Genomic DNA, 56017 nt, shown 5'->3' with positions numbered 1-56017 from the left:
ATATTTTCTTATGAAATGGTGTTGACTCTTTCTCCAAGCTCTGGAATCCATAAGAACATAACAGGAACATTATCGATCTGGAGTGAACGTCATGGCCGAGGCTGCCGTGGCGCGGGAAACGCTTTTTGCCCTGCGTGAAACCATTGCCCGACTGGAAGGCAGGCCGATCCCGGCACTGGCAGCCTCGGCGCATGAGGCTTTGGCAGACAAGCCGGTGAGGGAGGCGATGGGTATTGCGAAATCCCTGCCTACTGAGCCTACGCTTGAACAGTCGCTCCTTCAGATCGGCGTCGATGAGCTCGATGCGGCGCTGCAAGGCGGTTTGCCGCTCGATGCGCTGACGGAAATCCGCTCGCTCGGCCTGCGCGATGCCGGGGCGGCGAGCGGCTTTGCCCTTGCGCTTGCGGCGAGACTGTATACGCGAGCATCGGATAAGACCGTGGCCAAGTCTCCGGTCCTATGGATCGGCGATACGGTGGCAACGATGGAGGCAGGCCTGCCCTATGCCATCGGCATCGGCGATTTCGGGCTGGAGCCTCAGGCTCTCCTGCAGGCGTCGCCGCGCAAGCTCGACGATGCGCTCTGGGTGGCGGAAGCAGCCCTTGGCAGTGCTGCCTTTGCCGTCGTCATTCTGGAAGTGCGCGGCAATCCCGCCCGTTTCGGTCTGACCGAAAGCCGGCGGCTGGCGCTGAGGGCCAAGGCGGCGGGACGGCCCTTGTTTCTGTTGCGACAGGGAGGCGAGGAGGAAGCAAGCAGCGCCCTCTTCCGCTTTTCCGTCGAACCCGCGCCGGCACAGGCGCGGCCCCTGCCGGACGGATCGGTGCTTGGCGGCAGCATCGGTCACCCGGCTTTTCGTCTGACCTTGGAAAAGAGCCGCAACCCGGCGCCTCTTTCCATAACCCTGGAGTGGAATGCCCATGACCGCCGCTTTGCCCCTGTCTCCGATGTTCAGTACCCCGCCTTTCCCGGCGAACACGCAGCGCATTCTGGCGCTGACCTTCCCGCATCTGCCGACCGATCGGATCGCGCGCAAGCGCTGGGGTCTGTCCTGGCGTTCGACAGGCAGGCTTGAAGCGCCGCCGCTTGCCTGTGCCGGCAAGCTCAACAATGCCATGCGGCTGACTGCGCTCAATGAACGGGCTGAAATGATCGGCCTGAAGCAGGGTCAGGGCGTGGCCGAGGCAAAGGCGATCTGTCCTGATCTCGATGTCGTCGAGGAGGATCCGGTCGCGGATCGCAAGCTTCTGGAAGCGATCGCCGACTGGTGCGACCGCTATACGCCGCTGGTGGCGATCGACGGCAAGGACGGCCTTTTTCTCGATATTACCGGCTGCGCCCATCTTTTCGGCGGCGAAGAGGCGCTGCTCGAGGATATCTTGATCCGGATTTCCCGACTGGGCTTCGATGTGCGCGGCGCCATTTCCTCTGCGCCCGGCCTCTCCTGGGCCGTCGCCCGCTTTGACGAGAGCCGCATCGTTCCGCCTGAAGCCATGGAAGAGGCACTGGCACCGCTGCCGGTTGCATGTCTTCGGCTTGGCGAGGAGATTGTCGCCGCTTTGCAGAAGATGGGCCTGAAGCAGGTCGGCGACCTTCTGGCAGCACCGCGTGCGCCGCTTGCCCGCCGTTTCGGTGCGCAGCTAATGTTGCGGCTCGATCAGGCTGTCGGCCTCGTCGAGGAACCGATTTCGCCGCGTCGCCCGGTCGCGCAATTGTCAGCCGAGCGCCGGCTTGCCGAGCCGGTGCAGGCGGAAGAGGATATTCTTCAGCTTGCCCGCCAGCTTGCCGAAACCCTGAAGCCGAGGCTGGAGGCGCGCGGCGTCGGCGGCCGTTCCTTCGAGCTTCTGCTTTTCCGGGTGGATGGGGCGGTTTTCCGTATCGCGGCCGGCGCATCGCAACCACTGCGGGAGCCGAACCGGATCGCCAGCCTGTTCACGGAGCGCTTCGGCGCCATTCATGACGATCTCGATGTCGGTTACGGTTTCGAAATCATCCGCCTCAATGTGCTTCAGCATGCGCCCTTCGATGCCATGCAAGGCGATTTTGTCGGAGAAGACCGCCAGGAAGGATCTCTTGCCGCCTTCGTGGATCGTGTGGCCGCCCGGCTGGGGCCGGACTGTCTGCAAGGGTTCGAGCTGCGGCAGAGCCATATCCCTGAGCGGGCCGTGCGGCCGCTGCCGGCCATGGCTATCCTCGCCTCGAAGCGGCGCACAGGTAAGGAGGATGCCGGCCATCATGGTTTCTTCCGCGGCGAACGGCCGCTCCGGCTGTTTCGTATGCCGGAGCTGGTCGAAACCATTGCTGCCGAAGTGCCCGACGGCCCTCCCCGGCAGTTCCGCTGGCGGCGGGTGATGCATCGGGTCAGCCGGGCCGAAGGGCCGGAGCGGCTTTCGGCGGAATGGTGGGTCGAGGAAAAGGAAGAGCCTGCCCGCGATTATTTCCAGGTCGAGGATGAGGAGGGCCATCGTTTCTGGCTGTTCCGCAAGGGGCTCTATGGCCGAGGCGGCACAACGCCGGATTGGTACATGCACGGGGTCTTCGCATGAACGCGCGCCCGAGCTTTCACGAACCCGTACCCTTCTTTGAGATCGGCGTGAGAACGAATTTCTCCTTTCTTGAAGGTGCCTCACATCCGGAGGAAATCGTGGCGCAGGCCGCCATCCTGAAACTTTCCGGATTTGGGATCGCCGACCGCAATTCGGTTGCCGGCGTGGTCAAGGCGCATGCGCATACCAAGCTTCTCCGGGAGAAGTACAAGGAGGGCATTGAGAAGAACCTGGAGCTTCAGGCGAAGGGCAAGCCAGAAAAGCCGCTTCTGAAGCCGGTTCCTTTCCAGCCTGGCGCGCGCCTTGTGTTTTCGGACGGTACACCTGACATTCTTGCCTATCCGGAAAACCGAAAGGGCTGGGCGCATCTCTGCCGGCTGCTGAGCGCCGGTAATCTGCGCGGCGAAAAAGGCACCTGCATCCTCAATGAAAGCGACCTCGTGGAATGGGGTGACGAGATGATGCTGGCGCTTATTCCCGATGCGACAAGTGTCGAGACGCAAGAAGGGCAGGAAAAGCTGGAGCAATGCCTGAAGCGGTTATGGATGCGCTTCGGCAGGAAATTCCACATGGTCCTGTCGCCGGCCTATGACGGGCGGGACCGGATGGTCTTCGCCACGCTTTCCATCCTGGCGCAGCGCAATGGCGTGCGGCTGATCGCCAGCAATCAGCCGCTCTATCATGCGACCGAGCGCAAGCCGCTTGCCGATATCGTCGTTTCGATCCGCGAACATGTATCGATCGCCGAGGCTGGTTTCAAACTGGCAGCGAACGCCGAGCGCTACATGAAGGACGCTGCCGAGATGGCACGTCTGTTCCGGGATTATCCGAAGGCTATAGCCAATACGCAGAAGTTTTTTAGCCGGCTCTCTTTTTCACTGGACGAGCTAAAACACAATTATCCCGACGAAAGCGTTCCTGGAGAGACCGTTGCGGAGACGCTGAAGCGGCTGACATGGGAGGGCGCCGAGTGGCGCTTTCCCGGAGGGATCCCGCCAAAGGTTTCGGCGCAGATCGAGCATGAGCTCAAGCTCATTCGGGAACGGCAATATGAGCCTTATTTCCTGACGGTGCACCGCATCATGGAGTTTGCCCGCAGTGCGAATATCCTGTGTCAGGGGCGCGGATCGGCCGCCAATTCGACGGTCTGTTATTGCCTTCGGATTACCGAGGTCAATCCCGAATTAACAAGCCTGCTTTTCGAGCGCTTCATCTCGACGGAGCGCGAGGAGCCGCCTGATATCGACGTTGATTTCGAGCATGAGAAACGCGAAGAAGTCATTCAGTTCATCTACAGGCATTACAAAAAGGAGCATGCCGGGCTGACCGCGGCGGTCACCAGCTATCGGGCGCGCTCGGCCGGCCGCGAAGTGGCGAAAGCCTTCGGTTTGTCGGAGGATGTGCAGTCGGCCCTTGCAAGCGGTGTCTGGGGCTGGTCGACGGAGGAGCTGTCCGAGCGTGAGGCGAAGATTGCCGGCCTCGATCTCACGAACAAGACGACACGCAACGTCCTTTCCTATGCCTCGACGCTGATGGGGTTTCCGCGGCACCTGACCCAGCATGTCGGCGGCTTCGTCATCACCCGGGATCGGCTGGATGAGGTCGTGCCGATCATGCATACGGCGATGGACGATCGCTACATGATCGAGTGGAACAAGGACGATCTCGACAATCTCAACATATTGAAGATCGACGTGCTTGCGCTCGGCATGTTGACCTGTCTCGCCAAGGCTTTCGACCTCCTGCTGTTGCATTACGATGTGAAGAAGGCGCTCGCCGATCTTGGGAGCAAGGAATATCCGGATGGCAAGCCGGTTTATGACATGATCTGCCGTGCCGATACGATCGGCGTCTTTCAGATCGAAAGCCGGGCGCAGATGAGCATGCTGCCGCGTCTGCGGCCCCGCAGATTCTATGATCTGGTCATTGAGGTGGCGATCGTTCGCCCCGGCCCCATTCAAGGAGACATGGTTCACCCTTACCTTAAGCGGCGGGATGACGATCTTCACAAGCGGCCGATCGAATATCATCGTCCGGAGTTGAAGGCTGTTTTGGAGCGAACTTTGGGGGTTCCGCTGTTTCAGGAACAGGCGATGCAGATCGCCATTACCGCGGCCGGATTTTCGCCCGCCAAGGCCGATCGGCTGCGCCGATCCATGGCGACGTTCAAGCGAACGGGGAGGGTCGATGAATTCAAAAAGGATCTGGTTTCGGGCATGGTCGCGAATGGCTATCCTCAGGACTTTGCCGAACGCTGTTTCAGCCAGATTGAGGGCTTCGGCGAATATGGTTTCCCTGAAAGCCATGCGGCGTCCTTCGCTCTGCTCGTCTATGCCTCGTCCTGGTTCAAGACCTACTATCCGGATGTCTTCTGTGCGGCGATCCTCAATGCCCAGCCGATGGGCTTCTATGCGCCGGCGCAGCTTGTGCGCGATGCGCGCGAGCATGGCGTCGAGGTGCGGCCGGTAGATATCAATCGTTCCAGCTGGGATTGCCTGCTGGAGAAGGCGCGTTTCGATCCGGGCGCGATCGAGCCGCGTCATGCGTCGATGCGCGATGATATCAAGACGCAATGTGCCGTCCGCCTCGGCTTCCGGCAGGTCAAGGGTCTGTCCGAGGAGGAGATGAACCAGCTCGTCGAGCGCCGGGGCGATGGCTATCGGTCCGTGCGCGATCTTTGGCTGCGCTCCGGGCTTGCCAAGGCGCAGATCGAGCGCCTGGCGGATGCGGATGCGTTCGGTTCCATCGGCCTCAGCCGTCGTGAGGCGCTTTGGGCTGTGCGGGCGCTCGATGCCGGCAGTGCCGCCGAAACGCTTCCCCTCTTCGATCTCGGCGACCATGCGGAGCTGCAGGTCGAGCCGGCGGTTACGCTGCCGGAAATGCTGCCTGGCGAGCAGGTCATCGAGGATTATCGCTATCTGTCGCTATCCCTGAAGGCGCATCCGGTTTCCTTCCTACGTACCGATTTCGCCCGGCAGGGGATCGTGCAAAGCCGGGATTTGCCCGGTATCGCCAGCGGCCGCATGGTGACGATCGCCGGGCTGGTGCTGGTGCGCCAGCGGCCGGGTTCGGCCAAGGGGGTGATCTTCATGACGCTGGAGGACGAAACCGGTGTCGCCAATGCGATCGTCTGGCGGAAAAAATTCGAGAAGTACCGCGCCATCGTGATGGGCGCGCGGCTGGTCAAGATCCGTGGCCGGCTGCAGAGCGAAAGCGGCGTCATCCATGTGGTGGTCGATCATATCGAGGATATGACGCCGGCACTTGGTATTCTGCAGCGCGAGGCGCGACGGTTTGGTGTCAGCGACCGGGCGGATGAGGCCCTGCGGCCGACCATGGATCACAGGCAGAAGCGGAAGTCCGTCTTTCTGGCGCCTTCTTCTGGTGTGGGGGCAGCGACGGAAGGCCGCAGCCATGGTGCCGAAACGGCGAAAGTTATGCCGCGAGGCCGCAATTTCCATTGAGATTGCGAGCTTCGTATCGGGCAAAAGCTTCGGAACTCGGCCCACGGACGAGATCCGAATCGTTTCTTTCTTGACAAAGAGCGTCTTCTTTAGCAGATAACAAGACAGCAAATGTCATGTTTGACGGGCTGAGCGAAGAATGCTGGTTTGCAGTTGTAATTACATCACCGACAAAGAAATCCGGGACGTCATCAACGAGTTCCTTGATCAGGACTGTTGGCAGCTCATCGTTCCCGCCAAGGTTTATCACGCGATGGAAAAGCGCGGCCGTTGCTGCGGCTGCTTCCCGAATGTCGTTGATATCATTATACAGACAACCCAGGATTATCATGCCCGCCGCCACTCGACGGAAGCGGAGATATTTGATTTCATGTCCCGCCTGAAAAAATTCCATGAAGACAACAGGAGAGCGGACATTGAAAGGCGACAAAAAGGTCATCGAGCGGCTTAACGAGGCACTCTTCCTCGAGCTCGGCGCAGTCAACCAATATTGGGTTCATTACAGACTCCTCGAAGACTGGGGCTACACCAAGCTTGCCAAGAAAGAGCGCGCAGAATCCATCGAGGAGATGCAGCACGCCGACCGCCTCGTTGCCCGTATCATCTTCCTCGAAGGTCATCCGAACCTGCAGACGCTCGCGCCGCTGCGCATCGGTCAGAACGTCAAGGAAGTGCTGGAAGCCGATCTCGCCGGCGAATACGACGCACGCACGGCCTACAAGAAATCCCGCGACATCTGTCACGATGCCGGCGACTATGTGTCCATGAAGCTGTTCGAAGAGCTTCTGGCGGATGAGGAAGGCCATATCGACTTCCTCGAAACCCAGCTCGAACTGCTCGACAAGATCGGCGAAGCCAAATACGGCCAGCTTAATGCCGACTCCGCCGATTCCGCGGAATAAGCGACATACTGGAGCGGCTCAGTTTTTAAATCTCTGAACCGCTCCATTTCTTTGTTTTCACCCATTCCAGGAAGAGCGCGCAAACTTTTCCTGGAATTGCTTTATGAATCGGCCCTTCCGCGGCTGGCCTTCTTTTTCAGTCTTCGGCTTTCAGATTGGCCAGGTGGCTGAATTCCGAAACCACCTGCTCGTAGACCGAGCGTTTGAAGGGAACGATCAGGTCGGGAAGCACCGCCATGGGCTTCCATTCCCATGCATCGAATTCCGGTTCATGGCCGCCCGGCGGCGGATTGATGGCGATCTCACCTTCGTCGCCGCCGAAGCGGAAGGCAAACCAGCGCTGCGTCTGGCCGCGATATTTCCCCTTGAGGCCGATGCCGATCAGCTGCGGCGGAAGATCGTAATTGATCCAGTCCATGGCTTCCGCGAGCAAGGTCACGGTTTTCATGCCCGTTTCTTCGTATAATTCGCGATAGGCCGCTTTCAGCGGGTCTTCGCCCAGGTCTATGCCGCCCTGCGGCATCTGCCAGAGCTGGGGCGAGCCGTCATATTCAGAATTGCCGACCGGAATGCGACGACCAGCCCAGACCAGGCCTTCCCGGTTCAGGATCATGATGCCGACACAGGGACGGTAAGGCAGGTCTCCGGCTTTCACGGTCGCATGGGGCGTGTTCATCTTTTTCTCCAGGTCAGGGGTGTTTGGGATCCTCGGCAAGCGCCGAGACCGCGACGACTTCGATACCGCGCATGGCGGCCTCCTCGCTCCATTTGCTGATGGCGTCGACACTTTCATCGAAGGCGGAAGCGACGCCGATCGCAGAGTCGTTGCGGCGGGCGATGCGCTCGAGCTCGTCGAGTTTCCTGAGGATAGCGTCCTGCTGCAGCTCTCCGTCAAGCTGGATATCGGCAAAAGCGTGCGGCACTTCCAGTGTTTTCGAAAGCATTCCGGACTTCGATTGGGCGGATGAGCCGTCGTCCAGGAATAGCAGGCCGCGCTTGCCGATGTCGCGCAGCACGGGTTCCATAGCGCCGGGATTGGCAAGGAAGCGGCCGCCGAGATAGTTCATGACGCCGGTATAATTGGTGATCTTGCCCATCGCCTTATGCAGGTTTTCGATGTTCTTGGCTGATGGCAGCGAAGTCAGCAGCGTATCCGGTCCGGGATTGTTACCGGGATAGTCAAACGGCTCGAACGGCACCTGGATGAGGATCTCGTGGCCGCCACGCCTTGCTTCCTGCATCCAGCGCTGCAGGCTATTGCCGCTGGCGGCAAAGGCAAGGGTGATTTCCTCCGGCAGCTTCTCGATGGCGCGTTGCGTGCCGGTCTGGCTCAGCCCAAGGCCGCTGACGACGATAGCGATACGGGTGCCCCGCGCGCCGGACCAGGGCCGCGCATATTGATCCATCGGCCGCAGACCGCTTGGCGAGGTGATCGGCAGCCTGCCGAAGGGCGAATCTTCCAGCAGGCTGTCATTCGGCGTTGCAGCCATGCGCGGATCCTGCCCCACCTGATTGGCGTTGATCAAGACCGGGCCGCTGCCATCGCGATTGCTGGGGCTGAACATGGTGACGACCGAACCGTCGCCGGTCACCACGCGCGTGGTATTGGCGCCGGATTGCGGGTCGACTTGGGTCAATCCAGCTTGACCGGTTTGTTCGGTGCTCCCCGGCTTGGTTTCGGCTGCAGGTGCCGGATTTTCCTTCTTTGCCGTTTCGACAGGCTGAGTCTTTTGCAGGGGATCGCGCATCAGCGCCGAATAGAGCGAAAAGCCGGCGATCGCGATCAGACAGAAGCCGCCGAGAATGCGTCCAAAGGGGATGGAGCGCCGCTGGCGGCCGGGGCCGCGATTTTGTCCCAACGGTGCATGCAAATCCGTTCCCAAGCTTCAATCCACCCCAAGCGGAAAACCTATTGGCCTCGAGCATATCGCTCACGGCGAAGCGGAAAAATGCCCGCGGCACTCAAAGTGCTAAAACATGAACAAGCCTGTTCCGAGCGACGTCGGATTCAGAGACCGACCGACAAGAGCGGGACAATATGCGCGCCCCGCTCCCTCATCATGAAAGCGCCGGGTCTGCTTCCAGCCCGGCGCCAATCCTTACTTGGAGGAAACCGCCTTTTCGGGGTTCGGCGGGAAGGCTGGGTCCGTCTTCGCGCCACGCAGCAGGTCGAGCGCGTAGTTGAGCTGGATATCGTCCTTCGGATCCGGTGGCACGTAGGCTGAAGAGCCGGAGCCCTTGTCGGTCTCGCTCTGGCCCTTGATGTGGCCCGGCAGGCTGGATTCGCCTTCCGTCGTCAGCTTGCCCTTCAGATCGTCGGGAAGCGGCTGGTCGACCTTGATGTCAGGCGTGATGCCGGTGCCCTGGATCGAGCGGCCCGACGGCGTGTAGTAGAGGGCCGTCGTCAGGCGCAGCGCGCCGTTGCCGTCGCCGAGCGGGATGATCGTCTGGACAGAGCCCTTGCCGAACGACTGTGTGCCGAGCACGGTGGCGCGCCGCAGATCCTGCAAGGCGCCTGCGACGATTTCCGAAGCCGAGGCCGAGCCGCCGTTGGTGAGCACGATGATCGGCTTGCCGTCGGTCAGGTCGCCTGGGGTGGCGTTGAAGCGCCGGGTTTCGTCCGGGTTGCGGCCGCGTGTTGAAACGATCTCGCCGCGCTCAAGCACGTCGTCGGCAACGTTGATTGCCTGATCGAGCAGGCCGCCCGGATTGAGGCGTAGGTCGAGGACGTAGCCCTTCAGCTTGTCGGCCGGGATATCCTTTTTGATCTTGGCGATCGCGGCTTCGAGATCCGGGGTCGTCTTCTCGGTGAAGGATATGATGCGGATATAGCCGACATCGCCACCTTCCTCGCGCGACTTGACGGCGGCAACGGCAATCACGTCACGGATGACCGTGAGCTCGATCGGCTTGTCCGCGCCCTTACGCAGCAGCGTCAGCTTGATCGGCGTCTTGACCGGGCCGCGCATCTTTTCCACGGCGTCTTCCAGCTTCAGGCCGCGGACGGACTGGCCGTCGATGGCGGTGATATAGTCGCCGGCAAGGACGCCGGCCTTGGCGGCAGGCGTATCGTCGATCGGGGTGATGACCTTGACGAGATCGTTGTCCATCGTCACTTCGATGCCGAGACCGCCGAACTCACCCTTGGTCTGGGTGCGCATGTCTTCCGCATCCTTGGCGTTCATGTAGCTCGAATGCGGGTCCAGCGAAGACAGCATGCCGTTGATGGCGGCTTCGACGAGCTTGTCTTCCTGGGGAGGAGTCACATACTGCGCGCGGACGCGCTCAAAGACGTCGCCGAAAATCGACAACTCCTTGTAAGTGGAAGTGCCAGCGGCTTCCGCCGGCGCTACCGCCGAGTAGATAACGCCCATCGCGGTCGCACCCATCAATGCGCCGACGAGAACAAGAGAAGCCCTACGTATCATTGCGTGCCTTTCCAGTGTCTTTGGAGGTCCACCAGGGCCGAGAATCGACTGGTTTTCCATCTTTTCGGAATTCAATGTAAAGCGTTGGCCGATCCGTTTCCAGCGCCAATGCGGTCGCGCTCGCGACTCTTTTTTGGCCCATGGTGGCAAGCGGCTCGCCAGCGAAGACGAATCTGCCTGGGCGCGTCTTGATCGCGTCCATGCCGGACAGCACCATGTGATAGCCGTCGCCCGTATCCAGGATGATCATCTGTCCGTAGCTGCGAAACGCGCCGGCATAGACGACCGTGCCGTCGGCGGGAGCCGTGACGAGTGCTTCCGGGCCGGTCGCAACGGTCAGTCCCATCGCGGTGTGGCCGGTGCCATCGTCGTCGCCGAATTGGCGGATAATATCGCCCGCCACGGGCAACTCCAACTTTTTCTTCAGGTCTGAGAAGGGATATGCGGGCGTAATGCGGTTTTTATCGGGCACGCCGTTCTCGGCAAGGGCCTTCGCCTGCTCGCGCTGCTGTTCGCTCATCTGCGCCCGGCGCGCCTCTTCCGCGCGGGCAGCAGCGGCAGCGTCGCGTACGGAGCCGATCTGGCTTTCCAGCGAGGCGACGAGCCCTTCCAGGCTGGTTGCCTGGCCCGCCAGCTCTTCCGCGCGCTTGCGCTCCGCCTCGAGCTGGGCCGTATTTTCCTTGCTGTGCTTGTCGTTCTCCGCAATCAGCAGATCCATGCGCCGCTCCTCCTCCAGACTGTTGGTCACGGTGGCGGCGAAGCTGGCCTTTTCGGCGGCGGTATCGGCCTGCAACTTGCTGAGATCGGTCAGATCGGCGATGAGCTTGTCCGTCTCCTTACGCATTCCGGGTACGACGGCGCCGAGAAGAATGGCGCTGCGCACCGAGGCGAGCGCATCGTCCGGCGTTACCAGCAATGCCGGCGGTGGATTGCGTCCCATGCGCTCGAGAGCACCCAGCACTTCAGCCAGCAGGGCGCGACGATCATGCAGGGAAGCGCGAATCTTATCCTCCTTGACGGCAAGATTCGTCAGCGTCTTCTCACTCTGCTGGATCTTGCGATCCAGTTCCTTGCGGCGGGCGGCGCTGTCGATCAGCGCCTGGCGCAGGCTGGCAGTGCTCTTGTCGAGGGAAGCGATGCTGTCTTCCAATTCCTTCGTCTTGCCGGAAGAAAGACCGATCGTCTTAGAAAGCGCATCGAGCTGCGCGCGGGTTTCGTCACGCTTGCGGGCAAGGTCCGCCGCCGGGTCAGGCGCCTCCTGCGCGGACGGCGGTGTAGAAGAGCGATCGTCGGGTGCTTGCGCAGTGATGGTATCGGTTTCCTGGGCGAGGGCGACGTCTTCTTGGGAAAAAGGGCCTGCCATATAGACGCCCATGCTGAGCGTTGCCGCCAAAGCTGGCAGCACGATACGCGAAAGCATGGGCGGGGCTTTTCTCATCCAGTCGGTTCGGCCTGGTCCCTCAGATCACGCGAAAATAAGCTGATTTGCCGTGATCATCCAGGAAGCATCGTCATTTTCAGGGCGGGAATCAAAACACGCCTGTGTGAGCGTTCCGTTAACGCAAAAACGGCGAAAGCCAAACTGTTTTCAAAACGGATGAAGCAATCACACCCGGTGGTAGGGGTGCCCGGAGAGGATGGTCACGGCGCGGTAGAGCTGTTCGGCAATCAGGATGCGCACGAGCTGGTGCGGCCAGGTCAGCTTGCCCAGGCAAATGGTCAGGTCGGCCTTGTCGTAGAGGGCGGGGTCAAGGCCGTCGGCGCCGCCAATGGCGATCGTCAGGTCGCGCTTGCCCTGATCGCGGTATGCCCCGAGCATGGCGGCTAAGGCTTCGCTGTCGAGCGCCTTGCCGCGTTCGTCGAGAAGGATGAGGACGCCGCCTTCGGGATGCGCCTTCTTCAGCAGGCCCGCCTCTTCGCGCTTGCGGGTCTCGCTATTGGAGGCGCGGCTTTCTGCAACCTCGGTCATGCGCGCCATTTCCAGGCCGATGGCCGGCCCCGCCTTGGCGAAACGGTCGAGATAGCGAGCCGCAAGATCCTTTTCAGGGCCGGCTTTCAGCCGTCCCACCGCAAAAAGACCTATCCGCATTCCCGCTCCCACGCACATCCGCCGTCATGGCGGCACAAAACGAAACTCTTGCCGGAGGCTCATCTCCGGCGATGTAAGGCTGCGTACGGGGCCGGGAAAGTGTTCCTGGCGTCGGTTAGTGCAGCGTGCCTTCGTCGAGATCGGGTGCTGCCCACATCTTTTCGATGTTGTAGAACTCGCGGATCTCGGGTCTGAAGACATGAACGATGATGTCGCCGGTGTCGATCAACACCCAGTCGCCGCCATCGAGACCCTCGACGCGGGCATTGCCGAAGCCCTCGTCCTTGAGATCGGTCATGAGATGGTCGGCAATCGCCAGGACATGGCGGCTCGATCGGCCGGAGACGACGACCATGTAGTCTCCAAGCGCAGACTTGCCAGCAATGTCGATGGTGACGATATTTTCGGCCTTGGAGTCCTCGAGGCTTGCGAGGACGGCTTGCAGGGCGCGGGCAGCGGCATCGGCGCCACGTTCCGAGCTCTTCGGGATAACGACAGGCGTTCTTCCCTTGGCGTGTACTGTTGTCAGTGCTCTTCCTTCCTTGAGTAACAGAACATGCACGTGAATGATCTGAGTCGATCACGTTACAAAGATAGGCATCAAAGCATTAAGGTTTCAAGACGCAGGCCGGCAACTTCGGCCATTCAGGACAAGGATTTGTGTCTGAATAGTGCGCTTTCGCACCAGATATGGGCGAATATTCATGCCGAAGACGGAAATCAGCCTTCCTGGCGCACTCCATCGACGAGAATAAGGTTGCGGCTGAGGGCTTGGTCGCGGACCTCGAGAGCATGCGCATATTCCGACGAGCCGTACCAGGCTCTTGCTCGTTCCACATCCGGAAATTCCACGATCACGAGCGCATTCGGCGACCAATCGCCCTCCAGTCGTTCGATCGGGCCGCCACGGACCAGATAGTGGCCGCCATACCGGGCGATAGAGGCAGCCGCGCGGGTCCGGTAGGTCTGGAAGGCTTCGCTATCCCTGACGGTGACATCGGAAATGATATAGGCTGGCATCGGTTTCGTCCTCTCAAACCTCAAGGCTGGCGCTGTCCGTACTCGCGCGCCAATGCGTTTTTTCTTGAAGATCAGATAGGCCGATTCAACCGCTTGTCCATTTCCGTCGGCATGTACAGCCGGACGAAGGCCACGTATAGATTACGCAGATATCAACTGCTTACAGACACCATGACAGATGTTCCGCAGCCACCGTTGAAGCCCATTCTCCGCATCAGCTTTTCGGGGCAGGATCGGCTTGGGCGCGGCAAGATGGAGCTTCTCGAGCATATTCAGGAGACCGGCTCGATCTCGGCCGCCGGCCGTGCCATGGATATGTCCTACCGCCGGGCCTGGCTGCTCATCAGCGAACTCAATCACATGTTTCGCGAACCGGTCGTGGAATCGCAGCGTGGTGGTCAAAAAGGTGGCGGCGCTGCCCTGACGCCCTTCGGCGAGGAGTTGTTGAGGCGCTTTCGCGGTATGGAAATGACGCTGCGAGCGGCAATAGCCGATGACCTGAACTGGCTCGAAGCCAATCGGAGCTCGGCGGACGCTTCTGCGAAGAAATCCTGACTAATGTTCGAGCGCCACGGTCTTGATGACCGCATGGATCGGCAGCCCGATGCGCAGCCCCAGTCTTTCGGCCGAGAATTGTGTGATGCGGGCAGTGACGATGTCGCCGCCGCAATCGACCTTGATCTCAGTCGCCCCGTCAGCCGCCGTGCCGATTCCCAGCACTTTGCCATCGAGAATATTCAAGGCGCTCAGGCCCTCCGGCCGCGTCGTTGCCAGCATGACGTCGCGGGCAGGAATATGGACGCGCACGGTCTTGCCGACAGCCGCCGTCTGGCCCGGCACAAAGAGCTTTGCCGTCTTCAGAGCAACGACTGTCAGATGATGGCGATCGTCGATCGCCTCGACGCGGCCTTCCAGCAGCACACCGGCTTCGCGGCGATCCGCCGCCAGCGGGCCGGAAAGTTGGCTGAAGATGTCGACGGCAGCGCCGATCGTCTCGATCTTGCCGTCGCGCATGACGACGACGCGGTTGGCAAGGCGTGCCACCTCGGCGATGGAGTGGCTGACATAGATGATCGGGATCTTCGTCTCGTCGCGCAGCCGTTCGAGATAGGGAAGGATTTCCGCCTTGCGGGCTTCATCGAGCGCCGCAAGCGGCTCGTCCATCAGCAGGAGCCGCGGCGAAGAGAGTAGGGCACGGCCGATCGCGACGCGCTGTTTCTCGCCGCCGGAAAGTTTGGCCGGCCTGCGATCGAGCAACGCGCCGATGCCGAGAAGATCGACGACCCCGTCAAAGCTTTCACCGCGCTCGCTCTTGGGTGCGAACCAGCGGCCGTAATTCAGGTTCTGCCGCACGGATAGATGCGGGAACAGGCGTGCCTCTTGAAAGACATAGCCGAAGCGGCGGCGGTGACGCGGCACGAAGATTTGCTTGGTCGTATCGGCGAGCACGGTATCGTCAAGGCTGACATGGCCGTGATCAGGGCGCGTCAGGCCGGCAATGATGCGGACGATCGACGTCTTGCCCGAGCCGGAGCGGCCGAAAAGAGCTGTCACGCCGCCATCGGAGGTGAATGCAGCCTCCAGCGAAAAGGTGCCGAGGCGGTGGCGGATATCGACCGAGAACGTCATTCGAAATCCACCCTGCGGCCGGCGAGATAGGCAAGGAATTCCGAGGCAAGCAGCGCCGCCATGGAAATGACAATGGCGACGATGGTGAGGCGCATGGCGCCGGCATCGCCGCCTGGAACCTGCGTGAAGGTGTAGATCGCCGAAGACAGCGTTTGTGTCTCGCCAGGAATATTGGAGACGAAGGTGATAGTGGCGCCGAATTCACCCATGGCCTTGGCGAAGGAGAGGATCATGCCGGCGATGACGCCCGGCAGGATCAGCGGCAGCGTCACGGTCACGAAGGTCCAGATGGGGCTGGCGCCCAATGTGCCGGCGGCTTCCTCCAGCTTGCGGTCGACGGCTTCGACCGACAGGCGAATGCTCCGAACCATCAGTGGAAAGCCCATGACGCCGCAGGCAAGTGCGGCACCCGTCCAGCGAAAGGAGAAGACGAGGCCGAGATATTGCTCGAGCAAAGATCCGATCGGCCCTTTGCGGCCGAAGAGAATGAGAAGGATGAAGCCGGTGACGACGGGCGGCAGGATCAGCGGCAGGTGAATGAGGCCATTGAGGATCGACTTGCCCCAAAAGCGGCCACGCGCAAGCAGAAGTGCTGCGCCGATGCCGAAGGGCAGGCTGACCAGCATGGCGACGATGGAAACGCGCAGGCTCAGCTCTATGGCCGTCCATTCGTCGCTGCTTAAACCCAACGCGTCCAAATCCCGCCCCTTAAACATCTCGGGCCCGCCACGACCGGCGAGCCTGATGATTGAACCTTCCTTGCCCAATCAGCGGCAATGACGCTCACTGCTTCAGGATGGTGAAGCCCTCATGCTCGAAGAAGGGAACAGCCTTAGCCGATTTCAGAAAATTGAAATAGGCTTGTACATCCGGGTTCTTGCTGCCGCTGGTGATGGCGATCGGGTAGACGATCGGTGAATGGCTGTCGGCGGGGAAGGTGCCGACGACGGCAACGCCCGGATCGGCGGAGACATCGGTCTGATAGACGATGCCATAGGGCGCTTCGCCACGCGAAACCAAGGCAAGGGCCGCGCGCACGCTTTCGGCGCCAGCGACCTTCTTTTCAACCGACGACCAGACGCCGAGCTTTTCCAGCGCCGTTTTGCCGTATTTGCCCGCCGGAACCGATTCCGGCTGGCCCATCGCCAGGCGACCGTCGCCGAGCAGGCTAGCCAGATCGAAGCCCTGTTTGATCTCGACCGGCTTCGCCTTGTCCTTGGCGGCGACGAGAACGAGCTTGTTACCCAGCAGGTTGACGCGGCTGTCGTCCTTGATCAGCTTCTTGCCCGCGACATAATCCATCCAGTTGGTGTCGGCGGAGATGAAGACATCGGCCGGCGCGCCGTTTTCAAGCTGTTTTGCAAGCGGACCGCTCGCAGCATAGGAGACGGTAACCTCTTTGCCGGTTTCCTTGGTGAAGGCGGCATCGGCGTTGTCGAGCGCGTTCTTCATGCTGGCGGCGGCAAAGACGACGATTTTGTCGGCGGCTAACACCGGTGTTGGAATGACCGAAAGGCCGAGCCATGCAGCTGATGCTACTGCGGTTGCAAGCTTGATCCATTGGCGTCGGCTGGTGGTCATTTCAATTCTCCCCAAAGATGTCGACATATTTCGAGAGATATAACGACGGACGAAGCTTGGCTAGGGATGTGTTCGCAAAAATATATCGAGATAAGGTCGCGTAACCCTACGAATTCTATGGATTTTCCGTGGCGCAGCGCATATGAACGGCTTTGGGCATTACAAAAATGCATGACTGACTTTGCCCAGTGAATTGGCGAACGCTCACGAAGCGAGACATAACGTTACGAACCGTGGGGTCTCGCGTCATTCTTTCGCCGAATTAAGTCCGGACACTGAAAATCAAGCGGCGCTCAATTTGCAAAAGAAGCGTTTTTTGGGCAGAAAATTTCCGTAGCCATGCGTTATATGCATTGCTGCATTGCGCAATCGCCCATTTATCAATCGGGGAAATCTGGTACAACATAATCATCGAGACGGCGATCTCCTCCTCCCAATGCCGTCCGATATGGATCAGCAACTCTCCTCCTCCCAGTTGCTGATCAGGTTCAAAAGCCCGACGCACCTCCTCCCGCGTCGGGCTTTTTATTTTCCAGACCTTTCCAAAAGATCGATGAGATTATTGTGCGGCTCGCAACGCCGTCGAGCTCAGCGTTGAGCGTGGTCCGTGGATGAAGGTCCAGGCCGGCGCCCGCTTCTTCCAGAGTACGCGGGCATCATCTTCGTCGACGCGGGCGTAGTGGAAAGTCTTTGCCATCTTGGCCGAGAGGTAGGAGAGCGTCGATCCCGGCCGGTCGATAACGGCGATCGGGAAGGTTTGCGCGATTTCCTGCCACTTCTGCCAGCGATGGAACGTGTTCAGGCTGTCGGCGCCCATGATCCAGATGAAGTGGACATGGCGGTTGCGCGCTTTCACATGCGCCAGCGTATTGGCCGTGTAGCTCATGCCCAGCGTCTGTTCGAAGGCTGTCACCTTGATACGCGGATTGTGGAGGATCTGCTCGCTGAGCGCGATGCGCTCGGCAAGCGGCGCCAGGTGATTGCGGCTCTTCAACGGGTTGCCCGGCGTTACCATCCACCAGAGCTGATCAAGGCCCAGCCGGCGGATGGCGATCTCGGCGACGAGTGCATGGCCTTCATGCGGCGGGTTGAATGAGCCGCCGAAAAGACCGACCACCATGCCGCGCTCGGCATGGGGCATGCGCAGATAGCGTTGATCAACCTCTTCTTTCAGCACGTCAGGGCCGTATCTGTCCGGTGCCGCGAACGCGATATTTGAAGGAGGTGAGCTGCTCGACGCCGACAGGCCCGCGCGCATGCATCTTGCCGGTGGCGATGCCGATTTCCGCGCCCATGCCGAATTCGCCGCCATCGGCAAATTGCGTCGAGGCATTGTGCAGCAGGATCGCCGAATCGATCTCCGTGAAGAAGCGCTCGACGATAGCGGGGTCCTCGGCAATCACGGCTTCGGTGTGGTTCGACGAATATTTACCGATATGCTCGATTGCGCCGGAAATGCCATCGACCAAGGCCACCGAGATGATCGCGGCCAGATATTCCGTTGTCCAGTCTTCTTCCGTTGCTGCCTTCAGGCCGGGTGCAAGCTTCAGCACATCGGCCGAAGCGCGAATTTCGCAGCCTGCCGCGGCAAGTCCGTCGAGCAGTGGCTTCAGATGGGTGGAGGCGACCTTCTTGTCGACGAGCAGCGTTTCGGCAGCGCCGCAGATGCCCGTGCGTCGCATCTTGGCGTTGACGACGATGGATTTCGCCATCTCCAGATTGGCCGAGGCATCGATATAGATGTGGCAAAGGCCTTCAAGATGGGCAAAGACCGGCACGCGCGCTTCGGTCTGGACGCGGGCAACGAGGCTCTTGCCGCCGCGCGGCACGATAACGTCGATATTGCCTTCGAGGCCGCGCAGCATGGCGCCGACGGCGGCGCGATCGCTGACAGGCACGAGCTGGATGGCATGTTCCGACAGGCCTGCCGCCTTCAACCCTTCGACCAGGCATTCATGAATCGCCTGCGAGGAGCGGCGCGAATCGCTGCCGCAACGCAGGATCACGGCATTGCCGGCCTTGAGGCACAGCGCGCCGGCGTCGGCCGTCACGTTCGGTCTGCTTTCGAAGATAACGCCGATGACGCCAAGCGGCGTGCGGACGCGCTCGATCTTCAGGCCGTTCGGGCGGTCCCAGGCAGCGATGACTTCGCCGACGGGATCGGCGAGGGCAGCGATGGCGCGAATGCCCTCGGCCATCTCGGCGACGCGCTTGTCGTTCAACGTCAGGCGATCGACGAAGGAGGCAAGCATATCGGTGCCTTCGACGTCTTTCAGGTCTTTGGCGTTTTCAGCGAGGATATGATCCTTGCGGGCCAGAATGGCATCCGCCATGGCATTCAACGCCTTGTTCTTGCTCTCGGTCGAAGCAAAGGCCAGAGGTCGCGACGCAGCCCGGGCCTTGCGGCCGATATCGTTCATCAGCGCGTCGATGTCGGGGCTTTGTGCGACTGTATCAAGCATGAGCTTCATCCTTCTTCGATTTCTCGGCCTTCGTCTTGACGGATGACGTCATGACAAGGTCGTCGCGATGCACCATGGCGGCGCGGCCGGCATAGCCGAGGATCGCCTCGATCTCAGCCGATTTGCGACCGGTGATCTGGCGGGCCTCTTCGGCATCGTAGCTGACAAGGCCGCGGGCGATCTCCCGGCCGGAGGGGCCGATGACGGCGACTGTGTCACCGCGACCGAAATGGCCCACGACGCGGCGCACACCGGCAGGCAGCAGGCTCTTGCCGGCGCCAAGGGCGGTCACGGCGCCATCGTCGACATGCAATTCGCCCGCCGGCTGCAGCTGCCCGGCAATCCAGGTCTTGCGGGCAGTAACGGGCGTACCCGATGGCGCAAACCAGGAGGAGCGGGCGCCGCTTTCGATTGATTTCAGCGGCCGGTCGGTCTTGCCGGACGCAATAATCATAGCGCAGCCGGCGCCGGTTGCGATCTTGCCGGCATCGATCTTGGTGCGCATGCCGCCACGCGACAGCTCGGAAGCGGCACCACCGGCCATGGCTTCGATCTCGGGCGTGATTTCAGCGATCGTATCGAGGAATTTCGCTTGGGGGTCGAGATGCGGCGGGGCTGTATAGAGCCCGTCGATATCCGACAGCAGCACCAGCAGATCCGCGCCGGTCATGGTTGCGACGCGGGCCGCGAGGCGGTCATTGTCGCCATAGCGGATTTCGCTGGTCGCGACCGTATCGTTCTCGTTGATGATCGGCACAGCGCCGATCTTCAGGAGCTGGTTGATGGTGGCGCGGGCGTTGAGGTAACGGCGGCGCTCTTCGGTATCGCCGAGCGTCAGCAGGATCTGGCCGGCGACGATATTGTCATGCGACAGGCTTTCCGACCAGGCGCGGGCAAGCGAGATCTGGCCGACGGCCGCCGCCGCCTGGCTTTCTTCCAGCTTCAGCGCACCGGAGGGCAGGTCGAGCACGGAGCGCCCAAGCGCGATTGCGCCCGAGGAGACGACCAGGATATCGATGCCCTTGGCCTTCAGTGCGGCGATATCGGCGCACATGCCGTCGAGCCAGGATTTCTTCAAGCCGGTCTTGCGATCGACCAGGAGAGCGGAGCCGATCTTGATGACGATGCGGCGGTAGCGGTCGAGCGGCTTGCGGGCAGTCATCCCTGATGATCCCCGTCTTCGCTACGCTCGTCGGCATCCTCATCGTCGGAAAGCGGCATGTCGCGATGCCGCACTTTGGGGGTCTTTGCCGGCTTGTCCGCTTCGCCGGCATTGGCTTCGACGATCACGTCGCGCAGCGCGCGCAGCACTTCCGTCATGCCGCGACCGGTAACGGCGGAAATCTGGAAGGGCGTCTTGCCACAGGCCCGCGCCAGTTCGCGCGTCTTCTTCTTCAGCGTTTCTTCGTCCACCACGTCGATCTGCGAGAGAGCGACGATTTCAGGCTTGTCGGGGATGCTGTTGCCGTAAGCTTCGAGCTCGTGCTTCACGGTCTTGTAGGCCTTGCCGACCTTTTCCTCCTGGGCGGAAACCAGATGCAGCAGCACGCGGGTGCGCTCGACATGGCCGAGGAAACGGTCGCCGATGCCGACGCCTTCATGGGCGCCCTCGATCAGGCCGGGAATGTCGGCGAGAATGAATTCCTGCCCATCGATGGTGGCGACGCCGAGATTGGGGTGCAGCGTCGTGAACGGATAGTTGGCGATCTTCGGCCGGGCGCGGCTGACCGCTGCAAGAAAGGTCGACTTACCTGCATTCGGCAGGCCGACGAGACCGGCGTCGGCGATCAGCTTCAGCCGCAACCAGATGGTCTTTTCTTCGCCCGGCAGGCCGGGATTGGCCCAATCGGGCGCCTGATTGACCGAGGATTTGAAATAGGCGTTGCCGAAGCCGCCATTGCCGCCGGCGGCAAGGCGGAAACGCTGGCCTTCCTGCGTGATGTCGCAGATCAGGGTTTCGCCATCTTCCTCGAAGATCTGCGTGCCGACGGGCACCCTCAGCGTCACGTCTTCGCCCTTGGCGCCTGCGCGGTTCTTGCCCATGCCGTGCGTGCCGATCGTGGCCTTGAAATGCTGCTGGTAGCGGAAGTCGATCAGCGTGTTGAGGCCGTTGACGGCCTCGACCCAGACATCGCCGCCGCGACCGCCGTCGCCGCCATCCGGGCCACCGAATTCGATGAATTTCTCGCGGCGGAAGGAGACGCTTCCTGCGCCGCCGTCGCCTGACTTGATATAGACCTTTGCTTCGTCGAGAAATTTCATCTTACGTCCGTCACCGGTGTCGGCGCATATCCCTTCGGATCGAATGGGATTCACAAAAGCCTATGCGCTCTTTTCAATGTCTGCCGCTCCTTCTGCATCCAAAAGACACGTCCGGCGGCGTTTGCCCGTCATGTCGCCTTCGATATAGGCGCTTCGGGCTGAGGTCAAAGAATATCGTGCGGTTCCAGTGCCATAAAGAGGCGGAACCGCATGATTGGTATGACGGCCATCGCCGAACGGGCCGGCGATGGCCAATTTTCAGGATCTTAAGCCGCCTGCGAGAGCCGCAGCGCGCCCGGCTTCAGCACGGTTTCGATATGGGGAACCATGGTGTTGCGGGCGAAGCTGTAGATCTCCGAGCAACCGGTGATCTCGAAGCCGAGCTTCTGCTGCAGCTTCAAGGATGCCGGGTTGTCGGCGAAGGCGCCGGAATGAACGGCGACTTCGGGCATGCGGCGGGCAAAACGTTCGAGCGCAGCCTTGACCGCTTCGGTCATGATGCCTTGCCGCCAGTAGAAGCGGTTCAGCCAATAACCGAGGTGCCAGCGGCCGTGGCGAAGCTCGATGCCGACGCAGCCGATGTGGGCATCATCCCGCTCGGTGATGGCGAGCTCCCAATCGACACCGAGGCCGGAGGTGTGCTCGACCAGCCAGTCGAGCGCATCCTGCCGGTCATAGGGCGCGGGAACGCGGGCCAGCATGCGGGTGACGGCGAAATCCGAAAGCGATTCCGCAATCATATCGGCATCGCTGAGCCGGTGCGGGCGCAGCGTCAGTCGGCCGGTTTGGATGACCGGCGTCGGTCCCGGCATCAGGATGCGGGCATCGCGGCGGGTGAGGGCGAGAGCGTTCATCTCATGCCTCCCCAGCTGCGCAGCGAGATCCAGGTCTTGCGGTCAAGCCTGTACCATTCGACCGGAACGGTGCTGCCGAGTGCCAGCGATGCGGCAAGGCCTGATCCCTGGAACTGGAAGCCGCACTTCTGGACGACCCGCCTCGATGCGACGTTCGTCACCCGGCAGCGGGCGTCGATCTGCGCCACGTTCTCACGCGTGCGGAAGACCATGTCGATGAGGGCATGGGCCGCTTCCGTGGTATAGCCCTGGTTCCAGTGGGGCTCGCCCAGCCAGTACCCGATCTCGACCGTGTTCGGATCGCCCGTGGGTTCCACCCCGCAGCAACCGAGAAAGGCGCCGTTGTCGGCTTTGGTAATCGCATAGACGCACTTGCCAATCTCGCCAAGCTTCGTGCGTCGCACGAAATCGGCGGCATCATTGGTCGTATACGGGTGCGGCATACGCGATACCATAGTGGCGACGTTGGCGTTGTTGGCGAGATGGGCAAGGGCGTCGATGTCTTCTTCGTGGGGCGCGCGCAGAACGAGCCTTTCCGACAATAAGACGGGGCAATCGGTCCTTAACCTGTCCGGCCTCAGCCGTTCTTCGGGAGACCTTGATTGGTCTTCCCTTAACAATTCGCCTTGCATGGTTCAGTCCTCCTTGGTTGAGGGTAAAGAAAAAGGGGAGATGGCGCCCCATCTCCCCTGTTTTCTGGACTGAACCTGATGCGGTCAGCCGGGTCGATGAGACGCCGGCTGTTTTAGAGCGCTACCGGCTTATTCCGCTGCTTCCGCTTTCGGCATTACAGACACGTACACGCGGCCATTGGCCTTCGTACGGTAGTTCACGTTGCCCGCCGTAAGCGCAAAAATCGTGTGATCCTTGCCGAGGCCAACGTTGGAACCCGGGTGCCACTGCGTGCCGCGCTGACGCACGATAATGTTGCCTGCGATGACGGCTTCGCCGCCGAACTTCTTCACGCCAAGGCGCTTGGATTCGGAATCGCGACCGTTGCGCGAGGAACCGCCAGCTTTTTTGTGTGCCATTGGAGTTCTCCTTTAAACCTTGATCCCGTTACTTACTTGGCAGCCACGATGTCCGTGATGCGGACGACCGTGTGATGCTGGCGATGGCCGCGCGAACGCTTCGAGTTCTGACGACGGCGCTTCTTGAAGGCGATGACCTTCTTGCCGCGGTTGTGCTCGACCACTTCGGCCTTGACGGAAGCGCCCTTGACGAAGGGAGCACCAATCGCAGCGTCGGCGCCTTCGCCGATAACGAGGACTTCGGTGAATTCTACGGTGCCGCCGGCGGTGACTTCGAGCTTCTCGATGGTCAGCACGTCGTTGGCTGCCACACGGTACTGCTTACCGCCGGTCTTGATGACTGCGAACATTTTTTATCCTTTCATGTTCGTTCCGGCTCTCTCGCCATGGGAGCGAGCGGCCGTCTTTTTATCAGTCGAAACTTAGCAGGGATTCCAAAGGCTTGAGCCTTCAAAAAGTTCTGCCGGTGAAACCCTGCGGGAAGCAGGGCGGGCAAGGCGCGGACTTATCCACACCTATTGCGTCGCACGGGATATATAAGCGTCCCTGATCTGTCAAGGCAAAAGGATGAAAAGCTTTCACATTCGCCCTTGCCATCCCCCTCGTCTGTCGCTATGAGACAGCCCGCGCCAAACAAGCGCCGACCAGCATAACCGGAGAGGTGGCAGAGTGGTCGAATGCACCGCACTCGAAATGCGGCATACCTGCAAGGGTATCGTGGGTTCAAATCCCACCCTCTCCGCCATATTGGGCCTTGGGCCGCAAGGTTTTCCAGCAATTGCTGATTTCCATTGACCTTAGATGCCGACGTCGAAATTGGCTAGGGCCACACACTCGGCACGTCCTCTCTATTGGACATGCACTTCCGTTATGATCTAAAGGTCGGTCAGATGGATGTCGTGCGTGGGATCTATGCCGGTCGAGATTGATGAATTTATCAGACGCTCGGAACAAGGGGCTACCGAGCCCTATATTTGCCGAGGTGTGGACGGGAAGGTCTACTTTATTAAAGGCAAAGGGGCCGGCTACGATTCACTGGTGAAAGAGTGGATCGCGGGTCAGCTGGCGTTACGACTAGGTTTGCCTGTTCCCCGCTTTTGCATCGTTAAGGTTCCGCGCGAACTGTATGAAGCAGGGCGTGATGGACCCCTGCGAGATCTGGGATTCGGACTTTTGTTCGGCTCGGAGAATGTCGAGAACGCCAATGAAATGTCTTTCATCAACATTCAGCACGCTCCTGTAGGATTGAAGCGCGATATTGCTGCATTCGATTGGTGGATCCAAAACGGCGACCGGACACTAACCGACGCCGGCGGTAACCCCAATCTTCTCTGGTCAGAAAAAGGTCGTCGCATCCTTGTTATCGATCACAATCTAGCTTTCGATGAAGAAGTAACCCTTCATTCACAGCTCGAAAGTCATATTTTCCGCAATTCCTTGTCCGAGGTTTGCGACCATGCGGATTTACAGGGTCATTATAATGCGAGGTTTGAGAAGGCCTTGATTGATTTGCCGCAGATCCTTGGTGACATCCCTGAGCGGTGGCACTATGTAGACGATGCCTGCACGGTCGATATCAATTTGTCGCTCGATCGCGTCGAGAACATACTAAAGCGACATAGAATTCCGGCATTTTGGGAACGAACATGAAAAAGCATGCTGTCAGCTATGCGATAATCCGTTTCCAGCCGCACCTCGAAACGGAAGAATTCGCCAACATCGGTATCGTGCTCGTCGCGCCACGTATGAGCTATCTGGACTTCAGACTAGAGACCAAGCGCCTGGGCAGGCTGACAAGTTTCTTCGATAGCGTCGAAGCAACAACTATTCGTGGCGTTCTTAGGAGCTACTGCACAGAGCTCAAGCGAATTAGGGATCTCGCTGGTCATACCGGTGACGGCCAGAGTCGGTTCGAGTTCGAGCTGAGCGACAACGCAGAGCATCTTTTTCATGCTTTGACTAAGGATCGTGAGGGGATCATCAGGTTTAGTGACGTCCGCTTCGTGATGACTGACAATCCCAAGGTGAAGCTCGATGAACTTTTCGACTATTATGTCAGGCGGAATTTCGCCAGCGCGATCTACCGAGAAGGGCTCCTGGAAAAGCATGTTCGCAACATGCTCAGGCTTCGAGCGATCGACAAAAATTTCAAGCGACGAACGTTCAATGACGGCATTTATTCGGCGACGTTTCCGTTTGTTGAAATCGCTGAAGACGAGCCAGTCAAGATTCTCAAACCAATCTACTTGGGCCAGGACGATCCTACTCGTATTCTAGACCATGGAAACAAGTGGCTCTTCACTGTAAATAGACTGAAGCAATTGCTTCCTCGTGATGTTGTATTTGCGGTAGAGGGCCCAACCGGCGATTCGCTAAGGCAGCGGGCATTTCAGGAAGCTGTTGAACGGTTCCGAGCTAGCAATATCAAGGTAGTGGACGCAACCGTTGAGCGTGAGCTTGTCAACGCCGTTACTTCCTAAACGAAGTTTCTCCGTCGGGTGCCGGCTCACATAATTGTTTGGCACTTTACCGAGAGTATCATGGTCATTTCGCAGCCGATTCGATTCGACTCTTGAGTATGAGTTGTGGCATACTCTTTGTATGGCAAACGTCAGAAAGTTTTCCCCAGCAAGAAAGGCCCAGCGGCGCAACTTAGCTGTTGGATCATCGAGATCGGTCGCAGACACGATAAAGTTCCTGCTCGAAAATTTACCCCATGATGACAGAGAGGCTGTCCTCGCTGAGATAACTGATTTTGTTCGGCCAATTCCTGTAGAGAGAGCTGGGGATGTATTAGGCGTTATAGTAAAGTTTGCGCAACGAAATCAGAGTATTAGTGTCCAAGATGTTAAGGCCGCCGTAAAGCAAGCGGGCATCGAGGCAAAGCCGAAAGAAGTCTATAACGCAATCGGCTATTTGACACGGAAAGGGCATATCCACCGCACAGGCTATGGACGCTATATTGTAGACGGTGTGGAGATAGTGACCTCAGAGGATCTAGGTGGGGCAACATCCAGACATGAAGATGCCTATCGAGTAGATGAGTCAGATCAATCACTTGCAGATAAAGGGGAAAAGTAGGATAATACTCAGACAAGGCAAAAGCTTTGGCGTCTGAATAGGCCTGATACACCTATCCAGACGCTTGGCCAAAGCCTAAGCGCTCGTAGCTCAGTGGATAGAGCAGGTCCCTACTAAGTTCCCGGTCGCAGGTTCGAATCCTGTCGAGCGCTCCATCTCTTCTTACGGCGCGTCTAAATGATAGCACTAAGACACGCGGTATTGAATCCCCTACGAAAAAAAAAGTAATTATCGTTAACCGACTCGGACGAAATGATAAATCAGTCCAAGCCGATGATTCTCGTCGGCGAGAAGCTCTGAAACTTCTTGACGCCGCTGACCATTCCCTTGCCCGGTATCGGTGTTCCGATCGCACCTTTCAGCCAACACTGCTTCGTCGAGTAGTTATAGGTGAAGGCCATGCAGCGGTTGTCATCAACGCAGGCGAGACGGCAATCGAGAGGCGTCTTGGCTCTATTGTGAGGGCGCGGGGATAGGTCACCACCCCGTAAATCAACGTCGTGAAAAAGTGCGCTCTGTGGGTCGATCATTCCAAGCGTAAATGTGGGTGGATCAGCATCGACACCGCTGAGGAATCTGCCAGAGAAAGCGACGCTATTGCCATCCGCCCGGCCGGCACTGGATTTGAGGAAGCAGTTCGGTCCTTTCTTGATCTTAGGATTGGTGTTGAAGGTGAACGCTTTGCATTGGCCGTTCATGACCAGGCAGTCCTGCGCGCATTCGGCAGCATCGGCTGTTCTGATTGACGAAATATCGTCGCCGAAGAGATCCATGCCGGTATAGATCGCAATTCTGTTCGGTCGCTTCGTGAACTGCTCGATGGGCGATAGCAGCGCTTGCGTATCTTGCGAGCCTGGAGGCGTGGATGCCGCTGCTGCGACTGGTGGCGGAGCGGTGCTCTGCGCCGGTGTGGAGCTTCCGCCAGTGCCGGGCACTGTTGGCGGTGAAACCGCTGCCGTGGTCGGCCGCTGCGCAGCGCCGGTTCGATTGAGCTTGTAGCGTTCGATTTCCTCCGCCGTGAAAATATGCATGTCGTTGGGTGGCGTCTTGAACATAACGCTCATCACTTCAACGGGCGTATCGAACTGGTTGAGCAGATCAATAATGTCGGAAATCGCGAGCTGCGCTCCCACCAAATCAGGTGCGTCCGATGATATCTGGTGAACGCCTAGCTGGCCGTCTGCTTTCCTCTCGTTTCCAGCTAGGAATATGTAAGAGCACGCGGAGAAGCATCTGCTGTCTTTCGAAATATATGTTGCCAACTTTCGCTGATAAATATCATCGGCGATTAGCAATGCCATCTGAACATTTCCGCCGATGCTATTAAGCGTAACAAGTTTAACGTTCGGAGCGGCTTGAAGCGCGCGTCGAAAATTCAAAGCAGAGCCCGCGTCGATTTCTCCGTTCAAAGAGATGACGTCCGGCTTTGTGTTCTCGAACGCGAACGGACCAAAGGCATTCTCGGCCGCGAGAGCTGATACCGCCATTGTCAGGCCAGCCAACAAAGCCGCGATGCCCTGAAGTGCAGAACTAAGAACTTTACGCATGACACTACCCCAAACCACGTATTAGCAAACTACACGGCATGGGCGATTGCAAGTCTATCTTCCGCTCGGATACGTATAATTTGGGCCGTGCTTACTGATAAGCCCTTCTAGTTGCTATTGGCGCAACTGAGATACCTTTTTCTGGGTGGGATAATCCTTGGCTCCCCTTCAGGGGCGTCCTAAGCGTGATTGAAAGCAATAGTCGGAGAGGCCGCGGTGGCAACCATTCGAAAACTCAGAGGGCGTTGGCAAGCACAGGTTCGTAGACGCGGCATGAAGCCCCGAGCGAAGAGCTTTGATACCAAGACTGACGCCGAAAAATGGGCACGCGATCTGGAGACCCAGGTCGACCGCTTCGGCACTGCGCCTGATACCAAGATCCTTGAGACCACGACGCTCGGTCAGCTATTGGAGCGCTACCAGCAAGAGGTTTCGCCAGCAAAGCGCGGCTTCACTCAAGAGAGCCAGCGAATTGACGTGCTACGCCGGCATGATCTGTCTCACCGGACGCTGATAGGGCTTTCCCAGCAGGACGCGGCCTCATTCCGAGACGAGCGGCTCCGCTCAGTAGCTCCGTCCACCGCCGTTCGCGAGCTGGCAATCCTTAGTCACGTCATCGAGGTCGCCATCCGCGATTGGGGATTTCCGCTCAGCCGCAACGTCATCAAGCTCGTGCGTCGTCCGGTGATCCGAAACGAGCGAAATCGCCGTTTGGTCGGCGACGAGGAGCAGCGCCTGCTCGACGGTTGTGACGGTGGAAAGATTCCCTTCTTCAAGACGCTGCTCACATTAGCGATCGAGACCGGGATGCGCCGCGGCGAGATCCTGGGGCTGCGATGGAGCGACATCTCGCATAATCGCCGGGTAATCACGCTGACGATGACGAAGAACGGTTCCGGACGTGAGGTGCCACTATCCCAAAGGGCGTTTGATGCGCTTGAGGAGTGGAAAATGCGCGCGGATGTCGATCAGCCTCGTGTCTTTCCCATGGCTCCTGGTTCACTTGAGCAAGCTTGGTATCGCCTGCTGGTGCGCGCAAATGTCGACGGGCTCCGCTTTCACGACCTTCGTCATGAAGGCGTCAGCCGCTTGTTCGAGCGTGGGCTGAACGTGATTGAGGTCAGTAGCATTTCCGGACACAAGGAGCTTCGAATGCTCAAGCGCTACACGCACCTCAGCGCCGACGATCTAGTCGCGAGGTTGGCGTAGATCTATCTACCGAGTGCAGCACGATCAGGAACGATCGAAGTCCTAGAAAAAACGCGCGGTTCTGAACATGATGCCTCCTGCTGCCTGAGCAGTTTCCGAGCGCAACTACCCATCCTTCATAGCCAACGAAGAGCGGACCGTCGAACGACCTGTCTGTTCGTCGACCCCGCCGATCGCCAGCACGTCACACAGATTATCATATTAGAAATATCTTAAGTTGACAGACGTTGACATATGTTGACAAGGTGCTGTCTAGTGCCCTTAGATTCTGTCCAATAGACAGCGTTTTGGGCTTTTGATGTTGACGTAAGTTAACGCTACGTTGACAAAAATCTCTCGAAAATCGTTTTTTCCGACTGTCAACATAGCCGTGGATCTTAGCCGGCGATCGCAATCTGCGGCGTGCAACGAGCTGTTTTCGAGGAGATCTTCCAGAAACAGATCGACATAGACGGTTCAACGGTCGCTTGTGCCTGTGTTCCTTGCGTTAGCTCCGGTCAATCGTCATATTGGTTGAAGGCACTGCAGGGCAGCGCGGAAAAGACTATGAAGTGACAACGTTGAGCGCACGCGGTGCTGCCTTCACCGAGTGGCCTCCGGTCGGTAGATCAATCAACCGCGTGTTCATATCTCAGCCAAGTGCGCACGCCGTGGAGTATGCGTGGATGCTAAGGTCGATGTCGGAAGTCTGTTCTAGTAGTGGCCAGGCTGTCGCGGCTATTCGTGTTGCGCGACTACGGCAGGTGCTAGCTACCCTTAGGAGACTGTCGTTCAATCCGACAGGCGCTGGGCTTGAGTCCGAAGTATTCCATCATTCATTTATCCGATGCTGTCAGGCCATCCGCGTTGCGCCATGTGGGTCGTTTCTTCATCGATGCAAAGCGAGGTGCCTGGAAGGCCGGTTCGCCGGCTTTAATTGAAGCATGCTTGCTACATTCTTCGGGCGAGTTAAAATCTCGTAGCGGCCACTGGCAGCGATTGTCGTCGGCCGCGCGGGAAGGCCGTCGGAGCTGCGCTTTGCGCGCCAGCGACGAACCTCGAGTCAACCAGGGCCATTCGACATGATACGTCGCCGAAAGAGTGTCGGGGCGCCGGAAGGTGGGTGGCCGGAGCCTCCCCTATAAGACGGGAACAAGCGTTCTATCGCCGGAGAGATTGACTTCGTCGGACGCTGAAGGCGGCCGGCAAGCCCGAAGGGCGCGCAGGCGAGCAAAGCGAGCTAGCAGCCGCGACGCATTTGTGTATTTCCGACCATTTGATACATCATATACATGTAAGCATATTATATATATATAGGGCGGAGTTACACAAAAGGGACACGTCATCTCAACCGGTAGCATTGATAGATCTACCGGCCGGAAATTTTTCTGACGATTTTGTGTAACTCCGACATTTGGCGTCTATTCAGAGCTTGCGGATTGACCCCGCGGAACTCAAAGAAGGATTTCCAGATGAGTGAAAACGTCCCAAATACCTTGCCCTCCCTGGACAGTGATCGCGAAGAGGAGCTCAAGCAACTGCTTGGGCGCCGGAATGCTATGATCGTGGCTTGGAAAAACGCCCAGCACGAGCGCACATACGAGGAGTTGCGCCGGAAGGCAAGAGAGCAACGCGCCTTCGAACGCAGATTGGAGGGCAAGACGGTTCGACCGCACAATTCTCGAACACAACATCCCGATGAATGCCGCGACGACGTGCGCCGCCGCTACAACCGCGACGCCATGCGCAAGAGACGCGGCAAGACAGCGGAGACGGTCCGCGCATACGTGTGGCTCGGCGACCTGACTGAGGAAGAGAAGAAGCAGCGCCGAGCTGAGCGTCGTCGAGCTTCTCGTGCTGAAGAGCGAAAAGCTGCAGCAAAGCGGGCTAAGCTTAAGCAGTTCTGAGCCCGACAGCTGGTAGACTGACGCGGATGTCGCGTCAGTTCTTTCATGAATCACGTCGGCTCTTTGCCTGCAGAAGATCTGCCTCTCCGGCTTTTAAAGAGCACCATCCCGTCCGCGGCGCGCGTTGCGCGACCCTGTCGGACCCTAACCCGCTCGATGCAAGAAATCGTCTCCCAGACCAAAGTTTTTTAGAAGAGCGGTCAATTTTCGATCTATCTAGCGGGCGACGAAGGTTGAAGCACACGTAAGGAGATCAGATGCTCAGTCCAGAACTTCGAAGGCGTGTCGAGGAAGGTGCTCGGCGCTATCAAAAGCCAGAGAGCCCCTCCAAATTCGACGAAGCCCTGGAGTTCCTTGGAGAACTGGAGGCTCAATCTCGGAAGCGCCGGCTAAAAATCCAACTCGATTTGCCGGTCGGCGAGAGCCATACGATCACGATCAAAGTTGATTGATCGTCATGGTCGAGCGGAGGAGCTCCTGACCTTCGCTCGATCAGCTTAGCCGTTGTTCAGCTTGGACTTCGATTGTGCCAGCGAGGTCGCCAAGTCTGAGGCCTTACGGCGGAGCTCTTCTTTCTCTGGGACGTCGCCCTGGTTCTCGCGCTTGTCGCCAGCAGCTTCGTTTGCTGGGTCCAATGGTGTCAGCGCCGCTATGACGATCAAGGCGATCAAGTTGAAAACGAAACCGAGCACGAACCAGCCGAAGACGTCGCGTTTTTTGTTCGATGCTACAATGGCACATGCGTCTCCGAATACGACGCCGGCGACTCCGATGATCAGCAGCAAATGAATTTCCCCCTGCGCAAACGCGTGACGACCCGAGGGAACGAAAGGGAACGATTATGTCTTCGAGCGCGTGGTGCGGGAGGCTGGGCGAGACGGTGCCGTCTCTTCCAAGCGCATTGATCTATATAAGCGTGATTGCTTCATTCTTGAGGCCAAGCAGAGCCGGCTCAATGGCGAAAAGAAGCTCGACGCGCTACAACTTCCGGGGCTAACCTCCACGGCATCGCGTGGACGCCGGCACGACGCGAATCGTGCTTGGGACGTGCTAATGATGAACGCTCGGCAGCAGGCGGAAAATTACGTTCGGCTTCTGCCTGCATCACATGAGCCACCGCCGTTTGTATTGGTCTGCGATGTCGGCCACGCAATCGAGGTCTATGCCAATTTCCGACGCGACGGCAAGGCCTACGACCAGTTCCCGGATCGCCGCTCTTTCCGCATCTATCTCGAGGATTTGCGTGAAGAGAAGATTCGCGAGCGGTTGAGGGCAATCTGGACGGACCCATTGTCGCTTGATCCTTCCCGATATGCGGCCAAGGTTACGCGCGAGATTGCGACCGGAATTGCAAAGGTGTCGAAGGCGCTTGAAGAGCAGGGCCATGCCACAGAGGAAGTGGCGATGTTCCTGATGCGCATCCTTTTCACCATGTTTGCCGAAGACGTCGAGCTTCTGCCGAAGGATTCCTTCAAGGAACTGCTGAAGGATTGCGCAGCAAAGCCAGAAATCTTTCCCAGTATGATGGAAGACCTTTGGAGAGCCATGGACGAAGGCGGTTTCACCGCGACCATTCGTGAGAAGGTGAAGCGTTTCAACGGTGAGTTCTTCCACAACAGGCGGGCGTTGAAGCTCGGCCATGAAGAGATTAGTGAACTTGCTGCTGCGGCTGCTTATGACTGGAAGGATGTGGAGCCGGCGATCTTTGGCACCTTCCTCGAACAGGCGCTGGACCCGACCGACCGCCGCCGTCTTGGAGCGCATTACACGCCACGCGCCTATGTCGAACGCCTTGTCATTGCCACCGTCATCGATCCTTTGCGCGAGGAATGGAACAATGCCCGTTCCACCGCCGACCGGCAAAAGTCGGAAGGCAAGGAGGCGGCTGCGATCAAAACCGTGCAGGCCTTCCACGACAAATTGTGCGAAACCCGTGTGCTTGACCCCGCCTGTGGCACGGGCAATTTTCTCTATGTCTCGCTGGAATTGATGAAGCGGCTTGAGGGAGAGGTGCTGGAGGCGCTGAACGACCTCGGCGGACAGGAAGCCCTGGCCTATGAAAGCCATACTGTCGATCCGCACCAGTTCTTGGGCCTAGAGCTTAACCCGCGTGCGGCGGCGATCGCCGAGCTTGTTTTGTGGATTGGTCACCTGCAATGGCATTTCCGCAATCGCGGCGTTGCCCCTTCCGAACCGATTCTGAAGGCTTTCCACAACATCGAGAACCGCGATGCGGTGCTGACCTGGAATGGCTATCCGCTGCCGAAGGTGGTGGACGGGGAGGAGACCTATCCAAACGCCCGTCGGCCCGACTGGCCGAAGGCGGATTACATCGTCGGCAACCCGCCCTTCGTCGGGGGTAAGGACATCCGTGCGCGTATGGGTAGTGCTTACGCCGAGGCGCTGTGGAAAGCGCACAAGCACATGAACGAAAGCGCGGATTTTGTCATGTATTGGTGGGATCGCTCCGCTGAGATCCTGCTCAAGGCCAAAAGCCCGCTTAAGCGCTTCGGCTTCGTCACCACCAATTCCATCAGCCAGGTGTTTCAGCGCCGGGTGATGGAGCCTCATCTCAATGCCAAAAAGCCGCTCTCCATCATCATGGCGATCCCGGACCACCCGTGGACGAAAATCACCCGCGACAGCGCTGCCGTGCGTATCGCCATGACCGTAGCTGAGGCTGGCAAGCGAGATGGCGTGCTGTTGGAAGTGACGGCAGAGGAGGGCGTGGAGACCGACAGCCCGGTGATCCTATTAGAGGAGAAGCGCGGCAAGGTGAATTCGGATTTGACGATTGGGGTGGATGTCAGCGCTTCGTTATCACTGAGGAGCAATCTGGGACTTTGCTCAAATGGGATGAAGCCTTTAGGTGCAGGCTTCATTTTGTCGCGATCTGAAGCTCAACACTTTGGGGCAGGTATAGATCAGAAAGTAGACAAGGTGCTGCGGTCCTATCTGAATGGTCGCGATGTTGCACAGAGAGCCAGAGATGTATTTGCAATTGATTTTTTTGGATACTCTGAAGTTGACGTTAGACAAAAGTTTCCGGAATTGTTTCAGCATCTTTTGGTAACAGTCAAACCAGAGCGCGAAGCTGCATTTGAGCGCTCTCCAACCAAGGATAATGAAGAATACGCGCGGCTTTGGTGGCTATTTTGCAAACCGAGACAAGAGATGCGTGATTTCTTAGCTGGCCTTGAAAGATATATAGTAACGGTGCAGACGGCTAAGCATCGAATTTTTTCGTTCATCGACAATACATTGATGGCCGATCAAAAGCTTATGGTCTTTGGCCTTAAGAATGCCTTTCATCTTGGGGTGCTGAGCAGCGCAATTCATACGGTTTGGACACTCCGCACTTGCAGTTGGTTAGGTGTTGGGAATGACTCTGTCTACGTTAAGACACGCACCTTCGACCCTTTCCCGTTCCCCGACGCATCCGACTTCCAAAAAGTCAATATCGGCGAGATCGCCGAAGAACTGGATGCCCATCGCAAGCGCGTGCTGGCCGGCAATAAGCACCTGACGCTGACCGGCCTCTACAACGTGCTGGAGCGGCTGAGGGCGGGGGCGAAGCCCTACGATCTGAATGACAAGGAGCATCGCATCTTCGACGATGGGTTGGTGCTGATCCTGAAGGAACTGCACGACAGGCTAGACGCGGCTGTGGCTGAGGCTTATGGCTGGCCGGTCGATTTGCCGGAAGAAGAAGTTCTCGCTCGTCTCGTCGCTTTGAACAAGGAGCGGGTAAAGGAGGAGGCGCGGGGCAAGGTGCGCTGGCTGCGTCCAGACTACCAGATCCCGCGTTTCGGCTCGGACAAGGAAAAAGCCGAGCAGCTGGAAGCTGATCTCGGCGAGGCGATCACCGCCGTTGTCTCCGGACCGAAGCCAGCTTTCCCCAAGGACGAGCGCGACCAGACCTTTGCAGTCCATCAGGCGCTGATGGAAGCCGAGAGACCAGTAGAGCCGACCACAATCGCTGCCTCCTTTAAGCAGGGTCGTAAATGCTTGGATTCCGTCTCCGCCGTCATTGCCTCCCTCTACCGCATGGGGCTCGTCTCAACATCCGATGGTAAGAGTTTTGAGCTGCGACGGGCGGCTTAACTGAGCATCCTCCGCGTCGTGTCGTTGGTTGGGCTTTAAAGGAGATGCATGAGCGTGAGTGAATTCGTTGGTCGTGTCGTGAAGATTTTCATCACCGGTAAAGATCCGCGCAGCCTGCGAACTGTCGAACTCGACAATTGGACTGGCGTCGCGATTGCTGGGCAGCCCGAGTTCTTTAAGAAAGCTCTGGAAGCGGAAGTGCTAGCCCGGTCATGCGTCTATTTGCTAATCAAGAGCGGCGCAGAGGATGACCTGCCAGAGATCTATGTTGGCGAGAGTGACGACTTCTCGCAGCGCTACACGAACGGCAAGTTCCCGATCGAATTTGACACCTTCCTGATCTTCACCAGCAAGGACGACAACCTGACGCGTGCGCATGTGAAATGGTTGGAGGAAAAGCTGTGGTCCATTCTTCGGGGCAACAGTGGGAAGGTGATTGTCGCCAACGCGAACAAGCCGACGAGCTCAAACCTTCCCCGCGCCGATATTGCGACGATGCAAACCTATCTTGGGAACATGATCTATGTTCTGGAAGCGCTCGGATATGATCTCTTCTCTGTCAAGGAGAGAACCTCTACATCACCAGCCGGACAGGTGGAACAGCGCGACGACGAGGCGCAAAACCTGATTATCGACCTCTATGCCACACTGCCAAAGCGGCTCGATGATCGGGCGTTTCTTCGCTACGAGGATGGCGCCTACGTTTTGATGGCTGGCTCCAAAATCAACGCGAGGATCACGGAGAGCCTGCCGTCAAACGTGCGAAAGCTACGTGAGCAGTTGATTGGGGATAGCGGCCTTATCGAGCGTGGTGATCACCTGGAACTCACCAGAGACATCCCCTTTTCGAAACCTTCACCAGCCTCTGCTCTCGTCAAGGGCCGAAGCTCTACGGGTTATCAAGACTGGTTGAGAGTGGCGGATGGTGTGCCGCTCGGCGCCGTGCTCGGTATCGCAGCTGCTGTAAGAGATCTGGTCGGAACGGCGCAGTAAGGCCACACTTGAAGCGATCAATCACCAGTTTGCCATCCCCCTCGTCTGTCGCTATGAGACAGCCCGCGCCGAATAAGCGCCGGCCAGCATAACCGGAGAGGTGGCAGAGTGGTCGAATGCACCGCACTCGAAATGCGGCATACCTGCAAGGGTATCGTGGGTTCAAATCCCACCCTCTCCGCCATATTGGGCCTTTGTTTCAAGCCAATATCAAGCTAGCAGATTCGCTGGCAATCAGCTCAAAAGCCTCAACCCTCCGGAAACCGATAGGCCACGTCCGCAAAAGACCCTGTCGGAAACACGTAGAAGAATTTCAAATTGGCGGATGATTCGTTGCGGATGCCGTGTTCGGCGTTGCCGGGGATGAAGACGGTCGTGCCAGGTTTGACCGTGGTTTCTTGGCCGTCGATCCGCACGATGCCGGTTCCCTCGAAGATGAAGTAGATTTCCGATGGGTTGTGGCGATGGGGTTTAAGCTCGCCGCCGGGTGCCAGTTCGGCGATGCCGGCGCTCATGCTGTCGGTGGGGGTGATATCGCTGCTGAGCAGAGTGTGCCAGGAGATCGAGCCATGGACGGGATCGTTCCATCCGTCGCGCGGGCGCTCTTCGGCTGTGGTGATAACGGCTTGCGATCGTTCTGTCATTTCGCCTCAAAACGCTGGGTGAGCAACCATATCGGACGGTGTCACAAGCGCTGAGAATGTCAATCGGGCTATATGGCTGCGGATCCGCGGTCGCGATGCCGGCGCAGGGAGGTTGGCGAAAAAGTTAGCCGGCGAAAATCTTGCGAGCCGTTAGTTGAGTTTATACGGCAGCTCGCTTGCCTCGATGCGGGAGCGAGAGGAAGAGAAGCGGGATCAGCGTCAAAGGCGTGTCTCGGAGATTTAGGGCTGGTGTGTCTGCCTTCGAGCAACAGTTCGATCACGGCCGAACTATTTCAGGTGTCATGTCGGCTACACTGGAACTCTCAAAGGAGACTTGCGATGTTGACCAACACAGCCAAATTCAACGCCGCTGAGAGCGATCACGACCACATCGAAATCAAGCCCAACGTGCTTTATGTCGGCACTCCCGTCGTGCTGATTACGAGCCTCAATCCTGATGGCACGACGAATATCTCGCCGATGTCTTCGGTTTGGGCTCTATATGATCGTGTCGTTCTGGGCCCGACATCGACCAGCAAGGGGTGGGAAAATCTCCTGCGCGAGCGTCAACTGGTGCTGAATTTTCCGTCACCGGAGCTGTGGCCGAAGGTTGAGGCGATCGCGCCGACCACGGGCCGCGACCGCGTTCCCCCACACAAGGAAAAGATCGGCTATCGTTTCGAGCCCCATAAATTCGATGTGGCCGGCTTCACGCCGCAGCCAGCCGACCTCGTGCGGCCTCTGCGCATCGCCGAATGTCCGATTCAGTTCGAGGCGGAGGTGGTGGCGGCGCATCCTCCCGGCGAGGAATGGCCCCCGGAGCACGCCGAGGCGTTCTCCATTATCGAGGCGAAGGTTCTTCGCGTTCACGCACACAAGGATATCGTCGTCGCTGGCACCAATCATATCGATACCAGCAGATGGAGCCCTCTGTTTTACGTGTTTCGACATTATTTCGGCACCGGGCCGGATCTCGGCCGCACTTTTAAGGCCGAGAGATGATGCATTCTCCGGCGGAGGAGGCGGTCTGTGCTGTCACAGAGCTAATTTTGCCGGCTTCGGCCCCGCCTATCAGTAGCTCCAGACCGGCTTCGAACAATGCATCATGGCCGTTGGCGCGGTAGAGCGCCAAGGCTTTGGCCAGGTTCGGATGGCTTTCGGCGGCGACATCAAGCGCCGCCCGATCTTCGGAACCGGCCATATCGGCCTGCTCCTCTAGCACGCATCCTACCACATAGCGGCTGATCGCGATCTGCAGCTCCAGCGCCTTTCCCGGATCGAAGCAGGAGGCATGAAAAGGAAGCGGGCGGTTAGGCAGCTATATGGCAGCACCATGGTCTAAGATGACCGGCGCAGCCGTTCGGGTGTGATCAGTTGACGGAATCGTCCGGATCGGGGTCCTTGACCTTGGTGAAGAGGCTCTTCAGCGCACTGGTCTTCGCCTTCGCCACCTTGTTGGCCTTGATCGCCCGCGTGGCGGCCTTGGCCTGTTCCAGCATCATCTCGATCTGGATCTGCTGGATTTCCGTCAGGCGCTCCCATTGGCGATTAAGGAGGTGATCGACCTTTTCATGCAGGTGGCGGATTTCCAGTTCGGCCTTCAGATTGACCTTGTAGTCGTTGAGGGCTCGCAGGCGATCCTTCTCTTCCTGGCGGCGCTGGCTCATCATGATGATCGGCGCCTGGAGTGCTGCGATGGTCGACAGAACCAAGTTCAGCAGGATGAACGGATAGGCGTCGAAGGCCTGCTTTTCGCCCATGATGAGATTGATCATCATCCAGACGGCGAGAAACAGACAGAAGGAGATGATGAAGGTCCAGCTGCCACCGAAGGACGCGACGCCATCTGCCATGCGGTCGCCGATCGAGCGGTGGTCTTCGTAATCTTCTTCGATGTTTTCGGCCAGCGTATCATGCGTCTTCAGGCTTTCCACGACCTCGTCCTCGAGGGTGGAAAGCTCGCCGCGCTCGACCGTCAGCAACTCGGCGATATATTGGGCGCGATAGTCGTCCATCACCTTGCGGCTGATATAGTCGTCGGCACGAAGCTCGGGATGCTTCAGTCGCATGAAATCCGCCAGCGAGGGGCGGAGGTCATCGACATGGACGGCATCTTTTTTCTTGAGCACCTGACCGGTGATGGCGTCGATCAGCTTGACGGACTTGGCCTTCGCCTGCGCGAGACTTTTGGTATAATCGTCCATCTCCACAACGGTCGGGCTTTCGCCCTCGCCCGCGTCGAAATCGACGATACCTTCCGCCGGCTCAAAGGTCTTCGTTTCTGTCATCTAAGGGGCCTTCTTTGACGTTTTCTCGCTCATTTAGCCAATAATGCGAACAGGAATATGACTGTTAGAAGACAGGAGATATTGCGACCGATACAGGCCGCTATCTCCCATCTGCAACTTTACTCTTCCATTTGCTCCTAGCAAAATTATAGCGCCATTATCCTAAGCAACGGCAAACACCGTGCGCCAACCTTGCGATCCGTTGCGCCGAATTTTGCCAGGACCTCTAAAAACAACCGTTCCGCGCGATTTCTTAAACGTTTTCAAAAGTGTTACGTGTTTCTGCAGGAATTTCTACCGATTCAATCAGCTTTTGATTTTTCACCCCTTGACCAGGGCCGGCCGACTTCTATTTGCCGCAGTGCAACAGACATTCGTGAGAGCGAATAAATGTTAAAGTTTCAATGAATTATCGGCAGCGCGTTGGGGGCCTGTTGTCGCGGATCTTTTAAATGAGTGGAAAGGATCGCTATGCACAATCCCCCGGCAGAGGACTTGGAGTCCATCGCCCGGCAGGGCGGCCGCTTCAAGCGTATGGCTGTCAGGATACCGACTTACCTGACTGATCTCAAAGAGAATCCAGCCTGGCTGCCTATGTTCCTATTGGCCAGGACCCTGCCGTTTCGGCGCATCCATTGGCTGGCCACGCAGCAGCCCGTCAGGCTTCCGGTTTCCGGCACCTCGATGTTTGCCGGCGCCGATCGCAGCGCCATCGTCAACGCCCTGCGGACCGATGGCATCTATCCAAGCCTGATGCTGCCGGACCATATTCATCGGGAAATCGCCGAATTCGCCGCCCACACCGCCTGCTTCGGCAATTTCAACAGAAAGCTCGAATTTGTCGCAAGCGAACATAGGCAAGCGGAGGGTCGTTTCGGACGTCCGCTTCTGAGCGGACACTTCTTCGAGCGCTCGCTCGATTGCGAGGCTGTCATGGCGGTCCAGCGCGATCCGCTGCTGATCGATGTCGCCCGCCAATATCTCGGCGGGCAGGCTAAGGTAATCACCACCCGCATCTGGTGGAGCTTCCCGACGCAGGCTTCCGAGGCCGACAGAAGCCTCGCCTCGCTCGACAAATACCACTTCGATCTCGATGATTGGCGGATGCTCAAGTTCTTCTTCAATCTCGTCGATGTGGATGAGGGCACTGGTCCGCATGTCTTCGTCAAGGGAAGCCACAAGCGCCGCCGGGTTCGTCATCAGCTAACCTTGCTTGTCGGGCATCCGGCCAACGAAGTGCTCGATTATTATGGCGAGGCGAATGCGCTGACACTGACCGGCAAAGCCGGCTCCGGCTTCGTCGAAGATCCCTTCGGTTTCCATATGGGCACAGTGCCGACGCAGAAGCCGCGGCTGATGATGGAGGTGGGCTTCGGCGTCTCGAAGCCGTCGCGCCGCCGTTTCCACGGCGAACCAGTCCTGCGCTAGAGCAAGCCGAGCGAAGTCCACTGCGGTTTCGCAACAACGACAGGCGCAAAATCAAAATGCGCATTTAGCTGGCATCATGGAGCGCCTGTTATAATTGGCGCTCCCGTCTGACCGATCTCAGGCCGAGCGACTGAACCGCTTGGCAATCAGGTGGTCGAGCGCGATGCGCCCCGGCCCGCCCGCGATGATTACCAGAAAGCACGTTGCCCATGTGCCATGCGTTGGCCAGGCATCGGGATAGACGAAAATCTCGATGACCAGGGTCATGCCGAGCAGCGCCAGTGCCGACAGCCGGCTTGCCAATCCGATGACGAGCAGGAACGGGAAGAAATGCTCGCTGAAGGCGGCAATATGCGCGGCGATCCAGGGATCGACCAGCGGCAGCTTGTATTCCGTCTGAAAGAGATAGACGGCATTGTCGGTCACATGCCAGCCATCCACCTTGGTCTGGCCGGATTGCCAGAAGACGGCGGCGATCGACAAACGCGCAATGAGCGCGATCAGGTCATGCGGGATACGGTCGAGAAGCTTTAGGCCACTATAAAGTCTTTGGGGCACGGTTTCGCGTTCGGCCGGAGTGGCCGTCATCATCCGGTTCTGCATGTCGGTTCTCCCTTGCGTTCAGCGAATGGCCATGAAAGCGCCTGCCGTGAACGCACCGGCAAGATTGGCGGAAAGATCGAAATTGGCGGCTTCCGCGAGGGTCCTCTCATAGGCCTCGCCAAGGGTGACGCCCGAAAACAGCTCTTCCAGAAAGGTGGCGCCACCCGGCGGCAGGCGATGCACCTCGACGATCATCTGCGGGCGGATGACGAGAGCATCCTCGCCCGTCCAATCGCTGATATCTGCAAGCTCGATTTCGCCGGTGTTCATCGCCCATATGGTGACGGCCGGATAGGTGGAACGCGCGACCGAGGCAGAGGGGTGCGGCAGGAAAGTCAGCTCCGCCAGGCCTGCCGGCTCGATGGTCGCTACGAGTGCTGCGTCGAGCGGTACGGCATCCGCCGCATGATAGGCCCGACCCCGAAGTGCCTCCAATCGCATGACATCGGGCAGATAGGGGATTTCCCGTGTCGGTTCGAAACTCTCGACGAAATCGGGGAAATCATCGCCGTAGGCAAGTAGCAGCGGCGAGCGCGGCGGATGCAGGCGGATGAATTCATGCGCCATGGCGGCGAAGAATTCCTTACCGACGATCCGTTCCGCAGCCGGAAAGCGCGAGGCGAGCGCGCCGATCAGGCCGATGGCGACATTGTTGCGATAGACGCCGAAACGCCGTGCCGGCTGTGGGCCATTCCAGGCCGTCAATCCATCGGGGACCGCGAGATCGGGATCGATAAGCGCTGCGGCGAATTTCCTTTGCGAGGCGAGAGACATCGATCCCTCCTCAGGCTGCCCGACGTGCGGCGGCGCGCTTCAGGATGGCGTCGGCTGCTTCGGCCTCGGCCCTCAAAACCGGCCATTCCGGCACGTCGTTATCCCACTCGACCAGGCTGGCCACCGGTCCGATCCGGCCGATCAGCTCCGCGTAAAGCGCCCAGACTGGATCTTTCACCGGCGTATCGTGGCTGTCGATCAAAAGCGGCGCGCCTGAATCGTCGATGGTCTCCGAATGGCCGCTCAGATGGATCTCGCGCACCCATTGCACAGGAAAGCGCTCCAGATAAGCCCGCGCATCCATCTGGTGATTGGTGGCGGCGACGAAGACATTGTTGACGTCGAGCAGCAGGCCGCAGCCCGTGCGCCCGGCGACTTCAGTAAGAAATTCCGTTTCCTCGATCGTGCTTTCTTCGAATAGCAGGTAGGTAGCCGGATTCTCGAGCAGCATCTGGCGACCGAGGATTGTCTGCACCTGATCGATATGGGTGCAGACCTGCGAGAGCGTCGCTTTGGTATAGGGCAGGGGCAGGAGATCGTTGAGAAAGGTCGTATCGTGCGTCGACCAGGCGAGGTGCTCCGAAAAGCTTTCAGGCTCGTAGCGATCGCAGACGATCTTCAGGCGAGCAAGATGATCCTGGTCCAGCGGCTGCATTGAGCCGATTGAAAGGCCGACGCCGTGGATGGACACGGCATAATCCTCGCGCAGCTTGCGAAGCTGGGCATGTGGTGGACCGCCATCGCCCATATAGTTTTCGGCATGGACTTCGAAGAAGCCGATCGGCTGCGCGGCCGCATCGATCGCGGAAAAATGCTCCGGCTTGAAGCCGACGCCGGCGTGGCGGGGAAGTTCTGACGGTTTCATTGCAGGCCTCCGGGTGAGAGTATTTCCAGCAAAGTTACGAAGCGGTTCGCGTTCGGAAGGGGGCGGCGCTTATGAAAGGTTGCGCCGCCCATGTGTTTACGCTGTCTTGTCAGACCGGCGCCGGACCCTGCGCCAGAGTGCCGTGGCCGTTCGGCGTCTTGATTGTCTCGCAGGTTCCGGCGGGAACCAGCTTCCACGAGTTGCGCTGATAGTCGACCTTCGACGTGCCGGCGCAGGTCGTGCCGGCGCCGGCGGCGCAATCGTTCTGGCCCTTGAGGGCGACGCCGTAGCATTTTTCCTTGGCATCGGCGGCAGATGCTGTCGTTGCGCCGGCAACCAGCGTCACCGCCGCTGCGACCGATGCGGCCAGGGCGAGTGCGGACATCTTGCTCATGACAAACTCCTTACGAGAGACGATTGACGATCAATCCGGCCTCGGATCAGGCCGGGGTCAGCGAGCCGTGGCCCTTCGGGGTCTTCATCGAGGTGCAGGTGCCCGTCGGAACGAGCTTGAAGGACATCTTATCGTAGCTCATGGTCGACTTGCCGGCGCAATCATGCTTGCCGGCGGCACAATCGTTCTGGCCCTTGAGGGCGACACCATAGCATTTTTCCTTGGTATCGGCGGCCGAAGCCGGGACGGCGACGGATGCAAGTGCCGAGGCGATCGAGCCAGCAATGGCCAGGGTGAGGATGCTGTTCTTCATGGATCTGTCTCCTAGATGGATGCGAGCCGTCATTGGCTTGCATCGAGGTCTACGGAGCGTCTGGAGCGGATGTTACAGCCGTATCGGAATTTTTTTCGAGATGGCGTCATTTATATTGTGCCGGCTATCTGCTGCGGCGGGCAATAGCCGAGCAGGTGTGGCGGTGAGGCTGGAATGTGCATGGGTAGCGGACGCATCCGGCGGAGAATCTGTCGCGGAGACGAAAAGGCTTGAAAAATAGTTGCCGTTGCCGGTAACGAAAGCCTGCGGTTCCGCGTAGAGGAGATGTCGGATGAATCATTCGGCGCGCGAAGAGGAATGGGCAGTCTGGATGCGCGCGGCTATCGGCGGCGATGCGCAGGCCTATCACCGTTTCCTCACCGCTGTGACGCCGCATCTGCGCGCCATGGCACGCCGGCGCTGCGACCAGCTGGGCGCGCCGGTAAGCGAGGCCGAGGATGTGGTGCAGGAAGTGCTGCTGGCCATCCATCTGAAGCGCGGCACCTGGGATTCATCCCGCCCGATCGGACCCTGGCTGTCGACGATCGTGCGCAACAAGCTGATCGACAGCCTGAGGCGGCGCGGGCGGCATACGAGCGTACCGATCGACGACGTGATCGATTTCCTGAAGGCGGAAGAGCATACCGACGCCTTGGACCGGTTCGATGTCGATCGTATGCTGGAGCTGCTGAAGGATCCGCAGAAGACGATCGTGCGCTCGATTTCCGTCGAGGGAAGCAGCGTGCGGGAAACGGCGGGGCGGCTGAAGATGACGGAAGGAGCGGTGCGCGTGGCGCTGCACCGCGCGTTGAAGGCGCTTGCGGCCTTGTATCGGAGTGAGACCAGTGAAAACCGATGACCTCATCAATCTTTTGGCGCAGGACGCGCCGGTCCGCACGCGGATCGGCAAGGCCCTGACCATGGCGGTTATCGCGGGCATCCTCATCAGCGGCGGGCTTTTCTTCGCCGCGATCGGCTTTCGTGCCGATATCGATACAGCGATGGAGACCGTTCGCTTCCTGTTCAAGTTCGTCGTGACGATCGCACTTGCCACAACAGCGTGCGCCGTCGTCTTCCGCATCGGGCGGCCGGGCGTTTCACTGCGCCTGTGGGGCTGGACGCTGCTTTTGGCGCCCGTCCTGCTGCTTGCCGCCGCCGCTGTCGAAATGGCCGTCATGCCGGCCGACAGCTGGAGTGCGCGGATGATCGGGCACAATGCCCGCTTCTGCCTGACACTAATCCCGCTGCTGTCGATCGGGCCGCTTGCCTGCTTCCTGTTCGCCCTGCGCCAGGGCGCGCCGGAAAAGCCGGGTATTGCCGGCGCTGTCGCCGGCCTTGCCGCCAGCGGCATCGCGGCGACCTTCTACGCCTCCAACTGCACGGACGACAGCCCGCTTTTCGTCCTGCTCTGGTATCCGATCGCGATCGCCATGGTGACAGCTGTCGGATATCTACTCGGGAGGCGCCTATTGCGCTGGTGAAATAATCAATCCTAAACTTCCACCAGGGGCCATCATCTTGAGCATCGACGGTGCTCCGCCAAAAAAATGCATTTGCCTGCGTTAAACTATTTGCATCTGCGACGAATTCTATTATAGAGGCGCAGCCTTCACCGCGAAGGGTTTTATCGCCTGGCGGTCGTTGGGGAATAGTTCAATGGTAGAACGACGGACTCTGACTCCGTTAATCTTGGTTCGAGTCCAGGTTCCCCAGCCAATTTCAAGCTTCCCGATTTGAATAAACATTTTTGGTTTGCCTCTGGTCCTTGAGGCGGATATCCGTCTTCCTATGATTGAAATCTTTTCGAAGGAGAAACTACTCCTTGTCATGAGATTTGATTTGTCTTGGATTGTGTCGACAATTTAGCTGCGTGCCTAAAATGGATTTTCGATGACGATATTGGTTTCAGGTGGAGCCGGCTTTATTGGCGGAAACTTTGTACTGGACTGGCTGGAGCAACACGACGAGACGGTCGTTAACCTCGACAAGCTGACCTATGCCGGCAATCTGGATACGCTGAAGGGTTTGAAGGGCGATGACCGCCATGTGTTCGTACATGGTGATATCGGCGATCGCGAGCTGGTGAGCGATTTGCTGGCGATGCACCGGCCGCGTGCGGTCATCAATTTCGCAGCCGAAAGTCATGTCGACCGCTCCATCCATGGGCCTGGCGATTTCATCCAGACGAATATCGTCGGGACCTTCAATCTGCTGGAAGCCGTGCGCGGCTATTGGGATGGCTTGCCGGACGACGAGAAGCAAGGCTTCCGCTTTCTGCATGTCTCGACGGATGAGGTCTATGGCACGTTGTCGAAGGATGATGCACCGTTCAATGAGCTCAACCGCTATGAGCCGAACAGCCCCTATTCGGCCAGCAAGGCGGCATCCGATCATCTTGTGCGGGCCTGGCACCATACTTATGGCCTGCCTGTCCTAACGACGAACTGCAGTAACAATTACGGACCTTACCATTTTCCGGAAAAGCTGATCCCGCTGGTGATTCTGAACGCGCTTTCGGGAAAGAGCCTGCCGATCTATGGCGATGGCCAGCAGATCCGCGACTGGCTGTACGTCCGGGATCATTGCAGCGCCATTCGCCGCGTCCTGGAAGCCGGCAGGCTCGGCGAGACCTATAATGTCGGCGGCTGGAACGAGAAACCCAATCTCGATGTCGTGCATACGATCTGCGCCATCCTCGATGAGCTCAGGCCGAAGGCTGATGGCGGCCGCTACGGCGATCAGATCACCTTCGTTAGGGATCGGCCGGGTCATGACCGCCGTTATGCGATCGATGCGCGCAAGCTCGAGCGCGAACTCGGCTGGAAGCCCGCGGAAACCTTCGATACCGGCATTCGCAAGACGATCGCATGGTATCTCGAAAACCAGGGCTGGGTCCGTAACGTCACCAGTGGTGCCTATCGTGAATGGGTCGGCAAGCAGTACGAGGTTGAGTTGTGAGCGCCATTCTGGTCACCGGCGCCAATGGGCAGGTTGGTTTCGAATTGCGGCGCTCTCTGGCGCCGCTCGGCACGATAAGCGCAGTGACACGCGCCGAAATGGATCTGGCCAGCGAAAGAAGCATCCTTGCCGCGCTCGACGAGCATAAACCCGGCATCATCGTCAATCCGGCTGCTTATACGGCGGTGGATCGGGCCGAGAGCGATAAAGAGCTGGCGATGGCGGTCAATGCTACCGCTCCGGGGATACTGGCGCGCTGGGCGGCCGATAACGACGTCTTGTTGATCCATTACTCGACGGACTATGTCTTCGACGGCACGAAGGTCGATCCCTATCAGGAAGAGGATGCGGTCAATCCACAGTCCGTCTATGGCGAGAGCAAATGGCTGGGCGAGCAGGCGGTGCGTGCCTCCGGTGCTCGTCACGCTATACTGCGGACAAGCTGGGTCTATGGTCACCCTGGAAGCAATTTCCTGAAGACCATCCTGCGCCTTGCAGGCGAACGCAGCTCGCTGAATGTGGTCGCTGACCAGATCGGCGCGCCAACCTCAGCAGCCTTGATCGCGGATGTCACGCGCACGGTGATCGAGCACATGACGGCTTCGCGAGTTCCAGGCGACTTCTCGGGGACCTATCACCTCACAGCACAGGGCAGCACTTCCTGGTATGGCTACGCCGCGCATATCGTTCGTGAGGCATTGGCAGCAAACGTTAGGCTTGCGCTGTCTCTCGATGCGCTGAAACCGATATCGACAGCAGAATATCCGACCCCTGCCAACCGGCCGGCCAATTCGCGGCTGGATTGTCGAAAGCTGATGGATCGCTTCGATATCGCTCTTCCCGAGTGGCAGACGGGTGTCGATGAAGTGGTGGCGACGCTGCAGCCCGTAAAGAATTGAAGATCGACGACCTGGTCGCCACAGATGGAAAGAAGACGAGACGCAGGATCATGACGAAGGCACGCAAAGGAATCATACTCGCCGGCGGATCGGGAACGCGGCTCTATCCGTTGACACTTGCGGTCAGCAAGCAGCTTCTGCCGATATACGACAAGCCGATGATCTACTATCCGCTGACGACTTTGATGTTGGCGGGTATCCGCGAGATCCTCATCATCTCGACGCCGCAGGACACGCCCCGTTTCGAGCAATTGCTCGGCGATGGCAGCCAATGGGGCATTAAGCTTGACTATGCGGTGCAGCCCAGCCCCGACGGTCTTGCCCAGGCCTTCCTGATCGGCGAAGCGTTTCTGGATGGCGCGCCGTCTGCCCTGGTTCTGGGAGACAACATCTTCTACGGGCACGATTTTACCCGATTGCTGCACGAGGCGACCGCCAAGGAAACGGGGGCGACAGTCTTTGCCTATCACGTGCTGGACCCACAGCGCTACGGTGTGGTCGAGTTCGATCCGAGCGGCCGGGCAATCAGCCTAGAAGAGAAGCCGAAGATTCCAAAAAGCAGTTATGCGGTCACCGGCCTTTATTTCTACGATGAAGGCGTCGTCGATGTTGCGAAATCCCTCCGACCGTCGCTGCGCGGAGAGTTGGAGATCACCGATGTCAATGTTCACTATCTCAAGGCCGGCCGGCTGGACGTCCAGACCATGGGCCGCGGTTATGCCTGGCTTGACACCGGAACGCATGAATCGATGCTGGAGGCTAGCCATTACATTGCGACCATCGAAAATCGACAAGGCCTGAAGGTTGCATGCCCCGAGGAGATTGCCTATCGAAACGGCTGGATCAGTGCATCTGATGTCGAGGCGCTTGCCGATCCCCTGAAGAAGAATGCCTATGGGCAATATCTCCTCGGGATCTTGCGCGAGCGGGTGTTTTAACTACGGCTCGTTTTACGCTGGATCTCCCGCGCAAACAATCCGAGCAGGATGACGAATGAAAGCCATCGATACAGCCATCCCCGATGTCAAGATCATCGAACCGACGGTGTTTGCAGATGATCGCGGCTTCTTCTTCGAAAGCTTCAGCAAGGCGAAGTTCGAAGCAGCGATCGACCGTAGCGCCGATTTCGTGCAGGACAATCATAGCCGGTCGGGCAGGGGTGTCCTACGCGGTCTCCACTATCAGCTGCCGCCGCATGCGCAGGCGAAGCTGGTGCGAGTGGTGGTCGGCGAAGTCTATGACGTTGCTGTTGACATCAGGAAATCCTCACCGACATTCGGCCAATGGGTCGGCGTTCTTCTGTCTGCGGAGAATAAGCGCCAGCTGTGGATCCCGGAGGGCTTTGCCCATGGCTTCCTGACATTGAGCGACCATGTCGAGTTTCTCTACAAGACCACCAACTATTACGCGTCGGAGAGCGATCGCGGCATCTGCTGGGACGATCCGCAGATCGCGATCGACTGGAAGGTGACGGAGGCGCTCACGTTCTCCGCCAAAGATCGGCAGCAACCGTTGTTGGCGGATGCCGAGCTATTCGACTGATATCGGCTTCGATATCAGACCCGATTGTAATCGTCGCTGAGCCTAATGATATCGTTCTCATCGAGCAGCTCGCCGTATTGAATTTCGATGAAAACTAACGGTTTATCTCCGGTGCAGGAAACCCGGTGCGTCGCCTTCAGCGGAATATCGACCGTATGTCCGAGCTGAAGAGCGTGTTCCGTTCCGTCGATCTCGGCAACGCCATATCCTGAAACGGCAGTCCAACGTTCGGAGCGATGGTTGTGATATTGCAGCGACAGGCGCTCCCCGGGGTTCACGACAATGCGTTTGACGACGTGGCTATCACCGATATCGAGCACATGCCATGTGCCCCAAGGGCGCTGATCATTGTCACCAACCTTGTATAAGCTTCCCGACTTCACTGAGATTTCCTTTATGACAAGTCGATCGGCGACCGCGCGACCGAAAATAATGCGCGGAATTAATTCACCGGTGCCGGCAGAGCAAGGGTTTTCTGCCAACGGTGACAGAAAGCGCCTTCTTGTATGCTGCCATCCGACTTGCTTAAGCACGCTAGTTCATAATTAGCCGGCCCGCTGTGCGGTCGACGTCGATGCCGCCGGAATATGCCGCCCATGGGTCTGGAGATTTCGTGGATTCTGGTGTTTTCTCCGACTCAACGATGCTCGAGGTGACGCAGCGATCGCTTTTCGATACAGGAGTGGAATGCGCGTTTTACATTTTTTCAAAACATATTGGCCCGACACGTTCGGTGGGGTTGAACGGACCATTCATGCGATCGCCAAGGGAACCGCCAAATATGGCATAGAATCAGATGTTCTCTCACTCAGCAAAACACCGTTGGAAAACAGTGTCGAATTCGACGGTCATATGGCGCATAAGGCTAAGCTCGATTTCGAATTCGCATCCACCGGCTTTTCGCGCGAGACGTTCGGAAGATTTCGGGAACTGAGCCAGAAGGCCGACATCGTCCACTATCACTTCCCGTGGCCACTGATGGATATCGTCCATCTGACCGTTCCCCCCGGTAAGCCAACCGTCGTGACCTATCATTCCGACATCGTGAAGCAGAAGGTTCTGCTGAAATTCTATAAGCCGTTGATGTTTCGCTTTTTGAAAAACGTCGACCGTATTGTTGCTACATCTCCCAACTACCTCTTGTCGAGCGACGTCCTGGAAAGGTTCAAATCCAAGACGACAGTGATCCCGTTGGGTCTGGATGAAGCAGACTATCCGAAACCGGATGAAGCGATGCTAGCCCGTTGGCGCGGAAGGCTTCCCGATCGCTTCCTTTTATTCGTCGGCGTGCTGCGATATTACAAGGGGGTTCATATCCTGCTGGAGGCTGCTAAACGCAATGGCCTCGATATCGTGATCGTCGGCAGTGGGCCGCTGGAGGCCGAACTGAAACAGGCTGCCGGGCAAAATCAGCACAATATCCATTTTCTCGGATCTCTGTCGGACAACGACAAGATCGCTCTACTCGAGCTTTGTGCGGGGTTGGTGTTTCCCTCGCATCTTCGCTCCGAGGCATTCGGACTTTCTCTGGTCGAAGCGGCAATGTTTGGCAAGCCGATGATTTCGTGTGAAATCGGCACGGGGACAAGCTATGTCAACCTGGACAGCCTGACTGGGTTTGTGGTGCCACCCAACGATGTGGATGCTCTGTCGAACGCTATGAAGTCCATTTGGGATGACGAGCAAAAGACTGCCGCGCTAGGTGCTGCGGCGCGTGACCGCTATCTAGCATGTTTTACGGCAGAGAAGATGTGTTCACAATATTATCGTCTCTATCGCGAGTTGATCGGCTGAGTGATAAATTGAATTTGGGACTACAAACCCGATATCGATTCGCAGCCGGATATACGGTTGCGCCAAAATCGATCGGCTCACGTCAGATTGGGCAGAGCGACCTAAACTGCCCTTCGAACCGGAACAGAGGATAGTTCTTTTGGTGACGCCAATCGCCACAAGACAGACGAAATCGTCCTATAGAGAAGATTATCGCTATCGAATTGGATTTGATAAAGTCGGTCTTTTAGGTCTACGTCTTCACTGAGGGGGACATGTTGTTGTGAGATGTGCCAACCTTCCAGAGTTCGGCCATGGCTTTCACCGACGCTATCGTTGCGTGATTGATATCGCCGACATGAAGTTCGTAAAATTTGCCCCTGATATGAGACCAGCACGCGACCAGAGTGATGGTCTCATTGCGACCGGCCTTGACCAGGCTTGTATAGGCTCCCTGTCCAACAACCTGGGGATGCGGGTGATGTCGCTCGGGCTCCGCGCAACACAGCGCGCACCGGGCTGTCTTCAACCGACAGGCTACTTGCGCACAAGAAGAGCCGTACGCAGAAACGTCCCGTGGTTACCTGCTTCAAAGACGGTAATCTCGCGTTTTTTAAGGGGATTATCGTCTTTGAAGCAGGCAACTTCCCGAATGCAATTTCTAAAAAAATAGCATGTCGTGAGGCGCACCATTGACTCGAAATATTCGAATGTTCTATTTGCGGGGGTATGAGGCGAACTGTGTTTGGCCGAACACAAAGATCACGCTTTTGTTTCAGCGGACGATATCTGAAATAATTTCTAGATGGACTAAGGTCTATTAGCGGAGTAGCTCGGTGGAGCAGAACAATATAGAGTCGCAGATTAAATCGGCGATAAGGCAGCCAAAGTTTCTGGTGGTATCAAGCTACAGAAGAGCCTGTGGGATAGCGCAGTATGTCGAATTCCTCGAACTCCCCTTGCGGGATCAAGTTGACTTCGATGTAGAAATCGCGGCGTTGCCGGTCGATCTGTTGAGATCTCAATCTCCTTATGCGAGAGCTGCGGCAATAAAAGAATTTAAGGAAATACTGTTAAAAGTCGATCAGGCCGATGTCGTAAATATTCAGCTTGAACCAGGGCTCTTCGGTTTCACGCCGAGACAAATTTGGCGCAATCTCAACGCCATAATCGCACGAAGCAAGAAAGTAATTATCACATATCACACTGTCCCCCCTATGGACGCAGAGCGGTTTCGGCTCAGCCGGGCGGGCCTTCTTAACTATCTTCGTGATTGGCGCGGAAACTATGTCTTCAACAGACTTTTTGCGAAGGTTCGAAAGAACCCCAAAAAGTTCCAACACATTGTGCAAACCGCGAGGGAAGCAAAAAATTTCGGGTTACAAGGCATACCCGGTGACACTATAACCCACCGGCCGCTCGCGTTCGTGAGCGAACCCGTACGACGGGAGATGAGTCATGAGGCCGCTAAGACAGAAGTTTCGATGCGAATGAATATTGAGGCAGGTGTGCTGCTGGGCTGCTTCGGCTTTTTGTCTCAGTATAAGGGGATCGAAGTCGCAATCAGAGCGCTGGCCAATTTGCCTGATAACCATCACCTTCTTATTGTTGGCGGTCTGCATCCCGAGGGGGTGCAGAAAGGAAACGTTGAACAGCCCTATATCACGAAATTGATCAGGGAGATCGATAAGCATAGAGTGATGAAGGGTCGTGTTCATTTTTGCGGCGCGCTCGACAATGATGAATTCAATCAGGTTATGCTGGCCTGCGACGCAGTAATTCTCCCTTACGCCGAGGTAGGTCAAACTTCCTCCGGTCCCGCTGCGTTGGCCCTCGACATGAGGCGTCCGCTGTATTGCTCTCACACAAAATGTTTCAGCGAATTGGATCGCTACCAGCCTGGCTCGGTGACTTTTTTTGAAGTTGGCAATCATATAGAGTTGGCTCAAAAACTGGCTAAACGCGAGGGAGATGCCCCCAGCCGTATTGATGCCCGGGCGAGATATTTAGAGAAATATAGCGTTGAACATAGAGCGGCCGCCTATTTCGTTGCTGCAAAACGACTCTTGCAGGGATAGAAAGCAGATGAACGGTAATGACTGGCGGTGGGTCGAGCGCGATTTTCTAACAGATTTGCGCATTTTGATTTCGCAGCGTAACCTCGCGTGGCAAATTCACCTGGCCGACATTGCTGAGAACAAGCGTAATTCCGGACTGGGGTTGATAGCGCCTTTCATTTCTGTTCTTATTCATGTGCTATTGTTGGGTTCTGTCATGGGGCTTGTGTTTCATGAGCCCTTGGTATCGTTTATTCCTTTTTTTTCAATTTCTTTTTCTATTTGGCAGAGTGTATCTATATTTGTGTCGGATGTCTCTTTCTCCAATGAGAAGGCCAGTCGATATCTCTCTTTTCCGAACGTGTCTGGGTATATAAGTAATCTTGTTTCCACATATGACTTTGTAATCGCTTTAATTCTCAAACTATGTGCGTCATTACTAATAATAATTTTTGTAAATCCCGGGATTTTAACTAACGCTAATTACCTTGCTTTTTGCTCTGGAATTATTTTATTGACGCTCGTTTTAATTAGCTGGTCCCTTCCGCTGTCGTATCTATTCGACAGGGTTCGACTACTTCGGGGATTCCTACCCCAAATACTGTTTGCAGTGTATCTTGTCACGCCGATACTTTGGTCACCCGACCGAATACAGTCCCACAAATGGGTCGTTGACTTTAATCCTGTATATCAAATCATCGAAGTTGCTCGCGCACCGATCATACAAGGTACTTTCCCAATAGGCTCTAGCTTCGTTTGCTTGGCGTTGATCGTTGCCGGCATAGGTTTGTCTTATATTGTTTTCCCGTTGAACAGGAATTTAGTGGTTTACCGATGGGTGGCGTAAATTGATCCACAGTCGAGAGGTCGTTATTCGTATTTCAAACGCCACCGTAGAGATTCCGCTACGGGGCGTAAAAGCAAGTGCTACGGCGGAAGATACCCGGATCGTGCGCAAACCTAACGGCTCTTTGGCATTGAGAGCACTTGATAGGGTTTCGCTTGAGGTGCGTCGAGGTGAACGAGTTGGAATAATTGGCGGTAACGGTAACGGTAAAACTACTCTGCTGAAGCTAATAGGGGGTATGCTCCCCGCAGTCGAAGGCGTTGTGGAGGTGCGCGGTTCCATTCGTTCCCTGCTGACGATTGGGGCGGGAACCGTTCCGGCACTCACTGGGCGACAAAACGTCATGATGCGGTATGCGTTGCTTGGGATTAAGGGTATTTCCCGGGAAGAATATATTTCGGATGTAGCGGAGTTCGCGGAACTGGGCGCGTTCTTCGACATGCCGATTGGCACCTATTCCCCCGGGATGCAAAGTCGACTGCAGTTCGCAATGAGCACCGTTGAACCCGCGGACATCTTATTGTTAGACGAATGGATTGGTGTGGCAGACCAAGCCTTCCAGGAAAAGGCGAATAAGCGGCTGGAACAATATATTGAAAAAAATGAGGGTTTTCTCTTTGCCTCTCATAATGCAGAGCTATTAAAAAAAATGACAAACAGAACCATTGAGCTAAAGAACGGGAAAATTGCTTCCGATCAAGCTTTAGATGAGGACCCTCGGGTTAATATCCAGAAACTGAATGTGGTTTAAACCTGAAATCCCGTCCTGGTAGGTACTTTTATGATTAGAACAATAGCGTCGGCGGTAAATAGAGTTAAGGGTATTGCGTCCATGTGCGCGGCTGCGCCCGAACATGCAAAGCAGGCGCTCGTTAATCTTCTCGCGCTCCGTGATTCTGTTGAAGAAATTAATGGCAGGGTAAGCGAACTCTATTCGAAGTCAGCTAATACGCACGCGATATCATATCTGGGTCGAGATTTGTGTCTGGTGAAAACGAAATGGGGCGGTTATGTAGTCGTACCGGGCTATAATGTAGATGTCGCAGTGGGAATAATCCGCGACGGTATTCATGAGCCCTGGACAACTAGGCTTGTTCAAGAATCTCTTAGTCGCGGGCAAACCTACGTTAACGTAGGTGCGAACTTCGGCTATTACACCAGCCTGGGGGGGGTAATAGTTGGAAGTGAGGGAAAGGTTTTTTCTTTCGAGGCAAACCCGTCAGTATTTGCGGTGCTTCTAAAAACAATAATGTTTGCGGGAATTCCAGATCGAGTAATTGCTTTCAACCGAGCTGCTTATCGCGTCAGTGGTTCAGACATAGGCTTTTTTTTCGACCATCAGTTCGCCGGTGGCGGCCATCTGGAATTCGACGGTGACGATAAGCCGGGTATTGGCGACGGCTTTTGGTCGGCGGATTCTATCGCCTCGATTATTGATTCTGATGGCAGGTGGGTTGCGGCCAAAGGGATCATGAATTCGTTTAAGGCTAGAACGCTTGCGTTGGACGACGTGCTAGGGGGCATTTGCGTGGATCTGCTACATTGCGACGTCGAAGCTGCGGAGCCCTATGTGATCGAAGGTGCGAGGAGCACGATTAGGAATTCGCCCAAATTGCGCATTATTTTTGAGTGGTCAGGACATAGTTTCCTTCGTGGATCAGACGAGTATCGAGAGACGGTCAAAGGAATGTGGGACTTTTTAGCGACAGAGGGTTTTTCCATTCGCCGACTTACACCTTATGTTCATTCTGATGGCGGGATCGAACTTTCTGGCCCCCTCTCATACGAGGGTTTTATCGCCGGTGAGCACGGCGATTATTTAGCTACCAGAAGTCTCCTTTAGGCCGTGTCCCCATAATAGGGTTCATGTTGGTGCTGGAGTGTGTTCAATCTCCGGGAAAGGCGATTGCCATGCGCCGCCATGAATTGACCGAGGAGGAATGGGCGGTTATCGCGCCCTTGCTGCTGACCAATAGCCGTGGAATTGAGCGAGGAGATGACCGCCGGGTGATCAACGGTATTCCATGGCGCTTCCGGACTGGCTCATCCTGGCGTGATGTGCCGGAGCGCTATGGTTCGCGCAGCCCGTTCGGCTGGAACTGAGCGCGGGTCAGACCGCCGATGCTCCCATGGCTGAAAAGTTGCTGAGCGATATGCAGCCCGGATCGACACTCCTTGCAGACAAGGCCCATGAGACCGCCGCGATCCGCAACTTTGCCAAGCAACGCAAGTGCCGGGCAAACATCCCCGCCAAGCCAACCGCAAACAGACCTTCTGCTTCAGCCGTTGGGTCTATCGCCAGCGCAATCTGGTGGAGCGTTTCTTCAATCGCATCAAACAGATGTGTGGTCTGGCAACGCGATACGACAGACGTGCTGACAACTACCTGGCCGGACTCAAACTCGCCGCAACGAGGATATTGATCGCTTCAGCTGATGAGTCCGTGTCCTAACATTACAGTTGCACATTTATCCATGGTCTGAATCTATAGGTCTCCATGATTCGGAGGTCATGGATGATTGGTGCATCAATCGAGACGACGCTGGA

The 56017-nt window shown here is 57.6% G+C and carries 56 protein-coding genes, 4 tRNA genes and 1 pseudogene; 32 read left to right on the top strand and 29 right to left on the bottom strand.

From position 1 onward, the window contains the following. Positions 1-91 precede the first annotated feature (91 nt). The 5 genes from FHX05_RS30485 to bfr all read left to right on the top strand — a co-directional run bounded on the left by FHX05_RS30485 (position 92) and on the right by bfr (position 6909). Positions 92-1072, top strand: coding sequence for a hypothetical protein (locus FHX05_RS30485; protein WP_246699070.1), 981 nt, complete (start codon positions 92-94; stop codon positions 1070-1072). Positions 1073-1112: 40 nt separating this feature from the next. Next, positions 1113-2543, top strand: coding sequence for a DNA polymerase Y family protein (locus FHX05_RS24215; protein WP_246699076.1), 1431 nt, complete (start codon positions 1113-1115; stop codon positions 2541-2543). Beyond that, complete coding sequence (locus tag FHX05_RS24210; RefSeq protein ID WP_183875012.1) at positions 2540-6007, top strand: error-prone DNA polymerase; 3468 nt, start codon at positions 2540-2542, stop codon at positions 6005-6007. Before FHX05_RS24215 ends, FHX05_RS24210 begins: the two co-directional genes overlap by 4 nt. A 139-nt stretch (positions 6008-6146) precedes the next feature. Beyond that, positions 6147-6458, top strand: coding sequence for a (2Fe-2S)-binding protein (locus FHX05_RS24205; RefSeq protein WP_246699069.1), 312 nt, complete (start codon positions 6147-6149; stop codon positions 6456-6458). After that, a complete protein-coding gene (gene bfr, locus FHX05_RS24200) occupies positions 6424-6909 on the top strand; it encodes a bacterioferritin (RefSeq protein ID WP_041678027.1) in 486 nt (161 codons plus the stop codon). Before FHX05_RS24205 ends, bfr begins: the two co-directional genes overlap by 35 nt. Before the next feature lie 136 nt (positions 6910-7045). On the opposite strand, the gene FHX05_RS24195 is transcribed toward bfr, so the two are convergent. From FHX05_RS24195 to FHX05_RS24165, 7 genes are all read right to left on the bottom strand, one after another. Then, the gene (locus tag FHX05_RS24195; protein WP_183875010.1) at positions 7046-7585 is read right to left on the bottom strand and encodes an RNA pyrophosphohydrolase; all 540 of its coding nucleotides are present in this window, start codon (positions 7583-7585) and stop codon (positions 7046-7048) included. A gap of 13 nt (positions 7586-7598) precedes the next feature. After that, positions 7599-8792 carry a divergent polysaccharide deacetylase family protein gene (locus FHX05_RS24190; protein WP_183875008.1) on the bottom strand — a complete coding sequence of 398 codons (1194 nt, stop codon included), beginning with the start codon at positions 8790-8792 and terminating at the stop codon, positions 7599-7601. Positions 8793-9008: 216 nt separating this feature from the next. After that, a complete protein-coding gene (locus tag FHX05_RS24185; protein WP_015341735.1) occupies positions 9009-10337 on the bottom strand; it encodes a S41 family peptidase in 1329 nt (442 codons plus the stop codon). Further along, positions 10327-11757 (bottom strand): peptidoglycan DD-metalloendopeptidase family protein, encoded by a 1431-nt coding sequence (locus FHX05_RS24180; protein WP_246699068.1) that lies wholly within the window; start codon positions 11755-11757, stop codon positions 10327-10329. Before FHX05_RS24180 ends, FHX05_RS24185 begins: the two co-directional genes overlap by 11 nt. Positions 11758-11943: 186 nt before the next feature. Further along, the gene (gene rlmH / locus FHX05_RS24175) at positions 11944-12426 is read right to left on the bottom strand and encodes a 23S rRNA (pseudouridine(1915)-N(3))-methyltransferase RlmH (RefSeq protein ID WP_183875004.1); all 483 of its coding nucleotides are present in this window, start codon (positions 12424-12426) and stop codon (positions 11944-11946) included. 115 nt (positions 12427-12541) lie between these two features. Continuing rightward, positions 12542-12988 carry a ribosome silencing factor gene (rsfS, locus tag FHX05_RS24170; protein WP_112338642.1) on the bottom strand — a complete coding sequence of 149 codons (447 nt, stop codon included), beginning with the start codon at positions 12986-12988 and terminating at the stop codon, positions 12542-12544. 158 nt (positions 12989-13146) lie between these two features. Beyond that, on the bottom strand, positions 13147-13446 hold the full coding sequence (locus FHX05_RS24165; RefSeq protein ID WP_183712861.1) for a DUF1330 domain-containing protein: 300 nt from the start codon (positions 13444-13446) through the stop codon (positions 13147-13149). Positions 13447-13617: 171 nt separating this feature from the next. Between FHX05_RS24165 and FHX05_RS24160 the strand changes: the two genes are divergently transcribed. Then, the gene (locus FHX05_RS24160) at positions 13618-14001 is read left to right on the top strand and encodes a winged helix-turn-helix domain-containing protein (RefSeq protein ID WP_183875002.1); all 384 of its coding nucleotides are present in this window, start codon (positions 13618-13620) and stop codon (positions 13999-14001) included. On the opposite strand, the gene modC is transcribed toward FHX05_RS24160, so the two are convergent. The 11 genes from modC to rplU all read right to left on the bottom strand — a co-directional run bounded on the left by modC (position 14002) and on the right by rplU (position 23615). Then, complete coding sequence (modC, locus tag FHX05_RS24155) at positions 14002-15075, bottom strand: molybdenum ABC transporter ATP-binding protein (protein ID WP_183875000.1); 1074 nt, start codon at positions 15073-15075, stop codon at positions 14002-14004. It abuts the gene before it with no gap. Beyond that, positions 15072-15773, bottom strand: coding sequence for a molybdate ABC transporter permease subunit (gene modB / locus FHX05_RS24150; RefSeq protein WP_112338664.1), 702 nt, complete (start codon positions 15771-15773; stop codon positions 15072-15074). Before modB ends, modC begins: the two co-directional genes overlap by 4 nt. Positions 15774-15858: 85 nt before the next feature. Then, positions 15859-16656 carry a molybdate ABC transporter substrate-binding protein gene (gene modA, locus FHX05_RS24145; RefSeq protein ID WP_183874999.1) on the bottom strand — a complete coding sequence of 266 codons (798 nt, stop codon included), beginning with the start codon at positions 16654-16656 and terminating at the stop codon, positions 15859-15861. A gap of 559 nt (positions 16657-17215) precedes the next feature. Further along, complete coding sequence (locus FHX05_RS24140) at positions 17216-17797, bottom strand: nicotinate-nucleotide adenylyltransferase (protein ID WP_244441482.1); 582 nt, start codon at positions 17795-17797, stop codon at positions 17216-17218. A gap of 37 nt (positions 17798-17834) precedes the next feature. After that, a complete protein-coding gene (locus tag FHX05_RS24135; protein ID WP_183874997.1) occupies positions 17835-19118 on the bottom strand; it encodes a glutamate-5-semialdehyde dehydrogenase in 1284 nt (427 codons plus the stop codon). After that, positions 19111-20280: a glutamate 5-kinase gene (gene proB / locus FHX05_RS24130; protein ID WP_112338648.1), complete on the bottom strand. Its 1170-nt coding sequence runs from the start codon at positions 20278-20280 to the stop codon at positions 19111-19113. Before proB ends, FHX05_RS24135 begins: the two co-directional genes overlap by 8 nt. Continuing rightward, entirely contained in the window at positions 20277-21380 is a 1104-nt protein-coding gene (obgE, locus tag FHX05_RS24125) for a GTPase ObgE (protein ID WP_112606876.1), read from the bottom strand. Before obgE ends, proB begins: the two co-directional genes overlap by 4 nt. Positions 21381-21646: 266 nt before the next feature. Continuing rightward, a complete protein-coding gene (locus tag FHX05_RS24120) occupies positions 21647-22234 on the bottom strand; it encodes a GNAT family N-acetyltransferase (protein WP_183874995.1) in 588 nt (195 codons plus the stop codon). After that, complete coding sequence (locus tag FHX05_RS24115; protein ID WP_112338652.1) at positions 22231-22866, bottom strand: GNAT family protein; 636 nt, start codon at positions 22864-22866, stop codon at positions 22231-22233. The genes FHX05_RS24120 and FHX05_RS24115 overlap by 4 nt, the downstream gene beginning before the upstream one ends. A 129-nt stretch (positions 22867-22995) precedes the next feature. Beyond that, positions 22996-23265, bottom strand: coding sequence for a 50S ribosomal protein L27 (gene rpmA, locus FHX05_RS24110; protein WP_004127267.1), 270 nt, complete (start codon positions 23263-23265; stop codon positions 22996-22998). A gap of 32 nt (positions 23266-23297) precedes the next feature. Next, positions 23298-23615, bottom strand: coding sequence for a 50S ribosomal protein L21 (gene rplU / locus FHX05_RS24105; RefSeq protein WP_004127263.1), 318 nt, complete (start codon positions 23613-23615; stop codon positions 23298-23300). Between the two features lie 305 nt (positions 23616-23920). Here rplU and FHX05_RS24100 point away from each other — a divergent pair. The 5 genes from FHX05_RS24100 to FHX05_RS24080 all read left to right on the top strand — a co-directional run bounded on the left by FHX05_RS24100 (position 23921) and on the right by FHX05_RS24080 (position 26501). Continuing rightward, positions 23921-24010 (top strand) — tRNA-Ser (locus tag FHX05_RS24100). A 167-nt stretch (positions 24011-24177) separates the two neighbouring features. Continuing rightward, positions 24178-24915, top strand: a complete 738-nt coding sequence (locus FHX05_RS24095; protein ID WP_348648337.1) for a HipA family kinase — start codon at positions 24178-24180, stop codon at positions 24913-24915. Continuing rightward, positions 24912-25745: a DUF3037 domain-containing protein gene (locus FHX05_RS24090; protein ID WP_183874991.1), complete on the top strand. Its 834-nt coding sequence runs from the start codon at positions 24912-24914 to the stop codon at positions 25743-25745. Before FHX05_RS24095 ends, FHX05_RS24090 begins: the two co-directional genes overlap by 4 nt. 121 nt (positions 25746-25866) lie before the next feature. After that, positions 25867-26346, top strand: a complete 480-nt coding sequence (locus FHX05_RS24085; RefSeq protein ID WP_183874989.1) for a hypothetical protein — start codon at positions 25867-25869, stop codon at positions 26344-26346. Between the two features lie 79 nt (positions 26347-26425). After that, positions 26426-26501: transfer RNA gene (locus FHX05_RS24080), tRNA-Ser, on the top strand. A 105-nt stretch (positions 26502-26606) separates the two neighbouring features. Here FHX05_RS24080 and FHX05_RS24075 read toward each other — a convergent pair. After that, on the bottom strand, positions 26607-27893 hold the full coding sequence (locus tag FHX05_RS24075) for a PAN domain-containing protein (RefSeq protein WP_246699067.1): 1287 nt from the start codon (positions 27891-27893) through the stop codon (positions 26607-26609). A 216-nt stretch (positions 27894-28109) separates the two neighbouring features. Here FHX05_RS24075 and FHX05_RS24070 point away from each other — a divergent pair, with 216 nt between their 5' ends. From FHX05_RS24070 to FHX05_RS24060, 3 genes are all read left to right on the top strand, one after another. Next, entirely contained in the window at positions 28110-29102 is a 993-nt protein-coding gene (locus tag FHX05_RS24070; RefSeq protein WP_183874987.1) for a site-specific integrase, read from the top strand. 1451 nt (positions 29103-30553) lie between these two features. Next, a complete protein-coding gene (locus tag FHX05_RS24065; protein WP_183874985.1) occupies positions 30554-30988 on the top strand; it encodes a hypothetical protein in 435 nt (144 codons plus the stop codon). 257 nt (positions 30989-31245) lie between these two features. Further along, complete coding sequence (locus FHX05_RS24060) at positions 31246-31440, top strand: hypothetical protein (RefSeq protein ID WP_183874983.1); 195 nt, start codon at positions 31246-31248, stop codon at positions 31438-31440. A 45-nt stretch (positions 31441-31485) separates the two neighbouring features. On the opposite strand, the gene FHX05_RS24055 is transcribed toward FHX05_RS24060, so the two are convergent. After that, positions 31486-31773: a hypothetical protein gene (locus FHX05_RS24055; RefSeq protein ID WP_183874981.1), complete on the bottom strand. Its 288-nt coding sequence runs from the start codon at positions 31771-31773 to the stop codon at positions 31486-31488. A gap of 70 nt (positions 31774-31843) precedes the next feature. Here FHX05_RS24055 and FHX05_RS24050 point away from each other — a divergent pair, with 70 nt between their 5' ends. The 3 genes from FHX05_RS24050 (at position 31844) to FHX05_RS24040 (ending at position 36269) form a co-directional block, all read left to right on the top strand. After that, the gene (locus tag FHX05_RS24050; RefSeq protein ID WP_348648336.1) at positions 31844-35092 is read left to right on the top strand and encodes a DNA methyltransferase; all 3249 of its coding nucleotides are present in this window, start codon (positions 31844-31846) and stop codon (positions 35090-35092) included. Between the two features lie 48 nt (positions 35093-35140). After that, entirely contained in the window at positions 35141-36085 is a 945-nt protein-coding gene (locus FHX05_RS24045; protein WP_183874977.1) for a DUF4357 domain-containing protein, read from the top strand. Between the two features lie 94 nt (positions 36086-36179). After that, positions 36180-36269, top strand: a tRNA-Ser gene (locus tag FHX05_RS24040). A gap of 64 nt (positions 36270-36333) precedes the next feature. On the opposite strand, the gene FHX05_RS24035 is transcribed toward FHX05_RS24040, so the two are convergent. Beyond that, positions 36334-36729: a cupin domain-containing protein gene (locus FHX05_RS24035; protein ID WP_112606872.1), complete on the bottom strand. Its 396-nt coding sequence runs from the start codon at positions 36727-36729 to the stop codon at positions 36334-36336. A 339-nt stretch (positions 36730-37068) separates the two neighbouring features. Here FHX05_RS24035 and FHX05_RS24030 point away from each other — a divergent pair, with 339 nt between their 5' ends. Beyond that, positions 37069-37731: a flavin reductase family protein gene (locus FHX05_RS24030; RefSeq protein WP_183874975.1), complete on the top strand. Its 663-nt coding sequence runs from the start codon at positions 37069-37071 to the stop codon at positions 37729-37731. On the opposite strand, the gene FHX05_RS24025 is transcribed toward FHX05_RS24030, so the two are convergent. Both FHX05_RS24025 and FHX05_RS24020 read right to left on the bottom strand, forming a co-directional pair. Beyond that, complete coding sequence (locus FHX05_RS24025) at positions 37715-37993, bottom strand: TetR/AcrR family transcriptional regulator C-terminal domain-containing protein (protein ID WP_281411884.1); 279 nt, start codon at positions 37991-37993, stop codon at positions 37715-37717. The two genes, FHX05_RS24030 and FHX05_RS24025, sit on opposite strands and share 17 nt — an antisense overlap. Positions 37994-38099: 106 nt before the next feature. Beyond that, the gene (locus FHX05_RS24020; protein ID WP_183874973.1) at positions 38100-39017 is read right to left on the bottom strand and encodes a DUF1003 domain-containing protein; all 918 of its coding nucleotides are present in this window, start codon (positions 39015-39017) and stop codon (positions 38100-38102) included. Positions 39018-39488: 471 nt separating this feature from the next. On the opposite strand from FHX05_RS24020, the gene FHX05_RS24015 reads away from it, so the two are divergent. Further along, a complete protein-coding gene (locus tag FHX05_RS24015; RefSeq protein WP_183874971.1) occupies positions 39489-40445 on the top strand; it encodes a phytanoyl-CoA dioxygenase family protein in 957 nt (318 codons plus the stop codon). Positions 40446-40562: 117 nt separating this feature from the next. Here the strand turns inward: FHX05_RS24015 and FHX05_RS24010 are convergent, their stop codons facing one another. The 5 genes from FHX05_RS24010 to FHX05_RS23990 form a co-directional block, all read right to left on the bottom strand. Then, positions 40563-41048: a DoxX family protein gene (locus FHX05_RS24010; protein ID WP_183874969.1), complete on the bottom strand. Its 486-nt coding sequence runs from the start codon at positions 41046-41048 to the stop codon at positions 40563-40565. An 18-nt stretch (positions 41049-41066) separates the two neighbouring features. Then, complete coding sequence (locus FHX05_RS24005; protein WP_183874968.1) at positions 41067-41822, bottom strand: DNA-binding domain-containing protein; 756 nt, start codon at positions 41820-41822, stop codon at positions 41067-41069. A 10-nt stretch (positions 41823-41832) separates the two neighbouring features. Next, a complete protein-coding gene (locus FHX05_RS24000; RefSeq protein WP_183874966.1) occupies positions 41833-42687 on the bottom strand; it encodes a DUF692 domain-containing protein in 855 nt (284 codons plus the stop codon). A 109-nt stretch (positions 42688-42796) separates the two neighbouring features. Continuing rightward, positions 42797-43081 carry a DUF2282 domain-containing protein gene (locus FHX05_RS23995; RefSeq protein WP_112415536.1) on the bottom strand — a complete coding sequence of 95 codons (285 nt, stop codon included), beginning with the start codon at positions 43079-43081 and terminating at the stop codon, positions 42797-42799. Positions 43082-43127: 46 nt separating this feature from the next. Further along, on the bottom strand, positions 43128-43394 hold the full coding sequence (locus tag FHX05_RS23990) for a DUF2282 domain-containing protein (protein WP_092718462.1): 267 nt from the start codon (positions 43392-43394) through the stop codon (positions 43128-43130). 292 nt (positions 43395-43686) lie between these two features. Here FHX05_RS23990 and FHX05_RS23985 point away from each other — a divergent pair, with 292 nt between their 5' ends. The 7 genes from FHX05_RS23985 to rfbC all read left to right on the top strand — a co-directional run bounded on the left by FHX05_RS23985 (position 43687) and on the right by rfbC (position 48793). Next, positions 43687-44253: a sigma-70 family RNA polymerase sigma factor gene (locus tag FHX05_RS23985; protein ID WP_112410523.1), complete on the top strand. Its 567-nt coding sequence runs from the start codon at positions 43687-43689 to the stop codon at positions 44251-44253. Then, positions 44240-44875 (top strand): NrsF family protein, encoded by a 636-nt coding sequence (locus tag FHX05_RS23980; RefSeq protein WP_183874964.1) that lies wholly within the window; start codon positions 44240-44242, stop codon positions 44873-44875. The genes FHX05_RS23985 and FHX05_RS23980 overlap by 14 nt, the downstream gene beginning before the upstream one ends. 161 nt (positions 44876-45036) lie before the next feature. Further along, positions 45037-45110 (top strand) — tRNA-Gln (locus tag FHX05_RS23975). Between the two features lie 174 nt (positions 45111-45284). Next, positions 45285-46352 carry a dTDP-glucose 4,6-dehydratase gene (rfbB, locus tag FHX05_RS23970; RefSeq protein ID WP_183874962.1) on the top strand — a complete coding sequence of 356 codons (1068 nt, stop codon included), beginning with the start codon at positions 45285-45287 and terminating at the stop codon, positions 46350-46352. Continuing rightward, positions 46349-47251: a dTDP-4-dehydrorhamnose reductase gene (gene rfbD / locus FHX05_RS23965; RefSeq protein WP_183874960.1), complete on the top strand. Its 903-nt coding sequence runs from the start codon at positions 46349-46351 to the stop codon at positions 47249-47251. The genes rfbB and rfbD overlap by 4 nt, the downstream gene beginning before the upstream one ends. 50 nt (positions 47252-47301) lie before the next feature. Next, complete coding sequence (gene rfbA, locus FHX05_RS23960) at positions 47302-48189, top strand: glucose-1-phosphate thymidylyltransferase RfbA (RefSeq protein WP_183874958.1); 888 nt, start codon at positions 47302-47304, stop codon at positions 48187-48189. Positions 48190-48244: 55 nt separating this feature from the next. After that, positions 48245-48793: a dTDP-4-dehydrorhamnose 3,5-epimerase gene (rfbC, locus tag FHX05_RS23955; protein WP_183874956.1), complete on the top strand. Its 549-nt coding sequence runs from the start codon at positions 48245-48247 to the stop codon at positions 48791-48793. A 14-nt stretch (positions 48794-48807) separates the two neighbouring features. Here the strand turns inward: rfbC and FHX05_RS23950 are convergent, their stop codons facing one another. Beyond that, entirely contained in the window at positions 48808-49326 is a 519-nt protein-coding gene (locus FHX05_RS23950; RefSeq protein WP_348648335.1) for a phosphomannose isomerase type II C-terminal cupin domain, read from the bottom strand. Positions 49327-49480: 154 nt separating this feature from the next. Between FHX05_RS23950 and FHX05_RS23945 the strand changes: the two genes are divergently transcribed. From FHX05_RS23945 to FHX05_RS23920, 6 genes and pseudogenes are all read left to right on the top strand, one after another. Next, positions 49481-50587 (top strand): glycosyltransferase family 4 protein, encoded by a 1107-nt coding sequence (locus tag FHX05_RS23945; RefSeq protein ID WP_183874954.1) that lies wholly within the window; start codon positions 49481-49483, stop codon positions 50585-50587. An 815-nt stretch (positions 50588-51402) separates the two neighbouring features. Beyond that, positions 51403-52644 (top strand): hypothetical protein, encoded by a 1242-nt coding sequence (locus tag FHX05_RS23940; RefSeq protein ID WP_183874953.1) that lies wholly within the window; start codon positions 51403-51405, stop codon positions 52642-52644. Positions 52645-52651: 7 nt separating this feature from the next. Beyond that, positions 52652-53470 carry an ABC transporter permease gene (locus FHX05_RS23935; RefSeq protein ID WP_183874951.1) on the top strand — a complete coding sequence of 273 codons (819 nt, stop codon included), beginning with the start codon at positions 52652-52654 and terminating at the stop codon, positions 53468-53470. 1 nt (position 53471) lies between these two features. Beyond that, the gene (locus FHX05_RS23930; RefSeq protein WP_210294977.1) at positions 53472-54221 is read left to right on the top strand and encodes an ATP-binding cassette domain-containing protein; all 750 of its coding nucleotides are present in this window, start codon (positions 53472-53474) and stop codon (positions 54219-54221) included. 81 nt (positions 54222-54302) lie between these two features. Beyond that, positions 54303-55313: an FkbM family methyltransferase gene (locus FHX05_RS23925; protein ID WP_183874949.1), complete on the top strand. Its 1011-nt coding sequence runs from the start codon at positions 54303-54305 to the stop codon at positions 55311-55313. Between the two features lie 62 nt (positions 55314-55375). After that, positions 55376-55922: pseudogene (locus tag FHX05_RS23920) on the top strand (transposase). Positions 55923-56017 lie beyond the last annotated feature (95 nt).

Source organism: Rhizobium sp. BK491 (assembly GCF_014194925.1).
Lineage (GTDB): Bacteria > Pseudomonadota > Alphaproteobacteria > Rhizobiales > Rhizobiaceae > Rhizobium.
This window is presented reverse-complemented; position numbering and strand designations above follow the sequence as displayed.

Excerpts from the sequence above, each read along its gene's own strand:
- FHX05_RS24035 (WP_112606872.1), bottom strand. The coding sequence starts at position 36,729 with ATGACAGAACGATCGCAAGCCGTTATCACCACAGCCGAAGAGCGCCCG.
- FHX05_RS23935 (WP_183874951.1), top strand. The coding sequence starts at position 52,652 with ATGAACGGTAATGACTGGCGGTGGGTCGAGCGCGATTTTCTAACAGAT.
- modC (WP_183875000.1), bottom strand. The coding sequence starts at position 15,075 with ATGACGTTCTCGGTCGATATCCGCCACCGCCTCGGCACCTTTTCGCTG.
- FHX05_RS24135 (WP_183874997.1), bottom strand. The coding sequence starts at position 19,118 with ATGCTTGATACAGTCGCACAAAGCCCCGACATCGACGCGCTGATGAAC.
- rfbA (WP_183874958.1), top strand. The coding sequence starts at position 47,302 with ATGACGAAGGCACGCAAAGGAATCATACTCGCCGGCGGATCGGGAACG.
- FHX05_RS24205 (WP_246699069.1), top strand. The coding sequence starts at position 6,147 with ATGCTGGTTTGCAGTTGTAATTACATCACCGACAAAGAAATCCGGGAC.
- obgE (WP_112606876.1), bottom strand. The coding sequence starts at position 21,380 with ATGAAATTTCTCGACGAAGCAAAGGTCTATATCAAGTCAGGCGACGGC.
- FHX05_RS24115 (WP_112338652.1), bottom strand. The coding sequence starts at position 22,866 with ATGCAAGGCGAATTGTTAAGGGAAGACCAATCAAGGTCTCCCGAAGAA.
- FHX05_RS23925 (WP_183874949.1), top strand. The coding sequence starts at position 54,303 with ATGTGCGCGGCTGCGCCCGAACATGCAAAGCAGGCGCTCGTTAATCTT.
- FHX05_RS24160 (WP_183875002.1), top strand. The coding sequence starts at position 13,618 with ATGACAGATGTTCCGCAGCCACCGTTGAAGCCCATTCTCCGCATCAGC.
- FHX05_RS24120 (WP_183874995.1), bottom strand. The coding sequence starts at position 22,234 with ATGAACGCTCTCGCCCTCACCCGCCGCGATGCCCGCATCCTGATGCCG.
- FHX05_RS24180 (WP_246699068.1), bottom strand. The coding sequence starts at position 11,757 with ATGCTTTCGCGTATCGTGCTGCCAGCTTTGGCGGCAACGCTCAGCATG.
- FHX05_RS24010 (WP_183874969.1), bottom strand. The coding sequence starts at position 41,048 with ATGCAGAACCGGATGATGACGGCCACTCCGGCCGAACGCGAAACCGTG.
- modA (WP_183874999.1), bottom strand. The coding sequence starts at position 16,656 with ATGACCACCAGCCGACGCCAATGGATCAAGCTTGCAACCGCAGTAGCA.
- FHX05_RS24020 (WP_183874973.1), bottom strand. The coding sequence starts at position 39,017 with ATGACAGAAACGAAGACCTTTGAGCCGGCGGAAGGTATCGTCGATTTC.
- FHX05_RS24060 (WP_183874983.1), top strand. The coding sequence starts at position 31,246 with ATGCTCAGTCCAGAACTTCGAAGGCGTGTCGAGGAAGGTGCTCGGCGC.
- rpmA (WP_004127267.1), bottom strand. The coding sequence starts at position 23,265 with ATGGCACACAAAAAAGCTGGCGGTTCCTCGCGCAACGGTCGCGATTCC.
- FHX05_RS24015 (WP_183874971.1), top strand. The coding sequence starts at position 39,489 with ATGCACAATCCCCCGGCAGAGGACTTGGAGTCCATCGCCCGGCAGGGC.
- rplU (WP_004127263.1), bottom strand. The coding sequence starts at position 23,615 with ATGTTCGCAGTCATCAAGACCGGCGGTAAGCAGTACCGTGTGGCAGCC.
- FHX05_RS24215 (WP_246699076.1), top strand. The coding sequence starts at position 1,113 with ATGCGGCTGACTGCGCTCAATGAACGGGCTGAAATGATCGGCCTGAAG.
- FHX05_RS24030 (WP_183874975.1), top strand. The coding sequence starts at position 37,069 with ATGTTGACCAACACAGCCAAATTCAACGCCGCTGAGAGCGATCACGAC.
- FHX05_RS24195 (WP_183875010.1), bottom strand. The coding sequence starts at position 7,585 with ATGAACACGCCCCATGCGACCGTGAAAGCCGGAGACCTGCCTTACCGT.
- rfbC (WP_183874956.1), top strand. The coding sequence starts at position 48,245 with ATGAAAGCCATCGATACAGCCATCCCCGATGTCAAGATCATCGAACCG.
- rfbB (WP_183874962.1), top strand. The coding sequence starts at position 45,285 with ATGACGATATTGGTTTCAGGTGGAGCCGGCTTTATTGGCGGAAACTTT.
- FHX05_RS24075 (WP_246699067.1), bottom strand. The coding sequence starts at position 27,893 with ATGCGTAAAGTTCTTAGTTCTGCACTTCAGGGCATCGCGGCTTTGTTG.
- rlmH (WP_183875004.1), bottom strand. The coding sequence starts at position 12,426 with ATGCGGATAGGTCTTTTTGCGGTGGGACGGCTGAAAGCCGGCCCTGAA.
- FHX05_RS24065 (WP_183874985.1), top strand. The coding sequence starts at position 30,554 with ATGAGTGAAAACGTCCCAAATACCTTGCCCTCCCTGGACAGTGATCGC.
- FHX05_RS23995 (WP_112415536.1), bottom strand. The coding sequence starts at position 43,081 with ATGAGCAAGATGTCCGCACTCGCCCTGGCCGCATCGGTCGCAGCGGCG.
- FHX05_RS24095 (WP_348648337.1), top strand. The coding sequence starts at position 24,178 with ATGCCGGTCGAGATTGATGAATTTATCAGACGCTCGGAACAAGGGGCT.
- FHX05_RS24085 (WP_183874989.1), top strand. The coding sequence starts at position 25,867 with ATGGCAAACGTCAGAAAGTTTTCCCCAGCAAGAAAGGCCCAGCGGCGC.
- FHX05_RS30485 (WP_246699070.1), top strand. The coding sequence starts at position 92 with ATGGCCGAGGCTGCCGTGGCGCGGGAAACGCTTTTTGCCCTGCGTGAA.
- FHX05_RS23990 (WP_092718462.1), bottom strand. The coding sequence starts at position 43,394 with ATGAAGAACAGCATCCTCACCCTGGCCATTGCTGGCTCGATCGCCTCG.
- FHX05_RS24005 (WP_183874968.1), bottom strand. The coding sequence starts at position 41,822 with ATGTCTCTCGCCTCGCAAAGGAAATTCGCCGCAGCGCTTATCGATCCC.
- proB (WP_112338648.1), bottom strand. The coding sequence starts at position 20,280 with ATGACTGCCCGCAAGCCGCTCGACCGCTACCGCCGCATCGTCATCAAG.
- FHX05_RS24000 (WP_183874966.1), bottom strand. The coding sequence starts at position 42,687 with ATGAAACCGTCAGAACTTCCCCGCCACGCCGGCGTCGGCTTCAAGCCG.
- FHX05_RS24165 (WP_183712861.1), bottom strand. The coding sequence starts at position 13,446 with ATGCCAGCCTATATCATTTCCGATGTCACCGTCAGGGATAGCGAAGCC.
- FHX05_RS23985 (WP_112410523.1), top strand. The coding sequence starts at position 43,687 with ATGAATCATTCGGCGCGCGAAGAGGAATGGGCAGTCTGGATGCGCGCG.
- FHX05_RS24090 (WP_183874991.1), top strand. The coding sequence starts at position 24,912 with ATGAAAAAGCATGCTGTCAGCTATGCGATAATCCGTTTCCAGCCGCAC.
- FHX05_RS24140 (WP_244441482.1), bottom strand. The coding sequence starts at position 17,797 with ATGCCCCATGCCGAGCGCGGCATGGTGGTCGGTCTTTTCGGCGGCTCA.
- FHX05_RS24185 (WP_015341735.1), bottom strand. The coding sequence starts at position 10,337 with ATGATACGTAGGGCTTCTCTTGTTCTCGTCGGCGCATTGATGGGTGCG.
- FHX05_RS24210 (WP_183875012.1), top strand. The coding sequence starts at position 2,540 with ATGAACGCGCGCCCGAGCTTTCACGAACCCGTACCCTTCTTTGAGATC.
- FHX05_RS24045 (WP_183874977.1), top strand. The coding sequence starts at position 35,141 with ATGAGCGTGAGTGAATTCGTTGGTCGTGTCGTGAAGATTTTCATCACC.
- FHX05_RS23945 (WP_183874954.1), top strand. The coding sequence starts at position 49,481 with ATGCGCGTTTTACATTTTTTCAAAACATATTGGCCCGACACGTTCGGT.